Genomic DNA, 57,671 nt, shown 5'->3' with positions numbered 1-57,671 from the left:
CACGCGGCGGGGGCTGCGGGCATCCCGGTGACGATCGCCGTCGGCGCCGGCGACCCTGTCGACGCGGCGAGCATGCTGGCCGTGATGACCCTTGGCGTCGAGTACGGGACGGAGGTGACGTTGCGGGCCGAAGGCGACGGCGCCGATCGCCTTCTCGACGGTTTGGTCGACCTGCTCGCCTCCGACCTCGACGCCGCCTGATGGCCGAATCCGAGCAGACCATCCAGGGGCTCGGTGTCAGCCCGGGTGTGGTGTGCGCGCCGTGGCTGAGCTTCGGTGCCCCGATCGAGACCTCCGCCGACGATCCGGTGGGTGCCTCCGTCGCCACCGAAATCGACCGGGTGCGTACGGCTCTGGACACTGTGGCCGCCGATCTCGAGACACGCGCCGGCGCGGTGACCGGTGTCGCCGCCGAGATTCTGGTGACCTCGGCGGCGATGGCCCGCGATCCGGGCATCGTCGCGGCGACCGAGGCGAACCTCGTCGCGGGCCTGCCGGCCGCGCACGCGGTGCGGATGGCCTTCGAGGGTTACTGCGACAAGCTCACCGCGCTCGGCGGATACCTGGCCGAGCGCGCCACCGATCTGCGCGATATCGGCAACCGGACGGTGGCGGCCCTGCTCGGCGTCTCCCCTCCGGGTATCCCAGCTCCGGGCTACCCGTTCGTACTGGTCGCGCGCGATCTGGCGCCCGCGGACACCGCGCTGCTCGGCGACAGCGATGTCATCGGTCTGCTGACCGCCGAGGGCGGGCCGACCAGCCATACCGCGATTCTGGCGAAATCACTCGGGCTGCCCGCCGTAGTCAACTGCTCGCGCATCGACCGGTTGGTCGAAGGGACGCCGGTGCTGATCGACGGCACGTCCGGTGCGGTCGTCATCGACCCCAGCCCGCAGAGACAGCGGGCCGCCGCCGAAACCGCCGCCGCGGCATCGGCGCGCATCGCGGCGACCTCGGGGCCGGGACGGACCTGCGACGGTACGCCGATCAAGCTGATGGTCAATATCGGCACCCTCGACGATGCCGAGCGCGCGAGTGCCGCGGATGCCGAGGGCGTCGGACTGTTCCGCACCGAATTCCTGTACCTGGGACGAGAAGACGCGCCGGCCTTCGACGAGCAGGTCGCCGCCTACACCAAGGTCCTGCGCCGCTTCGCGGGCCGCCCGGTCGTGGCGCGGACACTGGACGCCGGATCCGATAAACCCCTGGCCTTCCTCGACCTCGGTGCCGAAGCCAACCCGGCTCTCGGCGTGCGCGGCCTGCGCGTCGGCACCGTCTACCCGCAGACCCTCGACATCCAGCTGGCGGCGCTGGCTCGTGCGGCCGCCGACACCGGAGCCGACCTGTCGGTGATGGCGCCGATGGTCGCCACCGCAGAGGAGGCCGAGGGTTTCGCCGCGACGGCACGCGCCCAGGGCCTGTCGCGGGTGGGTGCCATGATCGAAATTCCGTCTGCGGCGCTGCGAGCCGCTGATCTGCTCGCCCACCTGGACTTCGTCAGCATCGGCACCAACGACCTCAGCCAGTACACCTGCGCGGCCGACCGGATGGCCGGCGGTTTGGCCCCTCTGCTCGACCCGTGGCAGCCAGCGCTACTCGACCTGATCGCCATGGTCGGGGCTGCCGGCGCCGCAGCCGGGAAACCGGTCGGCGTTTGTGGAGAGGCCGCGGCCGACCCAGCGCTGGCGCCGGTGCTCGTCGGCCTTGGCGTGACCAGCTTGTCGATGTCGGTGCCCGCTCTCGCGAGAGTGCGTGCGACTCTGGTGGATACCGAGATCGAGCAGTGCCGCGCCGCGGCCGATGCGGCACGTGCGACGCGCTCACCGCAGGCCGCGCGTGAAGCCGCCGCCGCGATCATCGAGTCGGCATGAGCGCTCCCGACAGCACAGGGGCGGGGGCCACCGCGATGCTTGGTGTCCGCTCTGCTGGGTCTGGAGCTCGACTCCGAGCTGGTGCTGGCGCCGGCGTTCGAGTTGGAGCTGGAGTCGGAGCCGGAGCCGGAGCCGGAGGTGGCGTCGTAGCTGGGACTGGAGCTCGAGTTGGAGCTGGGGCTGGAGCCGGAGCGGGGGCCGTCGCTGGAGCCCGCGGGCCAGGCGAGTGCTGCTTCCGCAGAGTCGGCGATGGAAGGCGTTGGCATGGATAGCGCGCCGATTCTGTTGCGGGGGAGCGTTGTCGGTGCATCCGATGCCGTGGGCAGTGCTGTCCGCCGCGACATCATCGACGGCGTGGTCGTACTCGACGGCGAGCGCATCGCCTGGGTCGGCCCGGCCGCGCATTACCGAGGCACCGAGCCGGTACCGCCGCCGAGTGACTCGATCGTGCTGCCCGGCCTGATCGACCTACATTGCCACGGCGGCGCGGGCGCCGGGTTCCCCGATTCCGATACCGCCGGGTCCAGGCACGCGGCGGCGCATCATCGCGCGCACGGCACCACCGGCCTGCTCGGCAGCCTGGTATCGGCCCCGCCCGCCGATCTGCTGCGTCAGGCGGCCGTGTTGGCCGATCTGGTCGAGCAGGGTGAGCTGCTCGGCATCCACCTGGAGGGTCCGTTCTTGAGCCGGGCACGCTGCGGCGCACAGAATCCCGCCGCGATCATCGGCGGCGACCCGGAGCTGTTCGGGCGGATATGCCTGGCCGCGCGCGGCACCGTCCGCTCGATGACACTGGCACCGGAAACGGCGAACTTCACCGACCTGCTTGCCGCGATGCGCGCGCACGGCGTGCTGCCCAGCCTCGGCCACACCGCCGCCGACGCGGCGACCACCTCCGCCCGTATCGCCGAGGCCACCGGCGCGCCGCTGACCGCGACACATCTGTTCAACGGCATGCCGCCGCTGCATCATCGGGCGCCCGGCCCGGTCGCGGCCTGCCTGGCCGCCGCCGGTCGCGGCGAACTGGTCGTCGAATTGATCGCCGACGGTGTGCATCTCGCGCCCGACACCGTCGCCATGGTCTTCGACACCGTCGGACCCGAACGCATCGCGCTGGTCAGCGATGCGATGGCCGCGGCGGGAATGAGCGACGGCGACTACCGGCTCGGCCCAATGGATGTTCGGGTGAATGGGGGAGTGGCGCGGCTGGTGACAGCCGACGGATCCGCCGGTTCCATCGCAGGAGGCACCGCCCGCCTGCTCGACGTGCTGCGCCACACAGTCGTCGATGCCGGTGTGTCGCTGTCCGACGCCGTAGCCGCCGCTACCAGTACTCCGGCCACGGTGCTCGGGCTCGAAGCCGAGCGCGGCACGCTCGCGCCCGGCTACCGCGCCGATGTCGTCGTCACCGATCCCACCCTGCGGGTGCGCCGCGTGATCGCCGGTGGTGTACCCGTCGAGACGGAAGGAACCGCATGGAAATCGTGATCCGGTCCAGCGAGCAGGATGTCGCGCACACCGTCGCCGATATCGTCGAGGGTTATGTGCGTCGCGGCCCAGCGACACTCGGCCTTGCCACCGGATCATCGCCGCTCGGCAGCTATCAGGAGCTGACCAGACGCCACCGCGAGCAGGGCCTGGACTTCGCCGACTGCCGGGCGTTCCTGCTCGACGAATACGTAGGGTTGCCGAAAAGTCATCCGCAGTCCTATTTCTCGGTGATCCGGTCCGAATTCGCCGACCATGTGAACCTCGATCCCGCGCGGGTATTCAGCCCGGACGGCGAGGCGGCCGATATCGCGGCCGAAGCCCAACGCTACGACTCCGCGATCGCCGCCGCCGGTGGCGTCGATGTGCAGTTGCTCGGTATCGGCACCGACGGGCACATCGGATTCAACGAACCCGGTTCCGCGCTCACCTCGCGCACTCGGGTCAAAACACTGACCGAGCAGACCCGCACCGACAACGCGCGCTTCTTCGACGGCCCCGATTCGGTCCCGCACCATGTGCTGACCCAGGGCCTCGGCACCATCGGCGAGGCGCGTCATCTGGTGATGATCGCCTTCGGGGCCGGTAAGGCCGACGCCATCGCGGCCGCGGTCGAAGGTCCGCTGGCCGCCTTCTGCCCGGCCTCGATCATGCAGCTGCACCGCCACGTCACCGTTGTCATCGATGAGGCCGCGGCGAGCGAACTGCGGCTGGCCGACTATTACCGGTACGCACTCGAACACAAACCGAGGTGGCAGACCTTCTGACCGGGCGATAACGACCCGGAAGTGGCGCGGGCGGCGCCGGCGCGGCACACTCGACGCCGTGAAACGCATGTCATTCGCGGAGATCGGCCGCGAGCGAGGTGGTCGGCGGTGAATGCGCTCGCGCGCGGCGAGAACCGCCCGGCGCCCGCGGATCGGATGACGGTGACGGTGACCTGTTCGACGCCGGTGGACGTCTCGGCGCTGCTGCTGGGCACCGACGGCCGGGTCCGCGCCGACGGGGACTTCGTGTTCTTCAACCAGCCTGTGGGTCCCGGCGTCGTCTACCGGCACGGCCGCGGTGCGGGCGACATGGTCGATGTGCAGACCAGCGCCCTGCCCGCCGATGTCGACCGCGTCGTCGTCACCGCGAGTCTCGACGGCTCCGGGCCCGCCACCTTCACCGCCGCCGGTTCACTGGTCGCGAGCATCGCCTCCGATGCGGGCGCCTTGACTTTCCCGGTGACCGGATTGAGTACCGAGTCGGCGGTGGTGTGTGTGGAGATCTACCGCCGCGGCGGTGGCTGGAAGGTCCGTGCGGTCGGTCAGGGCTACGACAACGGCTTGGCGGGCATCGCGACCGCGTTCGGCGTGAACGTCGACGACGAACCCGAGCCCGCACCACAGGCCCCGGCCGCGTCATCGCGCAACGATCCGACCATCGTCGCGCCCTCGCGCACCGACCCCACCGTGGTCGCCCAACCGGCGGCGAGCGGATATCCACCTCCTGGGTCGGCTGCCGGTCAGCAGTACCCGCCGGCCGGTCAGTACCCGCCGGCGCCGGGCTACCCGCCTGCGGGGCACCCGAGCGGACAGGCGCCGCCCGAGCAACACCACCCTTCAGCGCAGTCGTACCCGCCCGCGCAGCCATACCCGCCGGCCCAGCCGTATCCGCCACCGCCCGCGTATCCCGGGCAGTCGCAGCCCTATCCGCCGCCCGCGGCTCCCGCACCGCACCACCAGCCCGGTCCCGCCCAGTCGGCGCCTTCCACGTTCTCATCCCAGCAAGGAGCGCTGCCGATGCACAGCGATCTGTTCGATCCGCGCCACGCCGAGGTTTCCGGAGTCGGTATCCAGAAACAGGGCGGCAAGATGATCAAGGTCGCCGTCAACGGCGAGGTCATGGCGCGGGCCGGGTCGATGGTGGCCTATCAGGGTGATCTGCAGTTCCAGGCGCTGGGCTCCGGCGGTATCGGTCGCGCCATCCAGCAGCGGCTCACCGGCGAGGGCGTGCCACTGATGAAGGTGACCGGGCGTGGCGATCTGTTCCTGGCCAACAGCGCCGCCGATGTGCACACCATCGACCTCGACGGCTCCGACGGCCTCACCATCAACGGCGCCAACGTGCTGGCCTTCGATTCGACGCTGACCTACAACATCGGCCGGGTGCAGGGCGCCGCGGGTATGGCGAGCAATGCGGGCCTGTTCAACTGCGTGTTCACCGGCCGGGGCCGAATCGCCATTACCAGTCACGGCGCACCCGTGGTGCTCAATGTCGACCAGCCCACCTACGCGGACCCGCAGGCAGCGGTCGCGTGGTCATCGAGCCTGCAGACCGGGATCAAACGCAACGATTCGTTCGGTCTCGGCAGGCTGATGGGCCGCAGCACCGGCGAAGGCGTCACCCTCGCCTTCTCCGGCCGCGGGTTCGTCATCGTGCAGCCGTCGGAGCTGCCGCCGGGCGGGCTGCTCGGTGGCACCGGCGGCGGGCAGGAAGCCGGCCAGAGCGGCGGCATGCTCGGCGGGCTGTTCGGGTAGCAGGCGCCGCGAATTCATGACCTCCGAGGTCATCGCCTGACCGCACCGCCGCGATTAGCGTCGACACCGACAGCGGAGTCGACGATCGGAGCGATCATGAGCAAGGGCGGCAACGAGTTCGCGGTGACCGAGGGCGTGCTGCGCCACGGCATGCCCTATATGGCTTTCGGGACCGGGCGGCCACTGGTGCTGCTGCGCTGGTTCACCCCGGACCATGCCAATCCGGTCGGATGGATGCGCAGGTCGGAGTTGAAGCGGCTCGCGGGCTTGGCACGGCGATTCCGGGTGTACTCGGTGGGCCGGGCCCCGGGGACGGCGGCAGGCGCAACCATGGCCGATCTGGCCACCGAGCACGCCGAGGCGTTGCAGGCGGAATTCGGTGAGCCGGTCGACGTCCTCGGCATCTCGTCCGGCGGTTCGATCGCCTTGCAGCTGGCCGCCGACCATCCGGCGGTGGTGCGACGGCTGGTCGTGGTGGCTTCGGCCGCGCGATTGGATCCGGCTGCTCGGGTCGGTCAGCGACGCTACGCCGAGGCGGTGCTGGCGGGCCGGCGGGCCCTGCACCACATGGCGCCCGCTACCGTCGTCAACCCGGTAGGGGCCCGGATGCTCGGTGCGGCGATGTGGCTGTTCGATCCGCTGGCCCGGCCGAAGGTACCGGTCGACACCTACAATTTCCTGCTCGCCGAGGACGGCTTCGACGTCACCGAACGCCTGGGTGAGATCACCGTCCCCACCCTGGTGGTCGCTGGGGAGCGCGATGCGTTCTACAGCACCGCATCCTTTCGCCGCACTGCCGACGGCATACCGGACGCGCAGCTGATCCTGTATCCGCGGACCGGTCATATGGGCGTGGGCTCGAATCCGAAGTTCGTCGGCGACATCGTCCGATTCCTGCAGACCTGACCACCGTTCGGGTCCGCGATACCGTACGCCTGTCGACGGTGTCCCGCGCGGATCCGACCACACACGCCGACACGGTGCTGTCGGCGCGGTGTGGGCGTTCATCGGCCGAGCGTGCCGCCGGAGGGCTGGGGTGTGATGGGAGACTCACCGCGTGTGGCCGGGGCTGATGCGAACCTGAGAGAACTCATAGCTTCGCCACAGGCTATGACCAGGCACGACCGTCATCCTGAGATGAGCGAACACTCTCGGTGATAGTGAGGTGCAGGATGGTCGAGCTCGAGGTCACGGGTACAACGGTGACGGTTCATGTGCTCGGAGCGCACCGCCTGCTGGCCCTGCGCGACGAGGTCAGCTTCGATCTGTCCGCCGTCACCGGTGTCGCCGCCGCCGAAATCGACCGCCGCCCGCCCTGGGTGCGCGCGCCCGGCACGTTCTTTCCCGGCGTGATCGCTGCAGGCACCTTCCGCGGCAAGGGTCGCAAGGAGTTCTGGGATACCGGCTTCGACGGTCGGGGGGTCCGCATCGAGCTCGCCGGAACCGATTTCACCCGGCTGGTCGTCGATGTCGAGGACCCGAACGATGTGCTGCGGATGCTGCGGACCGCCGCTGCCGCCTGAGGTCCGGCGCGGGCGATGTGACCTATGTCGCCGTCCGCGGCTCTGGCGCCGTCTGTCGTCGCGGGCTTAGCCTGGCACCCCGCGCGTATGCGTAATCAGCAGTGCCAAAAGGATATTCGGTGCGAACCGGACATTTGGGCTCACTTGGCGACCCGTCGGTTCGGCTGTGCGCGCACAGTGATCGCGCTGCCGTCCCGGGACGCGTCGACCGTCGCCGCCCTCGGCGGTGCCGGGCCGGTGGCTGAGTTGTGGCAAGGAGCTGCACCGGTGCCGGTCGCGGTCGCCGAGGCCGACCACTACCGCGCACTGTTCCCGCACAGCAATCGACCCACCCAACCTCGCTACGGCCGCCCAGTCATCCTCGCCGGACCACGCTGATCGGTCGGTGGATTTCCGTACGATGGGGTGATGACCGAGCGCAAGCCGCCCGATCTCACCTTCGAATCGTGGGTCGACAAACAGGTCCGCGAAGCCACCGAGCGCGGCGAATTCGAGAAACTGCCGGGCACGGGTAAACCGATTCCTGGTGCGGGCACCGGTGTGGAAGAGAACTGGTGGCTGCGCGACTATCTGCGCCGCGAGGGCGTGCGCGCGGACGGGATGCTGCCCGAGTCGCTGGTGCTGCGCCGCGATATCGAGGAGATTCGGGAGACGGTGCGGGAGCTGGATTCCGAGCGTGCGGTCCGCGCCGCGGTATCCGAACTCGACCAGCGGATCGTGCGGTGGGTGCGTACTCAGACACCGCCGATTGTGCCGATCGCACCGGTCGACGCCGACGAGGTGGTCGCCCAGTGGCGCGCCGACCGTGCACCTACCCGCCCGAAGCAGCCCTCGCGCGACGCCGAGCCGACGGCGTCCGCACCGATTAAGCGCCGGTGGTGGCAGCGGGGCGGTTGAGCGAGGCGCTCAATCGGTTTCGCGCAGCACCGTATCCAGAACCCGGGCGATACCGTCTGGATCGATGGCGGCGTCGGGGGCGTCGAGATACTGATGCAGCGCCTGCTGTACCGCGGTGAGCGACGGGTCCCGATCGAGTGCCCATCGCGCGGCCGCGGCCTTGCCGATATGGCGGCCGGTCTCGGCGAAATACCAGCTTCGGCAGGCGGTGAGCACCATGAGCGCGGCGCTCTCGGTGTCATCGGTGAGCGTGCGCCAGGTGTGCAGCCAGTACCTGCCACGGTCGCGGATCCACTCCGGTGGCACGTGGCCGATCACCTCTATCGGTGACTGCCCGATGAGCGCCTGTCCATCCTGGCGGGCCATCGACAGCTCGGCAGGAAGATCTGGGTCGGCGGCAACCGGCGGCTGCACCTCAACACCCAGCGACGACCCGTCGTAGCGGCCGACATGGAACTCCGCAGGCGGCGTCGGGGTTGGTGTGCGGGCGACATCGGCGAGGACGACATGGAGGTCGACTCCGCTCGCGGCGGCTATCTCGGCCTGCCGCACCGTCGTCTCCAGCGCGGCGCACTGCTCGCCGGTGAGCTCGGTGTCGCTGATCAGCAGCAGATCGATATCGCTGCGTTGCGGGCGGAAATCACCGGTCGCCAGCGAACCGTGCAGAATCACCGCCCGGGTCGCCGGCCCGAGGATCTGTGCGCACAAACGCGCGAGTTCTTCGGCGGCCGAGCGGGCTGAAGCGATATCGGGAAGCGTCACCGGACCACACCTACCAGAGCTGATGCAGGTCGCCCAACGGGTTTTCGACACGGCGTGAAGGGCACGGCGCTCTTCTGATCGCGTGCGCGTGGCCGTCGAATGCGGTGCTGTTCCACGGAGTCGAGGATCGTCTGCCGAGTTCAGTCGGCGATCCTGGCTTCGCCGCCGCGCTGCCATCCGCGTTCGAACATCCGCATCAGCGGCGGATAGACCAGCAGGTAGCGGAACGGCAGGATCGCGGCCATATAGGCGCGGCCGAATACGCCGTTGGGCTTGACCATGACCGCCATCTGGCCGCGGTAACCGCCACTGCCATCGGCCACCCAGCCGATATGCATGAGGGCATGCACCGTGCGATTGGCCATCTCGGCGACCCATTCGTCGTCGGTGAGGAATACCGGCTGGAAGGGCACGGAATCGAATTCGGGCCCGCGCGGTCCGTCACGCAGATCATCGGGCAAGCGATCGCGCAGGCTGGGGACACGGGCGCCGACACCCGCGTCGTCGCGGTCCCAGCCGAGCAGAGCGCCGAGTTTCCAGCGGATCGCGAACAGTGCCCGGTAGACCAGCGAGGGCGGCGCGCCGTTCTCACGATCCGGTGCGGTGAGCATCGCGAGCAGCCGGGGGAACTCGTCGGGCCCGCCCGGAGTGGGTAACGCCCAGACATCTTCGACCGTGTAGTCCGGTGCCAGGTCGTGGATCCGCCAGGGGTGGGAGGTATGGGCGCTCATCGGGAGTCGCATCGTCGAGTCTCCATCTGTGTGCCGACACCGGCCGCTACGCGGCCGGGTGGGCGCAATTCGCTGATATTGCGGAACTTCTCAAATATACGGCGCCGTATACGATGATCATAACGCTCGTGCCGGCGCTGTCAACGGCGTCGGCGATACTGAAGGCATGGTCGCCGTCACCCGAACTCCGAAGGCCAGCTGGATCGAGCAGGGCCTGCGCGCGCTCGCCTCGGGCGGGCCGGACGCGGTCCGCGTCGAAGCGCTCGCCCAATCCCTCGGTGTCACCAAAGGCGGGTTCTACGGGCATTTCGCCGACCGCAACGCTCTGCTGCGGGAGATGCTCGACACCTGGGAGCACGAGTGCACCTTCGATGTCCGTGAGCGGGTCGAACGCGAGGGCGGCGACGCCCGTGCCAAGGCCCGGCGGGCCGGGGTGCTCACCTTCTCCGACGACCGGCTGCGGCCCATCGATCTCGCTGTACGCGATTGGGCCCGCCGCGATGACGAGGTGGCCGAACGGCTGCGGCGGGTGGACAACTATCGCATCGGCTACCTGCGTGAGCTGCTCGGCACCTTCTGCACCGACCCCGACGAGATCGAGGCTCGCAGCCTGATGGCGTTCTGCCTGGCGGTCGGCAAATACGTCATCGCCGCCGAACACGAGGGCCGCACCCGCGACGAGGTCGTGGCCAGGGCCTCCGCCATCCTGCTGCAACAGCCGCCCGGCGACACCGGCGCGACCGCGACCGGTTAGCCCGATCCGCTCGCTACGCTCGACGAGTATGAGGCTCAGCGAGATCGCGGCCGAACTGTACGGGCTCGATCCCGGCGAGTTCGTCGCGGCACGCAAGGACCGGGCGGCGCAGGCCAAAGAAGCAGGCGAGCGTGAACTGGCGGCCGCGGTGGCCGAGCTGCGCAAACCCACCGTTGCCGCGTGGACGGTGAATCTGCTGGCCCGCGGCGCCCCTGATGAGGTGAACGCGCTGCTGCAACTCGGCGGGGCACTGCGCGACGCCCAACGCGAACTATCCGGTGACGACCTGCGCCGACTGACCCTGCAACGGCAGCAAGTGGTCAGCGCCGTGGCCAAGCGGGCGGGCGAGCTGGCCGCCGAGCATGATCGGCCCGTCGGCGAACCGGTGCTGCGCGAGGTGGCCGCCACCCTGACGGCCGCGCTGGCCGACCCCGAGGTAGCCGAGCAGGTCCGGGACGGCACACTGGCCAAAGCCGCCAGCTACGAAGGATTCGGCGACGCGGGCCCGGCCCTCACCGCAGTGCCCGACACCGAGAGCGACGAAGAGCGCAAGGCGCGCAAACGTGGAGCCGGGGACGGTCGCCGGGCCGAGGCCGCCGGAAGACGCCGCAAAGACCTCGAGGCCGAACGCAGGCAAGCCGCCGAAAACGAACTCGACGAGGCCCGCCGGAACGCGGAAACCGCCCGCGCCGACCTCGACTCGGCCGAAAGCGACGCCACCGACGCCGAGCACCGCCTGCGCGAGGCCGACGAGCGGCTCAACCGCCTACGCGAGGAGCTCACCGCTGCTGAACAACAGCACCGCTTCGCCCGCACAGCCGACCGCGGTGCCCGCGAGGCAGCGCGTTCGGCGGCGACCGAACTCGAACGGGCGCAGCGGCGGGTCCAACGTGCCGAGCGCGCGGTCGCGACCAGTGACGATGCGGAGCTCAGCTGACCGTCAGTCCGCCTGCGGGCGGTGATCGGTCGGCGGCAGATAGCCGCGCGCACCCACCCACTCGAGCGCCACCGCGGTGAAAGCCTCGGAGGCGGCGCTGCGGTGGGCGGCCGTGCGGCGCAGGATCGCCACCGTCCGCGCGGGCAGCGGCGGATGGATCGGGATGCGGGTGAGTTCGGGGTGGTCGTCGGTGACCGCATCGGGCAGCACCGTCACCAGGCCGGTGTGCCGCACCACTTCGATGACGGCCTGGATCGAGTTGGCCTGCACGACGATCCGCGGTTCGACACCATGTCCGCGCAGATAGCTGTCGATATGCCTGCGGGTGAGGAATCCGCCGCTGAGCAGGGCGAGATCCAGCCCGCCCAGCTCGTCGACCCACAGCGGCGGCCGTGGCGTATCCGACGGCGCGGCGACGAGGCCGAGCGTTTCCGCATAGATCGCTGTCGCCTCGACGCCGGGTAGATGTTGCTGCGCGAAGGCGATACCGAGGTCGAATTCATCGGCGAGCAACCCGGTTTCGACCTTGTCCTGCGTGGTCTCGGTCAGCTCGACAGTGATGCCGGGGTGGCGGGCGTTCAATTCCGCCACCAATGGGCCGATCAGATAGGCGGTGAACGTCGGGGTCACGGCCAGGCGCAAATAACCGCGGGTGAGGTCGGCTACATCGTGGACGGCCTGCTCCGCGGCGGCCACCTCGCGCAGTGCGCGCCGCGCGTGGCGGACGTAGGCGGCACCGGCGTCGGTGAGCCGGACGGTCCGCCCGCCACGGTCGAGTAACGGCCTGCCGACCATGCGTTCGAGCTGCTTGATCTGTTGCGACAGCGTGGGCTGCGACAGGTGCAGATCCTCCGCGGCCCGACTGAAGTTGCCGTGTTCGGCGACCGAGATCAGGTAGCGCAGATGCCGAAGTTCCGGAGTCATCCAGTAACTATAGGTGTGGACAATGCGCTGGAGGGCACTTCGGCAACTGGCGCTATAGCCTGTGGTCGACGCTTCCGCCGATCACGCCTCGTCGGCACGCGCGGCATGCGTGGGTAGCCTGCGGACCCCCGCCGACACCTCTTGCACCAGCCCGGTATAGCTCTCCACCAGTTGCCCGAGCCGATGTTCGGCATCGGTCACGCCGGCACGGTGTAGCGAACCGGTCGCCTTGAGATGCTGCACGCGCATATACGCGGCAACGATCCGGTCGACCACGGTGCCGAGCGTTTCGGTGTGCAGCACCGTACCCCGGCGATGTTGCGGCACATGGTTTTCGGTCCACACGTCGATCGCGTGGATCAGCGAATCGCGCTGTGGCCCGGACTCGGTGCTGTCATCGGATGCGGTGTAGGGGTGCAGCGTCGCCAGGTACCGCGCACAGCGGGTGACCGGATGACGATCGGTCGGCGTGCCGCCGCCGGTATCACCGTGGTGCAGGGCATCGATGAGATCTTGCGCGGTCGGTAGCCGCGCGGGATCGAAGGCCGCTGCCCAGGTGGTGTCGTTGTCGGTCGCTCCGGAGATCGCGTGGTGACGTTCCATCGCTCGCCCGCCTCTGCCTAGCGTCCTCCCGCGCTCGGGCCTGTTCGGCCGCGGGGACTGCCTGCCGATGCGCAGGGGCGTGGTGCCGACCATGAAGTCACGGTGGATGCCTTTCGCTCGCGGTGGCCGTCGGCGGCGCCGGTCGCCTCAGCGGGCGTGCGCCGGGCCGTTCGGCCGATCAATGTCGGGTGATCTCGGGGGAGTGGGACCTCGGCCCGCCACGAGATGCCGCCGCGCGGTCGGCTGGGGGCCGGGTGGAGCGGCTCTCCGAGTGGAACGGTCCCGGCGCGCGACGAGGAGGACGGCGGCCGGAACGTGGTCGGCTACCGCGCGTCACCGTGGACGTTGGGTGTGGATCGAAATCTCGGAGAGTCTGTCCCACAATCGGATTATCGCCGCAGGGGCGCGGCCCCGCTGGGCAATCGGTGAATTGCGATCGCACTATTGCGTATCGAGCGCGATCATCGCCGCCGTTGCCTGCTCAGGGAATTCGGCGCCGCGGCACCGGCGGATCGTTCGTCCCGCGTGTATTGGAGCGAGCGACGCTACCCTGGGGTGCCATGGATACCGCCCCGGCCGCCCTACTGGAGCCCGCCGAGCGGGTGGAGTCGGCACGGGCGAACGGTCCGACCTGGGTGTTCCCGGCAATTCGATGGCCCGGTGTCCTGATCGTGGCCGCGCTGCTGATCGTAGGGCAGCTCATGCTGCGCGGATGGGTCGCCGGGTCAGGGTATTTCTATTGGGACGACCTGATCCTGATCGGGCGCGCGGGAAGCGAACCGCTGTGGTCGCCGGAGCTGTTGCTGTACGACCATGACGGCCATTTCATGCCTGCGGCGTTCGCCACCGCCTGGTTGGTCACGGCGATCGCACCGCTGACATGGGCCGGTCCGGTGGTCACGATGGTGGTGTGGCAAGCAGCGGCTTCGGTGGCTGTGCTGCGCATGCTGGTGGTGTTGCTCGGACCGCGCCGGATGTTGCTGGTGCCCTTGATCTTCTATCTGTTCTGCCCGTTGACGTTGCCCGCGTTCTCCTGGTGGTCGGCCGCCCTCAACGCGCTTCCGCTGCAGTTCGCCCTTGCCTGGGTGATCGCTGAGGCGGTGCTGCTCGTGCGCACGGGGCGGCGCCGGTATGCGGTGAGCGGTGTAGCTGTGCTGGTGGTGGGGCTGTTGTTCTTCGAGAAGTCCGTGGTCGTACCGTTCGTCGCGTTCGCCGTCGCGGTGCTGGCGCGATATGTGGTGGGGGAGCGGGGCGCGGTACGGAAGGTGGCGCGGCGCGGTGCCCCGCTGTGGATCGGGTCGGCGCTGGTCCTGGGCTGCTGGCTGGTTGCCTACCTGGCAGTCGTCGACATCGCCACCGCGCGCAGTGAGCCAGGTGATCTGCCGGGACTGGTGTACAGCGCGACCTCGCTCGGGGTGGTGCCCACCCTGCTCGGTGGTCCCTGGGGCTGGGAGCGGTGGTTACCCGCGGCGCCATGGGCGATACCGCCGTCCGCCGCCGTCGCCCTGTCGTGGATCGTGCTGGCGGCGATCGTGGTGTGGTCGATCCGGACGCGACCGCGAGCGGCAGCGGTGTGGCTGACCGTGGCGATGTATCTCACCGTCGCCCTGGTGCCGGTGGCGCTCGCGCGTGGCGGTCCGAACACTGTCGACGAGCTCATGCAATCGCTGCGCTACCTGGCCGATATGGCCGTCGTGCTCACTGCCGCATTCGCGCTGATGCTGTGTGCGCGACCGAAGGTGCCGGAGCAGATGTCCCGCCCTCGGGTGGCTGTGGTGGTCGCGGCGGTGGTGGCCTTCACTGTCAGCAGTTCGTGGTCCACACTCACCTATGTGCGTTCCTGGTCCGCGGGTGGGACCGAGACCTATCTCACCACCGTCGCCGCGGAACTCGGCACACTCGACGCCCCATTGCTCGAGCAGGAGGTGCCGTGGACGGTGCTGAACCCCACCGCGTATCCGCAGAACCTGGCGAGCAGGGTGCTGTCCCCGATTGCCCCCTCGGGAGCCTTCGCGGATTCGACACCGCGGCTGCGGATGATCACCGATACCGGCGATATCGTGGACGCGCAGGTCTGGTGGAATCGCAGTATCCGCCCCGGTCCGCACCCCGGGTGCGGCTATCGAGTGCACGGCGACGAGCCGGGGCGGCTGCTGCTCGACGGCCCGATGCTCGCGCATAAATGGACGGTGCAGCTGAATTATCTGGCCGGGCGTGACGGTCTGGTCACCCTCGCCTTCGAACACGGCGACAAGGTCAGGGTTCCAGTGCAGAAGGGCTTGCACACCGTATTCGTACGCGTGATCGGTAGCGGGTCCTTCCTCCGGATCGCCACGGAGACACCGGGTCTCGACGTGTGCGTTGCGTCGGGTCCGGTCGGTGTCGCGTCGTACGACAACTGATCCTGCATCGCCGGCTCTCGGACCTCGTGGTGGCGCGGCAATGGGCTCTATCGGCTGCACGGCGCAAGGTAGTCGAAGCGGTAGATATGTGTCGGTACGTTGATATGCGCATTGAACTATGTATCACCAAAGTACTGCAACCTGCCACTGCACGTCGGTTGCCAGGATGGGAGAGCTGTCTCCAGGGTTGGGAACTGTAACCGTGGGTATCACGAAAACGGTTCGTGCTGCGAAAGTTTCGGCACCTTAGGCTATGCGATCTACCGAATCAACTCCCTGCGGGGCTGTTCTATGCCACAGCGTCCCGAGGGTTAGTGTGCGCTCGAATCGGGTAACGTACTGACGAGTAACGTCCGTCAGTGTGGTCGGGCCCAGTGCGAATAATTAAGGGACAGTGTTGGATCAGTCCGCCGGGATCGTTCTTCGCCCGGCGACCGTGGGTGATATCGATGAGATCACGCGCGTCGTCGCCGAGGCATTCGAACACGACGATCCGATCGAGGAGTTCGTCTTCCCCTCGGAAGCGGTGCGACGCCGTAATGCGCCGCGCATGCTCAGGGTGATGTTGAAATACCGCTTCATACCGGCAGGCGGGGCGGAAATCGCGGTGCGTGACGGCGCCATCGTCGGCGCCATTCTCTGGTATCCGGCCGGGTATCGAAAGAGCCTGTGGCGTGAAGCGGTATCGGGCCCGCAATTCCTGTGGGCCATGGGATCGGCCACCCCGCGCGGCATTGCCGTGGATGACGCGCTCGAACGTGTTGCGCCGGTCCGACCACACAATTTCGTGGTCTACCTGGGGTGTGAACCGGCCGCACAGCGTATGGGTGTCGGCAAAGCGCTGATGGTTTCGCTGCGGGACCGATCCGACCGGGAAGGTGTTCCGCTGTACGGGATCTGTAAGGACGACAATGTCGGTTTCTACGAGGCGCTCGGTGGTCACCGAGTCGGTGAGACCACGATCGGCCGTGGCGGCCCGGAAATGAAAGTCATGATGCGAGAGGCTGTCGGCGCGAACGTCTGACCAATGCACGTGCGCGGCTGAACAGCACGGCGGGGCGAAGGGCTTTGCCGATCGTATGGGGGTTTCTCAGGGGTCTATTTCGATGTGGGTGAGGAGTCTTCATGTCTGATATCGCAATTGTCGGAATCGGTTGCCGTTATGCGGGTGGCATCGATTCCCCGGAATCCTTCTGGGAATTCATCGTCGACAAACGCGACGGCGTGGTCGACATTCCGGCGCAACGTTGGGATTACCGCCGCTACTACGACCCCGATCGCCGCACCCCGGGCCGCATGTACACCAAGCGCGCGGCCTTCATGACCGGAGATCCCTGGCAGTTCGATCCGGACTTCTTCGGCATTTCGCCGCGTGAGGCCGCCGCGATGGACCCTCAGCAGCGGCTCATCCTGGAAATCGCCTGGGAGGCCCTGGACGATGCGGGTATCGCGGGCAAGATCGCCGGCGAGTCGATCGGCGTCTACATCGGCGCCTTCACCATGGACCAGCTCGCGGTGTCGATGGCGGGCGAGGCACTGCCGTTCGTCGATATGCATACCGCGGTCGGCGCGTCTTACACGATGCTGTCCAACCGTATCGCCTACGCCCTCAATATGGTCGGCCCGGCCGTCACGGTCGACACCGCATGCTCCTCGTCGCTGATCGCCCTGCACCTGGCCTGCCAGGCCCTCGACACCGGGGACTGCGAGGTCGCGATGGCCGGCGGCGTCACCATGCTGTTGCAGCCGGAACCGTTCGTCTCGATGTGCAAGGGCGGCTTCCTCGCCGCCGATGGCCGCAGCAAACCGTTCGACGCTTCCGCCGACGGCTACGGCCGCGGTGAGGGCTCGGGCATGGTCGTGCTGAAGAAGCTGGACGCCGCCGAACGCGACGGCGACCGCATCTACGCCGTCATCAAGGCCACCGGCGCCAACCAGGACGGTCGCACCACCGCCATCACGGTGCCGAATGCCGATCTACAGGAAGAGCTGGCCAAGAAGGTCACTCGCCGTGCCGGACTGGCACCGCACGAGATCACCTATGTGGAGGCGCACGGTACCGGCACACCGGTCGGCGATCCGCTGGAGTTGCAGGCCATCGGCCGGGCCTACGGCAAGGTCGAGGGCCGTACCGAGCCGCTGGGTATCGGCTCGGTGAAAGCGCAGCTCGGGCATACCGAAGCCGCATCGGGTGTCGCCAGCATCATCAAGTCGGCGCTGGCCATCGCGCATCGCACCATCGCACCGCAGGGCTGGCTGGACCAGCCCAACCCGGAGATCCCGTTCGATGATCTGGGTATCAAGATCCAGCTCGAAGCGGAGCCGGTCGGACCAGAAGTCGAGCGAATGACGGTGGCGGTCAACGGCTTCGGCTACGGCGGCACGAATGCTCACGTGATCCTCCAGGAGTACCGCCCGGCCGAGGCCGCGGCGCAGACGAATCCGAAGCACTTCGGTGTCCTGCCGGTCTCGGCGCGTAGTGAGCAGGCCGCCCGCGATCTGGCCAAGGGCTTCGCCGAACGCATCGCCGACGGCGCGGAGCCTGGCCACCTCGCCGAGGCGGCGTGGACGCGTCGTCAGCATCATGCCTTCCGCGCCGCGTTGACCTTCGGTGACGACACCGAACTGGTGCGCGCGCTGGTCGATTTCGCCGGTGGTGAGGGCCGTGGCGCGACGAAGGTGATCCCGCGCAAGGTCGACGAGCCGGTCTTCGTATTCACGGGTATGGGTCCGCAGTGGTGGGCCATGGGCCGCGAATTGCTGCAGTCCGAGGGCGTCTTCGCCGACGAGGCGGCGCGCATCGACGCGGTGTTCCAGGAGATCTCGGGCTGGTCCATCATCGAGGAACTGCTGCGCCCGGAGGAGGAATCGAAGGTCACCACCACCGCGGTCGCGCAGCCTGCCAATTTCCTGGTGCAGGTCTCGCTGTTCGCACTGCTGGCCGAACTCGGCGTGCGCCCTGCCGCGGTGGTCGGGCACAGCGTCGGCGAAGTATCGGCGGCCTACGTGACCGGGATGCTGTCGTTGCGGGATGCGCTGCTGGTCAGCTACCACCGGGCGCGGCTACAGGCCACCACCGCGGGCACCGGGGGGATGCTGGCGGTCGGGCTGGCGCCCGCGGCGGCGCGCGAGCTGATCGACGGTGACGACCGAGTCGACGTAGCCGCCATCAACAGCCCGAACGCGGTCACCCTCGCCGGTGACGTGGCGCGGCTCGACGACATCGCCGAACAGCTCACCGCCCAGGGCACCTTCGCCAAGCGACTACACGTCGAGGTGCCCTACCACAGCTATCTGATGGAGCCGATCCTCGACGAGCTGCGCACGGTGCTCGCGGACCTGCGGCTGTCGGATCCGGTGCTTCCGCTGTTCTCGACGGTGACCGGTGAACTGGTCACCAGCGGGGACTGGAACGCCGAATACTGGTGCGCCAATGTCCGTCAGCCGGTGCGATTCGCGGACGCGATCACCGCGCTGGTCGGCGCGGGCAGCCGCGTATTCCTCGAGGTCGGCCCGCATCCGGTGCTCGGCGCCAATATCCGCGAGATCCTGATCGGGGCGGCCGAGGCCGGCACCAGCATCGCGACGCTGAACCGCAAGCAGCCGGACTCCGAGAGCATCCGGCAGACCATCGGCGGTCTCTACACCGCGGGCGTGCTCGATATCGACGCCCTGTTCGCGGGTCATTCGGTGACCCCGCACATCGACCTGCCCCGCTACCCCTGGCAGCGGACGCTGCTGCACAACGAGCTACCGGGGCTGACGCAGGCCAAGTACGGCACGCCGGGCGGCTATCCGATGCTCGGTGACCCGGATCTGATGGACCCGGCCTCGTGGACGGTGCGGCTGAGCCTGGCGGCGCTGCCGTGGCTCGACGACCACGTCGTTGGTGGTGCCCGGATCCTTCCCGGCGCGGCGTATCTCGATGCCGCGCTCAGTGCGGCTGCGTTGCGGACCGAAGCGGCGAACGTCGCGGTCGAAGACGTGCGCTTCGTGGCGCCACTGATCATCGCCGACGGCGCGGCGCCCGTGGTGGAGTTCGCCGTGGAGGAGTCGACGCAGCGGTTCACCATCCGTTCGCGCGGCGCCGCCGAGGCGTCCTGGACCGTCCATGCGCTCGGCAGGCTGGTCACCGGCACGTTCGAACCGTCGAAGGTAGAACTGCCCGACGCGGCCGCCATGCTCGATATCGATCCGGCCGCCTTCTACGCCGGGCTCGCCGAACGTGGTCTGGCGTACGGGCCTGCCTTCCAGCGCGCTACCTCGGTGCGGATCGCCGACTCCACTGTGCTCGCCACCCTCGACGGCAGTATCGCCCGCGATTCCGGCCATCTGGCACACCCGTGTGTGGTCGATGCGGCGCTACAGAGCGTCGCGGCCCTGCTGGCGGGCACCGCGAACTCGCAGGACGGGGCGATGGTTCCGGTCGGTGTCGACGGGGTACGGGCCTTCGCGAAGATTCCGGACGAGGTCATCGTGATCGCCCGGCTCGACACCGACGGTGAGCCGACCGCCGATATCGATCTGCTCGATGCCGAACACAATCTGGTGGTGCGGATCGCGGGGATGCATTTCGGCTCCATCGCGCCGGGACGCAGTGCGGTGCAACGGATGACGGACTTCTTCTACGAAGACCGCTGGGAGATGCGCGATCCGGTCGACCGCAGCGGACTGCCCGCCCCTGAGACCGCGTTCACTCTCGTCATCGACCTCGGTTCGCAGGTCAGCAGCCGGGCGAAGCAGGTCGCGGGCACCGCGCACCGGTCCGAGATCGTCACCGTCGGTGATCCGGCGCGCGGGGATCTGGAGACCACGATGCTGGAGCGGGTGCGCGCTGCCGCGGCGGTCGACGGTGTCGAGCGCGTGCACGTGGTGGTCGTGGCGGGTTCGGAATACCCGGATATGGACAACCTCTGGACGCTACGCAGGCTCGCGGTGATGCTCGAAGGGTTCCTCGAGGTCTGGCTGGAGGAGCGCGCGGTCGATGTGTCCATCATCGGCGACGGGTCGATCCACGCCACCCTGATCACCGAGCACGCGTTCGCGCATCCGCAGGACGAGGTCGCGCCGAACCCGAGCCACGCGGCGCTGGCGGGCGCCCGCCGGGTGCTGTTGAACGAGCAGCCGCGGCTGCGGTGGCGGTTGGTCGACGTCGACGCCGAGACCAGCGAAGCGGATCTTGCCGCCGAGTTGGCCATCGGTGGCGCCTTCACCTACGACCACTCCGATGAGGTGTTCCTGCGCAACGGCCTGCGCTGGGTGACAGTGGTGGATGCCTCGCTGCCGGGCAGGCTCGAAGCGCTCGACGATGCGGTGCCGCTGGAGGATCCGGAGGCCAACTTCACCTTGGAGCTGCCGAAATCGCGGGTGCTGTCGCGGTTGGGCTGGCGGCGCTGCGATCGCCGCGAACCCGGGCCGACCGAGGTCGAGATCCGGATCCGGGCGGTCGGGCTCAACTACAAGGACCCGCTGAAGGTGATCGGTGTGCTCACCGAACGAGAGCTCGCCGGCACCTTCTTCGGCACCACGCCGGGCATGGAGGGCATCGGCACGGTCGTGCGGGCAGGCTCGCAGGTCGAGCATGTGACCGTCGGTGATCAGGTCAGCCTCGGCTCCAAGGGCATGATCAGCCGCTTCCACACCACCGACGCCGATCTGGTGCGCAAGTTGGCCCCGGACGTGGATCCGGCGCACTGCACCAACGCGACCGCGTTCGCCACGGCCGAGCATTCGTTGCTGGAATTGGCGCGGGTGCAGCCGGGGGAGACGGTGCTGGTGCACGGTGCGGCCGGCGGTGTCGGTGCGGCGACCGTGCAGATCGCGAAAGCCCATGGCGCGCAGGTGATCGGCACGGCGAGCACCGATGAGCGGCGGGCGTACGTGCTGGCGCAGGGCGCCGACCACGTGCTGAACTCGCGGTCGCTGAACTTCGTCGACGACGTGCTCGGCCTGACCGACGGCCGCGGCGCCGACGTGGTGATCAGCTCCGCACCGGGGGAGATCCTGCGTCAGAACTTCAAGGCCATCGCGGAATTCGGCCGGATCGTGGAGGTGGGTAAGGCCGACATCTACACCGGCGGCATGCTCGACCTGCGTCATTTCGACAAGAACGTCTCCTACCACTCCATGGATCTGGACCGAATGCTGGCGTTGCGCAGGCACGCCACCGTCGAGCTCGTGCAGCGCAGCTACACCACCATCGCCGCGGGCACCTACCGGCCGCTGCCGTACGAGTCCTACGGGACCGCGGAGGTGGCCAAGGCGTTCGAGGAGGTCGCGCGGTCGAGCAAGATCGGCCGGGTGGCGCTGAACCTGGAAGACGAAGCGCCACTGGTCCGCCCGCAGATCCCCGAGGTCACCATCGACCCCGACGGGCAGTACCTGATCACCGGTGGTTTCGGTGCGTTCGGGCTGGCCATGGGCCGGTGGCTGGTCGGCAAGGGCGCGACGCGGCTGACGCTGCTCGGCCGTAGCGGCGCCACCAGCGACGCGGCCAAACAGCAGCTGGCGGTCTGGCAGGACAAGGGCATCGAGATCACCATCGAACGGGCCGATGTCACCGACCCGGAGGCCATCGCGGCGGTGGTGGCGCGGGCGCACAGCGCGGCGCATCCGCTGCGGGGTGTGCTGCACACCGCGGGAGTGGTGGACGACAAGCGCATCTCGGTGATGGATCGCGACAGCCTGGCCTCGGTGTTCCGCCCGAAGGTCGACGGTGTGCGGGCCCTGTTGCACGGGCTCACCACCGCGGGCACCGAACTCGACCTGTTCGTGCTGTTCTCCTCCGGCAGTGCGATCTTCGGCGGCGTCGGCCAGTACGCCTACACCGCCGCGAACCTCACTTTGCAGGCGGTGGCCGATGAGGTGGTGCGCAAGGGTGGCAAGGCGCTGGCGGTCGGCTGGGGTCACATGTCCGGTGGCGGTATGGCCGCCGCCGACGAGAATCTGGCACGCTACCTGCGCAACACCGGCTTCGACTCCATCGACATGGACGAGAGCACCGAGTACCTCGAGGAAGCACTGAAGTTGGGCCTGCACCACTACGGTGCGATCTTCCCGATCGACTGGGGCAAGGTCGACGCGACCGCGCCGTTCTTCGGGATGACCGGCCGGGTGCAGGCCCAGATCGCGGCAGCGGCCAAGGACGATTCGGCCGCCGCGCAACTCGCGGCCGCCCTGCGTGACCTCGACGAGAGCAAACGCAATGACGTGGTCGCGCATATGCTCGCCGAGCAACTAGCCTCGGTGATGGGTGTCTCCGCGGAGTCGATCGACCTGACCGTCCCGGTGCCGGAACTGGGCCTCGACTCGCTGATGGCGGTCGAGTTCGGCGCGCTGATCACCAAGTCGCTCGGTGTGGATATGGCCTCGCTTCAGATGGGACGCACCTTCACCCTCGAACAGGCGGGCGCCAAGGTCGCCGCATTCCTGGTCGAGGGGAGCAGCTCGCGGGCGGCCGCGCTGGCAGCACCCGTTCCGGCGGCGGCAACGGAAGCGGTGTCCGCATGACCGAGTCGGCACGCGATCTGGCCCGGAAGCTGTTGTCCAGCACAGCAACCGGTACCGCAACTGGTACCGCGAGGCCAACGACCCCTGCGGCACCGGTGCGGCCCGCCGCGGCGTCCGCGCCACGCAAACGCCGAGGGCCCGGACGCCACTTCGCCGACCATCCCGAGGTGGCGGCCATGGTGGCACGTAAGGCGGCGATCGCAGGTCTGTACGAGCAGACCGGCATGCCCAATCCGCTGTTCCTGCCGCGTACCAGCGCAAACGACGCCACCATGCGGGTGGGCGAGCAGGAACTGCTGAACTTCAGCGCCTACAACTACCTGGGGCTGGCCAACCACCCCCGGGTGGTGGCAGGCGCCAAGGCGGCCCTGGACCGCTACGGCGCCTCGGCGTCGGCCAGCCGCATCCTGGCCGGCGAGATCGCCCTCTACGGCGAACTCGAACAGCGGCTGGCGGACTGGTACGGCGTCGGTGACGCCATGATCACCACCAGCGGCTATCTCACCAATGCCGGTGTGCTCGGGTTCCTGATGGGTGACGGTGACGTCGCCGTCTGCGATGCGTTGATCCACGGCAGCGTCGTCTCGGGCACCCAGTGGGCAGGCTGTCGGCGAATCACCTTCCGGCACAACGATCCCGAGGTCTTGCGTTCGGTATTGCGGATGTCGCGCGCCGGTTTCGATCGGGCGCTGGTCGTGGTCGAAGGCCACTACAGCATGGACGGCACCGTCGGCCGGGTGGACGAACTGGCCGCCATCGCCCGCGAGTACGACTGCGCGGTGATGGTCGACGAGGCGCATTCGCTCGGTGTGTTCGGTGCGCGTGGGCGCGGCATCCGCGAGCATTACGCGATGGCGGGTGAAGACGTCGACATCTGGATGGGAACCCTGTCCAAAGCCCTCGGCAGTGTCGGTGGTTTCATCGCAGGCGACGCCGATCTGATCGGCGCGATGAAGGCCGCCGCGCCCGGTGTCGCGATGCTCACCGGCGGTCCCGCACCGTCGGCGGTCGGCGCCGCGCTCGCCGCCCTCGACGTGCTCGACGACGAACCGGAACGCTTGACCCGGCTGTGGTCGAACGCGAAGCTGTTCACCGCGAGGCTGTCCGAACGCGGGGTGAATCTCGGAGATTCCCAGGGGACTCCGATCATTCCGGTGATCGTGCCCGGTGAGATCCGCTCCGGGTTCGTCGCGTCCTCGCTGCTGCAACAGGGTGTGTACGCGGGCAATATCTCCGCACCGGCGGTCCCGGCAGGGCAGGAGCGGTTGCGGTTCTTCGTCACCTCCGAGCACACCGAAGATCAACTCACCGCGACGGCGAATCTGCTGGCCGAGGCGATCTCCGCGGCCGAGCATGTACCCGATCCCACGGCACCGAACTGAGCACAGTGGCAGCGATATTCGATGATGAAGGGCCTAAGGTGATCCGCCGATGAGTGAGCAGGTCGAATTGGGATGGTCGCGGCCGGGCAGCCCCCGACTGCGCAATCCGTTGCCGTGGCGGTTCGCCCCGCCCAACTCCGAGATCGTGGTGCCGGTACTGCACCACTTCACCATCATGGGCACCTGGACCATGCTGGTGAACAACATCCATCTGCTGGCCATCGCGCACCCCATCCTGCCGATCGCGGACTGGGAATTGATCGCGTTGCGCGGCAGCTGGAACTGCGGTGGCCGGTTCGAATGGGAGAACCACGTGCTCACCGCCAAGGTGCTGCGCAAAGACGCCGAGTATCTGGTCGCGATCAAGGAAGGCCCGTCGGCGGCGCTGTGGAACGATCGCCAGGCCGCGATCCTCACCGCCGTCGACGAACTGCACGAGGATCAGCTCGTCTCCGAGGCGACCAAGCAGCGGCTGCTCGGCTACCTGTCGCCGCGCCAGTACCGGGAGCTGTACTCGGTCGGCGCGATGTACGAGGTGCTGGCCATGGTGAACAATTTCTGCCCGCCGGGGGAGCTGTTCGACTTCGAACCTCGCGCCTCGCGGCAATCGCCCGCCCGTCCGCGCCGCCCACGCAAGGATCGGCCGCTGGCGCCGCAACCCGCCGAGATCGCCACGGCGACACCGCCGTCCGGCCCGCACATCTGGGTGCCGCACGATCCGGAGATCACCGCGGAGTTCGCGCTCAACCACCCGTGGACGGCGTGGATCGTGCGCCGCATCGACGGTGTGGCCGCGCGGCGGATGAAGCTCGGGCCCGATGAACGCGAGCTCGCCATCCTGCGGATGCTGTGGCGGGTCGGCCCGGTCGGCGAATGGTCCATGCGCTCGGCCGCGCATCCGGAGACAGCCGCTATCGTCTCCGCAGGGCCCGACGGGCCGGAGGCGACCCCGGCACAAGCCGCGCTCATGCGCGCTGTCGACGAGCTGGATACCGAGTACTTCATCAGTGACGGCACCTGGACCGAACTGCGCCGCCACTTCTCGGTGAAACAGTTGCTCGAGGTCGTGCCGCTGGTCGGCAACTACCGGGTCTACGCCGCGATCATGAACAATCGCGGCTGATCGCGAACCGGGTCACGAATACCGCTCAGGTGGCGCCGAGCGGTATAAATGCTGCATGGGAGAGCTGATCACCGACACCGACGGCGCGGACGCGCCGTCGATGGCGCGCACCTCCCTGTTGCGTGAGCTGCCCTCGACCCAACGTGGTTTGCGTACGCGAGCCGCGCTGGTCGCCGCCGCGCGGGAAGTCTTCGAAAGCAACGGTTATCTCGAGACCCGGCTGATCGACATCACCCAGGCGGCCAAGTGCTCCTCGGGCACCTTCTACACCTATTTCGCGAGCAAAGAGGAAATCTTCGCCGCGGTGCTCGAGGTGGCGCAGGAAGACATGATGCACCCCGGCATGCCGCATATGCCGGAAGACGACGACCCGGCGGGCATTGTCGAGGCCAGCAATCGCGCCTATTTCGAGGCATATAAACGCAATGCCAAGCTGATGGCCTTACTGGAACAAGTCGCCAATATCGACCCCGAATTCGCCGAGCTACGCCGGCGCCGCGCGGACGCGTTCATCCAGCGCAATGCCCGCAGCATCGCCGATCTGCAGCGCCGCGGCCTCGCCGACCCGGACCTGGACCCCCTGCTCGCCTCCCGCGCGTTGTCGAGCATGGTCAGCAGGCTCGCGTTCACCCATTTCGTCACCGCGCCCGACAGCCCGCCGGTGACGATGGACGAGCTGACGTTCACCGCGACGCGGCTGTGGGTGAACGCGCTGCGCATGCCGGCCAAGTCGTAGCGCCCCGGCTCGTACGCGCGATCCCGAGTCGCCGACATCAGGACGTTGTCGCCGTGAGCTAGCCCAGCTGGTCGCGGCGCCGGGTCAGGTAGGCGGTCTCCGCGGTATTGCCCGCCAGCTCGATGGCACTGTCGTAGGCCGCGCGCGCGTCTCGACTGCGACCCAGCCGGCGCAGCAGATCGGCGCGAGCCGCGTGGAATGCGTGATAGCCGGCGAGTGTGTCCTCCAGTCGGTCGACGGCCGCCAGCGCCACCTCCGGGCCGTCGAGTTCAGCGACTGCGATGGCGCGGTTGAGAACAACGATCGGGGACGAATCGAGGCGGACGAGCTGGTCGTAGAGGGCGACGACCTGCGACCAGTCGGTATCTCGGACGTCGCGGGCCCAGGTGTGCACGGCGCTGATCGCTGCCAGGATCTGGTAGCGACCCGGAGCCACCCCGGAGGCCAGGCGTTCGCGCACCAGTCGATGGCCCTCGGCGATCAACGCGGCGTCCCAGGCGCCACGGTCTTGCTGGTCGAGGGGGATCAGTTCGCCACTCGGCGACACCCTGGTGGTGCGGCGGGCCTCGGTGAGCAACATCAGCGCCAACAGCCCGCCCACCTCACCGTCCTCGGGCAGCAGGTCACGGATGAGGCGAGTGAGCCGGATCGCCTCGGCAGTCAGGTCGTGACGGACGGGATCGGTGTCGGGGCCGGTCGCCAAATAGCCCTCGTTGAAGACGAGAAACAGCACCGCGAGCACGCCGGAGACCCGGGCGGGTAGATCCTCCGGGGACGGCACCCGATACGGGATGTGAGCCGCCTTGATCTTGGCCTTCGCGCGGGTGATCCGCTGCCCCGTTGTGGCCTCCTGTACCAGGAAGGCGCGGGCGATCTCGGGCACGGTCAGGCCGCCGACCATGCGCAGCGTCAGCGCCACGCGGGACGGCATGGCGAGTGCCGGGTGACAGCAGGCGAAGATCAGCCGCAGCCGCTCGTCGTCGATGGCGCCGAGAGGCTCGGGCGGGTCGTCGTCGGATAACAGCAGAGCCTCCTCGTGTTTGCCGCCGCGTTTGTTCTCCCGCCGGATCCGGTCTATGGCCTTGCGGTTGGCGGTGGTCGTCAGCCAGGCGCCGGGGTTCGGAGGTATGCCGTCAGCAGGCCAGCGCTCGACGGCGATCGCGAAGGCCTCGGCCGCAGACTCCTCGGCGATATCGAGGTCACCGAAACGCCTGGTGAGAGCGGCGACCACCCGCGCCCATTCCTCGTGGTGGGCCTGGGCGATCGCCTTCCGGACGTCGGTCCCGCTCACTCGGCGAGGAACGGCCGGACCTCGACTTTGCGCCGGCAGTGCTTCGATCCTTCAGCGGCGAGCTGGAGCGCTGCGTCGAGGTCGGGCGCCTCGATGATCCAGAAGCCGGCGAGGTGCTCCTTGGACTCGACGAAGGGTCCGTCGGTGAACATCGCCTCGTCGCCCCGGTTGTCGATGACGGTGGCCGTGCCGGGCGAATCGAGACCGCCGGCGAACACCCAGTGCCCCTCGGCCACAAGCCGTTCGTTGAACGCGCGGATGGCAGTCATCTCGTCCGGGGTGGCGGAGCCGGTCTTGTCGTCGATCACGGAAACCAGGAATTGCATCTCGGATCATCTCCTGTGGTTCGGGGACAATTATGGCGCGGTGGGGTCCTGGGTCGCGTACTGCGGGCGGCCGTCGGGTCGGTAGACCTGGATCGTCACGCCGTTCGAGGTGACTTGCGAGTCGATCAGGTGCAGCGCCGTGTCAGGACCGGTGGCGGGAAACAGCCGCGTGCCCTGGCCGAGGATCACCGGATAGGTGAGCAGGGTGATCTCGTCGACGAGCTGGTTGTCGAGCAGCCAGCGGATCAGGGTGCCGCCGCCGTGCACCTGCAGCTCACCGCCTGGCTTGGCCTTCAGCTCGCGAACGGCGGCCGCGAGATCACCGGACAGGACAGTGGTTTGCGCCCAGCCCGGGTCGGTGAGCGTGGCCGAGGCGACGTACTTGGGGCGTGAGTTCAAGGCACGCCCGATCGGACTGTTCGCCATCTCCGTGATCGCACCCCAGGAGTGGGCGAAGACCTCGAAGGTCCAGCGTCCGAACAGGAAAGCGTCGGCGCGCTGGTATATCCGGCCGAGGAACGTCTCGAGCTCGTCGTCGAACAGCGGAAGAGCCCATCCGCCGCGCTCGAATCCGCCCCTGCGGTCCTCCTCCGACGAACCGAGTCCCTGCATCACGCCGTCGACGGAGACGTTGGTGACAGTCGTCAGTTTCATGATCTCTCCTGCGGTCCCGGACGCTCCCGGTGAGCGCCTCCCACCTCTTCCACGAACGCCGTCGCCCCGATCCGACACCGCCTCGCAGATTTCTTCGGAGAACTTTCGCGCACATATTTGAAGTTGACGCCGGTTTCAACTACGGTCGGTGTCACCCGTCGACAGGAGGTCAGATGTCGCTGTTCGAGATCTCGGATCGTGCCGAAAAATACCGGCAGGACCTGCTCGAGTTCATGGATTCGCACGTATACCCGGCCGAGGCCGTCTACGAGGAGCAGATGCGCGCCTCCGGCGATCCGCATTTCCAGCCGCCGATCCTCGAGGAACTCAAGGCCGAAGCTCGCGCGCGCGGCCTGTGGAATCTGTTCCACCCGCATCCCGACTGGGGGCCGGGGCTGACCAATCTCGAATACTCGCCGCTGGCCGAGATCATGGGCCGCAGCCCACTCGCTTCGGAAGCGTGTAACTGCAATGCGCCCGACACCGGCAATATCGAGGTCTTCACTTTGTTCGGCAGTGACGAGCACAAGGAGAAGTACCTGAAGCCGCTGCTGGACGGGACCATGGCCTCGGCTTTCGCGATGACCGAGCCCGCCGTGGCCAGCTCCGATGCGACCAACGTCGAGCTGTCGATGGTGCGCGACGGCGACGAGTACATCCTCAATGGCCGGAAGTGGTTCGCCTCCAACGCCTTGCACCAGAACTGCAAGGTGATGATCGTGATGGGTAAAACCGATCCGTCGGCGGCACCGCACCGTCAGCAGTCGATGATGGTGGTGCCGATCGATGCGCCCGGCGTCACGGTCATGCGCGGTTTGCCGGTGTTCGGCTATCAGGACCGCGAGGGCCATGCCGAGATCGACTTCGACAATGTGCGGGTGCCCGTCAAGGACGTGCTGAAAGGGGAGGGGGAGGGCTTCGCCATCAGTCAGGCCCGGCTCGGACCCGGCCGCATCCACCACTGCATGCGAGCCATCGGCATGGCCGAGCGTGCGCTGGAACTGCTGTGCAAACGCGCGCGGTCGCGAGTGACCTTCGGCAAGCCGATCAGCGACAACGCCAATATCCAGGATTGGATCGCCGAAGCGCGCATCGAGATCGAGATGATCCGGCTGCTCACGCTGAAGGCGGCCTACCTGATGGACACCGTCGGCAACAAGGAGGCGCGCACCGAGATCGCGGCGATCAAGGTGGCCGCACCGCAGATCGCGTTGACGATCGTCGACCGGGCCATCCAGGTGCACGGCGCGGCGGGCGTCACCGACGACTTCCCGCTGGCCATGGCATGGGCGCATCTGCGCACACTACGCCTGGCCGATGGGCCGGACGAGGTGCACAAGCGGGCAATCGCCAAACAAGAACTGCGCAAATACCGCGACGCGGCGGGGGGAGCTGAATGACCGGCGCTGACCTGACCGGGCGCACCGCCATCGTCACCGGAGCATCGCGCGGCATCGGGCTCGCCGTCGCCCAGGCGCTTGCCGCGGCGGGCGCGAATATCGTAGTGACATCACGCTCCACCGAATCCGCGGAGGCCGCGGCGGCCGAGATCGGCCCGAAGGCGCTCGGTATCGGAGCGCACGCCGTCGACGAAGAGGCGGCCCGCGCGTGCATCGACACCACGCTCGAACGTTTCGGCAGCATCGACATCCTGGTCAACAATGCGGGTACCAACCCGGCCTTCGGGCCGGTGATCGACCAGGATCACGCACGGTTCGCCAAAACTTTCGATGTGAATCTCTGGGCCCCGATCCTGTGGACCGGGTTGGCTACCCGCGCCTGGATGGGTGAGCACGGCGGCGCCGTGGTGAACACCGCCTCCATCGGCGGCTTCGGCTTCGAGGCGAACATCGGCCTGTACAACGCGTCCAAGGCGGCGCTGATCCACCTCACCCGGCAGATGGCACTTGAACTGTCGCCGAAGGTGCGGGTCAATGCGGTGGCGCCCGGCGTGGTGCGGACGAAACTGGCCGAGGCGTTGTGGAAAGAGCATGAGCCGCTGGTCGCGGCGGCAACCCCGCTCGACCGGATCGGTGAACCCGACGATATCGCCGGCGCGGTCGCGTTCCTGGTATCCGATGCGGCGCGCTGGATCACCGGCGAGGTGATGGTGATCGACGGCGGGCAACGGCTGGGCGATCCCACGCTGTTCCGCGGCGGGGTGCCCGGTATGTGATACGCGGCAGCTGCGGTGCCCAGGTCGCTCGGCAGGTCGTCTCGGTGACCTGGCGGCGCTGACACCTCAGGGAGAGGGCATCGCATGGCCGGGGCGCACATGGTGTGCCCCGGCTCTGTCGTCAGTTCGCTGTCGGCGCGACGATATGGGCGAGCTTGTCCGACAAGCGTTCCAGGTAGGCGACGACCTCGGGCTCCGGCTTGTCCGGCAGCCCGTACAGCACATCGGTCACACCGCATTCGGCCCATTCGGCGAGTCGCTCGGCATTCGGTTTGATGTCGAGGGCGACCACCCGCGGATGGCCGGGACGGCCGGAGTCGGTCCAGATCTTGCGCAGCAACGCCAGCCGGTCGGAGATATCGGTTTCGCCCGGTGTGGTGATCCAGCCGTCGGCCGAGGTGGCGATCCACCGGAAGGTTCGCTCGGTACCCGCCGCGCCGATCAGCACCGGCACCGAGCCGCGCACCGGCTTCGGCCACGCCCAGCTCGCCCCGAAATCCACGTAGTCCCCGTGGTATTCGGCCTCTTCCTGCGACCACAACGCGGCCATGGACTCCAGATACTCCCGGAGCACGGTGCGCCGCTTGTTCGCGGGAACCCCGTGGTCGCTGAGTTCATCGGTGTTCCAACCGAATCCGGCACCCAGCACCACCCGTCCGCCCGACAGATGGTCCAGCGAGGCGATGGTTTTGGCCAGGGTGATCGGATCGTGCTCGACCGGCAAGGCCACCGCGGTCGACAATTCGATCCGCTCGGTGACCGCCGCCGCCGTCGCCAACGCCACCCAGGGGTCGAGGGTGCGCATGTAGCGGTCATCGGGCAGGGACTCGTCACCGGTCTGCGGATGTGCGGCCTCGCGCTTGACCGGGATATGGGTGTGTTCGGGCACATAGAACGAGTGGAACCCCATGTCCTCGGCCGCTCGCGCCGCGGCGGCGGGCGTGATTCCGCGATCGCTGGTGAACAACACGATGCCGAAACGCAAGGCGTCGCTGAGGGAACCAGAGCCGGTCATGTGTGCACTCCTTCGCGTCCGCCGAGGTGAAGCTGCCTCGGCGTAGGGCACCGCTACCCCAGTGAACGGGGATGCGGTGCCGAAGCGTCCAGATCTTCGGAAGTGTCTGGACAGGTGTTCGGAATATTATCCAACGGGAGTGACTCCAGCAAGAACGTGTTTCAGTTTAGCAATCGCCGGTGGCTCGAGGCGGGTGCGATCAGTCGCCGGGCGGGTGTGGTCGCCTGCACCTCGAAGCTCCTGGCGCGCCATGGCTACTCGCCAGGTTTCGGACGTGGCGGCGTCGCACGGGTCGCGCTATAGTCGAATTCGACTAGACGAACTCGACTAGGAGACCCGATGCCTCGAGAACTGCGGGCGCTGCGTACACCGCTGACGCTGGCGGTGCTCACCCTGCTGGCGGAGCGGCCGCGGCATCCCTACGAGATGAAGGTCGCCATCCGTGAGCGGCACGTCGACGATGTGGTGAAGATGCGCGGCGGCTCGCTCTATGACGCGATCGGTCGCCTCGAACGCGCCGGGTTGGTGCGTCAGCTCGGCACTGCGCGCGCGGGTTCCCGGCCGGAACGCACCGTCTACGAGATCACCGAATCCGGCCGCACGATGCTGCACGAGTTGCTGGAAGAGATGCTCACCGAACCGGTGAACGAGTATCCGCGGTTTGTCGCCGCACTGGCGCATCTGCCCGCACTCGGACCCGGGGCGGCTGCACGGCTATTGCGGCTGCGCGCCCAGCGCTTGCGTGAGGATCACGCCGATACCGCGCGGATGGTCGCCGAGCATTCGTCCGGAGTGCCGAGGGCGGTGCTCCTGGAAGCCGAGTTCCTCCAGCATCAGCGGGCCGCCGAAATCGACTGGCTCGACGGCGTCGCGGGCGATATCGACCACGGCATGTCGTGGCCGGATGTCGAGCTGAGTTCCGACAGTGACAAGGAGTAGACCATGACCGATGACAAGGATCGGATGCGGCGGCGGCTGAAGCCGTTCAACCGAGTGGTGATCGCGCTGCAAGGAGTCGGCCTCGCCGTCGGCACCATGCGGGTGCTGTCGGTGCCCGGCCGCAAGACCGGAACGCTACGCACCACGCCGGTGTCCCCGTTGACCGTCGATGGCATCACCTATGTGGTCGGCGGGTTCGAGGACGCGGACTGGGTGCGCAACGCCCGCGCGGCGGGTTGGGGCGTGCTCGCGAAAGGCCGTCGCAAACAACGTGTTTCGTTGATCGAACTGCCGGTGGCCGAACGTGAGCCGATCCTGCGCGCGTTCCCTGTGAAGGTGCCGCACGGGGTGCGGTTCATGCTGAACTCCGGCGCCGTCGAATCCGCCGACCCCGAGGCGTTCGCCGCTGCGGCGCCCCGATGCCCGGTCTTTCGGATCGAGCCCTCGCGCACCGTGGCCGACCCTCTGCCATCGGCCGGGCAGTAGTCCGCCTGGTCGGTGACCTACGTCGTCCGACGGCCTGCCGCCCGGCTCGGCCCGGGGACAGCTTCGATGCCTGCGGGTGCGGTGGAGGTGGCGCTATATAGTCCGTCGTCGGGCCGGTCACGGAGATTCGCTCAGCGAGGGACACATTCGATCGCGAGATGACCGAGTCGTGTCGGATGGACCCCCGCCACCGTAAGGCCCGCGTCGGCCGCGAGTGCGGTGTAGGCGTCGATGCTGCGTTCGCGGCCGCCGGACAGCACGAGCATGCGCAGGTTCATCTCCGCGAACGCCGCCGGATCAGCCGTGGAGTCATAGCCCTCGATCAGCACCACACGGCCGCTACCCCCGGCGGCTTCGGCGCAGCGGCGCAGGATCGTGACCGCCTGCTCGTCGTCCCAGTCGTGGATCACCCGGCACAGCACGTAGACGTCGCCGCCGGTGGGCAACGGATCGAAGAAGCTCTGCCCGGCGAACGCACACCGGTCTGCCAGCCCACGCGCGGCCAAGTTCTGTCGTCCACGCTCGACGGTCTCCGGCAGGTCGACCAGGGTGCCGCGTGCCCCGGGGTTGGCCTCGAGCACCGCGGCGAGCAACGTCGCGGTCCCGCCACCGACATCGACGACGTGTCGCGCGCCGGACCAGTCGTAGCCGTCGGCGGCTTGCTCCATGCCGATCGCCATCGCCGCGTCGAACGAGGCGCTCATTGCCGGATCTCGGTCCAGGTACTGCCAGAACGGTGCGCCGAACACGCTCTCCCAGGCCGGTTGTCCGGTGCGGACGGTGTGCAGCAGCCCGGTGAACGCGATATCCATCTGCCCGAAGAATCCGTCGAGGTCGAGGTAGGCGCCCATCGTGGATGGGTGATCGGTGCGCAACAGGGCCGCGATGTCGTTGTTCCCGAACGTTGCTGGGCTCGGTTCGGTGAATACGCCGTGGCAGACCAGATGCCGGATCAGGCGGCCGAGAGCATCGGCATCTGCTCCCGACAGGCGGGCCAGTTCCTCGACGGGCAGGGGTCCCTCTCGCAGGTGATCGGCCAGACGCAACGTTGCGGCGACCCGGACCGCCATCGGTGTCACCAGATCCATCAGCGGGCCGAGCACTTGCCATCCGGACGGCTCGTGGCCGTCCGGTTCTGCGTTCTCGCTGGTCGTTGCCAATGAGCACTCCCGCGGTCGCTGTCGATGCCTGAGCATCGCTGCCTGTGCTGTGTCCGGCACACGCAAGTGTGCCAACGGGTTCTGGACGAAGCAACCGTCCAGCGGCCCGGATAACCGCAGGGCGCTATGTCGGCCGGATAACCCGGGGTGCCTATGCCGCCCCGTTCATCGGAGCCGTTCGACGGCGACTGCGGTATACGGCGTGGTCGGCTCCGGTGGCGTGGTGAATCGGGCATTCGGCAGATACAGGCGCCCACCGAAGGCTGCGACGGTCGTGGGTACGTCGAAGCGAGCGTCGGTGGCGCGCCGCTCCACCGTGCCTGTCGTCCCCGCGTCGTCGAGGGTGACGACAGCGATCGTGTTCAGTCGATTCTGTACTACGAACAGGGTGTTGCCCTGCCGGAGCAGCCCGTCACCGCTCGGCAGCGTCTCGGCGCCCAGGTCGATCCGCCGCGTCGCACCCGAGGCCGGGTCGACGCGGAACAGTTGGCCCGTCGACGATTGCACGATGATCAGCCCGGTGCCGTCGGGGGTGCGCACGATCCCGTTGGCATTGATCGCATCGACCACGTAACCGATGTCGCCGGTCAGCGGCCGTCGCACTACCGCATCCGGGGCCGGCAGCGCACCGTCGCGGCCGATCGGCAGGTGATAGAGCACCGGCGTGCGCGAATCGGTGAACCATGCGCCGGACGGCGTGAGCACCACATCGTTGACGAAAGTGTCCGGCGGCGTGCCGAGGCGATAGCTCGCCAGTACCGCGCCGGTGGCAACATCCACCACCCGGGCATCGCCTCCGGTGCCTCCGGCGACGAACAGCCGGCCCCGAGGGTCGACCGCGAGGCCGAGCGAGGGGGTGCCCGAGCCGGGACTGAAGACCGAACCGCGTCCGGTCACCAGGTCGGCCCGGTACAAAGAACCGTCCGCCCGCGAACCGAAGTAGGCGATCGGGAACGCGCCGATCGCGATGCCTTCGGGTTGGAACCCGGCGGGAAGCTCGATCGTGGTGGGGAACAGCTGCGGATGCGCGTCTGCCTCGGCGGGTGCGAGCACCGTCGAAGCGAGACAGGCGAACACGACCGCCGTGCCGAGGACTCGGTTCATCACGCTCTCCGTCCCTGTCGGGTCATGACGTGCATGTCCCCACCTAGTATCCGACGGTGAAATGAATGTCCTCACGTGGATTTTCGAGTTCGTCGACCACGGCAACCGCCAGATCCTCGGCCGAGATCCGGGACGCGCCGCCGGAGTCGGTGAGCAGCGTGGTGGTGCCGCGCCGGTACCGCCCGGTGCGCGGACCGGGTTCGAGGATCGCAGGTGGACTGAGGTAGACCCAGTTCGCGGGATGGGGTCGGCAGGCCTCCAGTTGCGCGACGCTCGCCGCGGCGATCGAGCGAATATGCGTGGGCACGTAGTCAGGGCTGTCGAGAACAAGCAGGTCTGGTGTGCCGGGAACCCGCAAAGGGGCGGCGCCGCCTACGACGAGGATGCGCGATCGGGTCTTGGCAGCCGCGTCGAGCAGGGCAGTGGTCGTCGCAGTGACGGCGTGTTCGTGCCCGGGAGCGGGTCGAGTCGCTGCCACGATCGCGTCCGCGCCTTCGAAGAATCCGCTCATCTGGCCGGAGTCGTCGGCATTACCGGCGACGGCGACCACGCCCGGCGGCAGATCGGCCTGCCTCGGTGTCCGGAACACCGCGACGAGCTCATGGCCTCGACGCGCGGCTTCGGTGATGACGCGCGAGCCGGCCATTCCGGCGGCTCCGACGACGGCGATCTTCATCGTGTGGTTCCTTTCGATGTCAGCGGTGAAACAGCAGGTGCGGGCAGCTGGCCCGCGACGATCGCGGCGAGGGCGAGCGCGAACCCGGTGAGTTGGATCGGCCCGAGAGTCTGGCCGAGCAGAACGGCGCCCAAGATCGCCGCTACCAGCGGCGACAGCAGTACCAGCACCGCGACCGAGGCGACAGGGAGCACGCCGATACCGCGGAACCACACGACGTAGGCGAACAACCCGCCCACCAGGCCCATCCAGAGGTAGCCGAGGGCCGCATTCGCATCGATCGCAGGCGGCGCGCCCTCGACCAGGAAGGTGATGGGCAGCAGGAACAAGCCACCGGCGGTGAGCTGCCAGCCTGCGAAGGCGGTCGGCCCGATCTCGGGCGGACGCCCCCAGCGTTTGGTGAGTGTCAGACCCAACGCCATCGAAGCCGCGCTCGCGACACCCGCCACGACGCCGACAGTATCGAGGGCTGCGCTCGGCCCGATCACCACAAGGCCGACGCCGACGACGCCGATCAGCCCCCAGCCCAGCCGCCACGCCGACAGACTTTCGCGCAGCACCGGCACGGCCAGCAGTGCGACGGCCAGCGGCTGCGCGGCCGCCAGGGTCGCGGCGACGCCGCCGGGCAGGTGCTCGGCCGCGAGGAACAGCAGCGGGAACGGCAGCCCGATGTAGAGCACACCGAGCGTGGCGGCCTTCCACCACCAGGACCCCTGCGGCAGCATCCGGGTGAACGCCAGCGCGATCAGCCCTGCAGGCAGCGCGCGCAGCAGACCCGCGAACACCGGATGTCCCGGCGGGAGGAGTTCGGTGGTGACGACATAGGTCGTGCCCCAGGTGATCGGGGTAAGCGCTGTCAGTGCGGTGAGAGGCAGGTTTCCGTAGCCGGGGCCCGCGGCCGGTCCGGCGGAAACCAGCTCCGCTGCTGAACTTTTCATACTCACCATCTCACCCTCATTCGATCAATGAATCCAACACATGTTTGTCACTACAACGATCGTGATTCACGATTGATGGATGGAGCTTCAACAGATGCGCTACGTCCTCGCCGTCGCCGAGACGAACAGCTTCACCCGCGCCGCCGAACGATGCCATGTCGTGCAGTCGGCCCTCAGCCATCAGATCGCGCGCCTGGAAAGGGAACTCGGCGCGCGGCTGTTCGAACGCACCAGCCGCCGGGTCCGGCTGACCCCTGCGGGCGAAGCGTTCCTCCCGGCCGCCCGGCAATGCCTGGACGCCGCCGACCGCGCGGCCGCCGAAGTCGCGGCCGCCGTCGGCGAGATCCGTGGACGCCTCGCCGTCGGCCTGATCCCGTCGGTCGCCGCGGTCGACGTGCCCGCCGCATTGCGCGAGTTCCGGCTGCGGTACCCGCACGTGCGCATCAACCTGCGAGTGGGTGCGAGCGAAGGGCTGGCCGAGCACGTCGAACAGGGAGCCCTCGACGTCGCGTTCCTCGGACTGCCGCCCACCGCGCAACCCCACGGGGTCGCCGCCCATGAACTCGCCCGCGATCGGCTCGTCGCCGTCGTCGCACCGGGTCATCGGCTCGCGGACGCACGGGCGGTGGACCTGCGCACCCTGTCGTCGGAGGTCTTCGTGGACCTTCCGCCCGGGACAGCCGGACGCGCACAATCCGACCAGGCCTTCGCGACGGCCGGGCTGGACCGTGACGTCGCCTTCGAAGTCACCTCCGCCGACTACATCGCCCGCCTCGTCGGCCAGGATCTCTGTATCGCCATGCTCCCCTCGCTGTGGGTGCCCCACTTGAGCGGCGTGGTGACCATCGAGGTGACAGATGGGCCCACACGCGTCGAGTACGTCGTCTGGGGCCGAACCACTCGGACCCCGGCGGCGACCGCGTTTCTCGACATCCTCGGCATATCGACCACCCCGCCACTCGCACACAAGACCTAGAGACCCGGGCAAGGCCGCTGTCGTGGTGTCCGCGCGCTCATCCTCCACGGGTGAAGCCCCGCGGCTCGCCGCGCCGCATGCTGTCGTTGGAGGTCGCGGGCGTGTCAGAGTGAACCCGACACGTCGACGGCCATACACGGTGACAATCGGCAGGATCGGTCATGGCGGATGCGGATACCGGCAGCGGCTCGCCCGATAGCAGTGCAGACTCGCCCGATAGCAGTGCAGAGAAGGTGCCCGACGTCGGCGCCGCACGTGAGGACTCGCGCGCGGGCTCCGGCGAGCCACGCCCGGCCGCTGCCACTCGACCCAGACATCGACTGCGCTGGACCGCGGTGATCGCGCTGCTTGTCGTGACCGGCGTTCTTGCGATGGCCTCAGTGCTGGCTCGCGTCGCACACAGCGCGGTCCTCGACACCGACGGCTACGTCGACACTGTCGCGCCACTGGCCACGGATCCGGCGGTCAAAGCCGCACTCGCCGATCGGATCACCGAGGAGATCGTCACCAGGATCGATATCGAGGCGGCCGTATCGCAAGCGTTGGCGGATGTGGCAGGCGACGGTGAACGGCGCGATCGCGTCATCGCGAGCCTGGCCCCGGTCATCGCCGACCAAGCGGAGGATTTCGTCCATGAAACGGTGTCCTCGCTGATCGATTCCGACGAGTTCGCCGACCTCTGGGCCCGCGCGAACCGTGCCGCGCACCGCACCGTCGTCGCCGTGCTGACCGGGGAAACACGCACGGAGGCAGTCGATATCGACGACAGCGGGACCATCAGCATCTCGCTCGCCGCGATCATCGACAAGGCGAAAGCGCGGCTACTGGAGCGCGGATTCGTCTTCGCTGAGCGGATTCCGCCGGTCGAGGCGCAGTTCGTGCTGGTGCAATCCCCGGAGCTGGCCAAGGCGCAACGCGTCGTCGACGCCCTCGACCATGCCTCCGGCGTCCTTCCGTGGGTGACTCTGCTCGCCGCGGCGGTGGCAATCGCCGTCGCGCCCACAGGCTCTCGCCTTCGCGCGACGGCAGCGCTGGGGGTGGCGTTCGCCGTCGCAATGGCGGTGCTCGCTCTCGCGATCCAGTTCGTGCGGTCGTACTACCTAGATAACCGGGGGTCCGCCGTCCGCTCGGCGGACGCGGCCGCCGCGGTATTCGACACCGTGACTCAACCCTTGTGGAACACGCTGCGCGTCGTCCTTGCCATCGGCGTGATCGTCGCGGTGGTGGCTTATCTCGTCGGTGGCTCGGCTTCGGCGCGCGCGATCCGTCGCGGTGCGGCTCGGCTACCGGGAGTGTCGAAACCCGAGACAGAGGCGCGGCCATGACAGCTGAATCGACCGAGACCAGCCGCTCCGGTGCTGATCGGATCCTCGGGCTTGCGCGCCGTGGCGCCGCCGGAGCCCGGCGATTCCCACTGACCCTGCTCGTCTGCGTCGTCCTCGTCGCCACCGGCCTGGTCTCTCGAGGATTCTGGCGGGCGGTCTCGGAGACAGGTTGGTACGACTCGGTCGCCTACGGTGTCCCCGCCCTCCGGGACGGCCGCTGGTTCACCTTCTTGCTCGGCCCGTGGTTCGGGTCCACCCCCGGCCAGTTTGTGTCGATGGTCTTGCTGGTGGCGTCCGCCTTCGGCATCGGCGAGTGGCGGCTCGGGACGCGCCGCACCCTCGCCGTCGCGGTCTCGGGCCAGCTGATCGGTGTGCTCGGCGCATGCGGGCTCATCGTCGCGGCCGAAGCGACGAACTGGCCGTGGGCGGTCGAGCTGGCTGCGGTGCGCGATGTCGGATGCACGACGGCGGTGATCGCGGTCCTCGCGGCCGCGACCGCGACGGTGCCCTCGCCGTGGCGGCTGCGAGGACGCGCGGTGCTGTACGGGTATGTCATCGTGTCGTTCCTGTTCCTCGGCCGGTTCGCCGACGTCGCGCACCTGATCGCGTTCGTCGTCTTCGTCTTCGCCGGAGAGAAGTGGTTCGCGCGTCGTGAGCGTGGGATACGCCCACGAACGAACCGCGAGGCACGGTTGGTTGCCTCCGTCGGTCTGTGGCTCATCGCTGTCGTCCATGTGACGGTGTACCTGGTCCCGGGCGACGGGCCGTTCGGTCCCACCTCCGCCTCCGACGAGGCCTGGTGGTCGGCGGTACTGACCGTCGTCGTGGCGGGCCTGCTGGCCGAACAGTTGCGCCGCGGCAGACGGTGGGCCTGGTGGGTGACGCTGGCGTACGCGCTGTTCGCCGTCGCCGCGACGATCCTGGTGGTGGTCCTGGTCGTCACCACGGACTTCGAGAGCCTCGGCGCCGTGACCGCGGGCACCGGCCTGCTGTGGGCGGGCGAGGCGGTACTGCTGATCGCCGGTCGCAGCGCGTTCACGGTGCCTCGGCGCCGGACGGTAGCCGGTGGCGGCGAGTCGACCGACGATCCGGCCGGCCACGCACGATCGCTGATTCGCCGCCACGGCGGCAGCACCATGTCGTGGATGATCACCTGGGACGGTATCGACTACTTCTTCCCACAGGGGCGCGACGCCGTCATCGGGTTCCGGCGCCACGCCGGTGTGGTGATCGCATTGGCCGACCCGGTGTGCGAACCCGCGCAATCGGCCGCCGTCATCGACGATTTCCGGGCTTTCGCCGAATCGCAGGCGCGGATCCCGTGCCTGTTCTCCGTCTCCGAGCACACCGCGACGGTGGCTCGTCAGTTCGGCTGGCGGGCGCTGCAGATCGCCGAAGACACCCTCATCGACCTGCCGGAACTGCAACTGACCGGAAAGAAATGGCAGAAGATCCGATCGGCGATGAACAAGGCCGACAAGGCCGGCACCACCTTCGTGCTCGGGCGCCTGGCCGAGCAGCCGGTCGGGGTGCTCACCCAGGTCCGTGAGATCTCCGAACAGTGGGTCGGTGAGAAGGACCTGCCGGAAATGGGATTCACCCTCGGCACCGTCGAGGAAGCGCTCGACGACGAGGTCCGGGTAGCGCTCGCGGTGGGCGCCGACGGTACGGTGCGGGCCGTGCTGTCCTGGCTGCCGGTGTACGGCGCGGGAGAGCGGATCCTCGGATGGACCCTCGACGTCATGCGCAAACTCACGACCCCCGAGGCGAACAACACCATCGAGTTCCTCATCGCGCGTTCGGCGCTGGCGTTCGAAGAGGAAGGGGCAGAGTTCGTTTCGCTCTCCGGTGCGCCCCTGGCCCGCGCTGAAGACAGCGGCGATATCCGCGGGATCGACAAGGGACTCGACCTCATCGGCGCCGCACTCGAACCGTTCTACGGATTCCGTTCACTGCACCACTTCAAAACCAAGTTCAACCCGCGCTACGAAGGCGTCTACCTGTGCTTCCGCGATGAAGCCGACCTCCCGCGCATCGCAGTGGCGATCTCGCGCGCATACTTGCCCACCGCCACCCCGCGCCAGCTGGCGGCCATGGTGCGGGAGCAGCGGGGCTGACCCCGCGAAAAATCGAGTGACTTGACCTCAATGGTGGTTTAGCTTGTTTGCTTGTCTGTGAGTCCGAGAAGGCTCGGCGAGGCCGACAGCGAGTAATCGCAGACGGCACTGCCGGAGTTGATCGGGCCGCGACCGATGAATAGATCGGACGGTCCCCGTCTGATCTGGTGTGGCGCCGCGCAAGGTCGACGATGACCTGCCATCAGGCCACATCACTGTGCTCACGATTACCGGAGGTACCCCGATGCCCCTCGCACTATCCGACCGCCGGAAGGAAGGGCAGCGGACACCGATGGTCATCCGGCTGCTGGTGCTTGCGACCTTCGTGGTGATTCTGAACGAAACCATCATGATCAACGCGATCCCGCGGCTGATGACCGATCTCCACATCACCGAACGCTCGGCGCAGTGGGTGTCCACCGTGTTCATGCTCACCATGGCAGCGGTCATCCCCGTCACCGGGTGGTTCCTGCAGCGGGTCACCACCCGGCGGGCCTATGCGATCGCGATGGGCGTGTTCCTCGCGGGCACGGCACTGTCGGCGGTCGCCCCGACGTTCGCTGTCCTGCTGATCGGGCGCGTCATCCAAGCCGGCGGTACCGCGGTGATGATGCCGCTGCTGATGACCACGTTGATGACGGTGGTGCCCGAGCGCGACCGTGGCCGCGTCATGGGCAATGTCACCCTGGCCATCTCCGTCGCGCCCGCCATGGGCCCGGTCCTGTCCGGCTTGGTGTTGCAGGTCGGATCGTGGCGCTGGCTTTTCGTGGTGGTGCTGCCGATCGCCGGGCTGGTCACCTGGCTTGGCCTGCGGCGGCTGGAGAATGTGGGCGAGCCGGAGGCAGGCGCGATCGACTGGTCCAGTGTCGCGTTCGCCGCCCTCGGATTCGGCAGCCTGGTCTACGGCCTGAGCCGGTTCGAAACCGGTAGCGTCACGACCCCGGCACTGATCGTCGCGGCCGGTGTCGTGCTGATCGGTGTGTTCGCGTGGCGTCAGCTGCGGCTACAACGCACCGGCACCCCGCTGCTGGATCTGCGCATTCTGCTGTCCGGTACCTACACCAAATCGCTGATCTTCATGTCCATCGCATTCCTGGCCATGCTCGGATCTATGATCCTGCTGCCGCTGTACCTGCAGAACCTGCGCGAGCTCAGCCCCCTGAGCACCGGCCTGCTGGTCATGCCGGGTGGTATGGCGATGGGCTTGCTCGGCCCGACGATCGGTCGCCTGTTCGACCGGTTCGGTGGACGGATGCTGGTGATTCCGGCGTCGATCGGCATCACGGTCTCGCTGGCCGGGTTCACTCAGATCTCGATGAGCACCCCGTACTGGCAGCTGCTCGTCCTGCACATCCTGCTCATGGTGTCGCTGGCCGCGGCGTTCACCCCGGTGTTCACCCTCGGCCTCGGTGCCCTCCCGCAGCATCTGTACTCGCACGGCAGTTCCATGCTCGGCACGCTGCAACAGGTGGCGGCGGCGCTCGGCACCGCGCTCGTGGTGACCGTGATGTCCACGCGCAGCACCTCGTTGATCGACGACGGCGTCGATGCGACGACAGCTCACCTCGACGGTATGCGGCTGGCCTTCGGTGTCTCGGCGGCACTGGCGGTGATCATCATCGTGGCGGCGCTGTTGCTGCCGAACCGGTCCAGCGCCACCGAGGAACCGCAGGGGTCGGATGAGCCCGAGGAACCGGAGCTGGAGCTGGTCAAGAACTGACCGGTCATCCTCGATCGCAAGCCCTCTCGCGCTGAAACTCCCAGCGTGAGAGGGCTTGCCGAGTATTTGGGGCGGTCCACCTCCGCGTCTCGTGAAGGCCGACGGTCGCGCGTTTTTCGGATATGCGAACGGGTGCCAGGGTGCCCGCTAAAGTAGAACACGTTCTTATTCTGGGAGACAGAACGGATCGTGTGATGGGATTTCTTCGTCCCAACCTGCCGGTGGTCGACTACGCCGAATGGAGCAGGGGCACGAGGTCGGAGAAGATCCGGCCGATGGCCAGGCACTGGGCGGAGGTGGGTTTCGGTACGCCCGCCGCGCTGCACCTGTTCTATGTCGTCAAGATCGTGCTCTACATTCTCGCGGCATGGCTGATCGCGGTGAGCACCCCCGGCATCGACGGTGTCGCGGACGTGGGTTCGTGGTGGACCGAACCCATCGTGTTCCAGAAGGTGGTGCTGTTCACCCTGTTGTTCGAGGTGCTCGGGCTCGGCTGCGGCTTCGGGCCGCTGAACAACCGGTTCTTCCCGCCCATGGGCTCGATCCTGTACTGGTTGCGGCCCGGCACCATCCGGCTGCCGCCGTGGCCCGGCCGGGTGCCGCTCACCGCGGGCACGGCCCGTACGCCCTTCGATGCCCTGCTGTACGGCGTGCTGCTGGTCCTGCTCGTGGTGGCCTTGTTCTCCGGCGGCAGCGGCCCGATCCCGGAACTCGACACCACCGTGGGTGTGCTGCCGACCTGGAAGATCGCGGCGGTCCTGGTCGTCCTCGCCGTGCTCGGATTGCGGGACAAGGTCATCTTTCTGGCAGCCCGCGGTGAGGTGTACGCGACGCTTGCGGTGACCTTCCTGTTCACCGGTGTCGACATGATCGTCGCCGCGAAGATCGTGTTCCTCGTCATCTGGATGGGCGCGGCGATCTCCAAGCTGAACAAGCACTTTCCGTTCGTGGTCTCGACCATGATGTCCAACAATCCGGTGCTGCGGCCCAAGGTCGTCAAGCGGATGTTCTTCGAGCGCTTTCCCGACGACCTGCGGCCCGGCCGTCCCTCGCGCGTGCTGGCACACGGCGGCACGGTCGTGGAGATGTGTGTGCCGCTGGTGCTGTTCTTCAGCCACGGCGGCTGGCCGACGGCCATTGCCGCGACCGTGATGATCTGCTTCCACCTGACGATCCTGGTGGCGATCCCGATGGGCGTGCCGCTGGAATGGAACGTCTTCATGATCTTCGGCGTGCTGACGCTGTTCGTCGGTCATGCCGATCTGGGCTTGGCCGATGCGAACAACCCGGTGGCGCTCGGACTGTTGTTCGCCGTGCTCGCGGGCGTGGTGATCCTCGGCAACCTCTTCCCGCGCAAGGTCTCGTTCCTGCCGGGCATGCGGTACTACGCCGGGAACTGGGACACCACGCTGTGGTGCATCACGCCGTCGGCCGAGGCGAAGATCCGGGCGGGCATCATTACCGTCGCAGCCATGCCCGCCGCCCAGCTCGAGCGGTACTACGGCAGTAAAGAGGCTGCGCAGATCCCGCTCTACCTCGGTTACGCGTTCCGCGCCTTCAATACCCACGGCCGCGCACTGTTCACCTTGGCTCACCGTGCCATGGCAGGCCGGGACGAGTCCGACTACACCATCACCGACGGCGAACGCATCTGTTCCACCGCGCTCGGCTGGAACTTCGGTGACGGTCACATGCACAACGAGCAGTTGATCGCCGCGCTGCAGCAGCGGTGCGAATTCGAGCCGGGAGAGGTGCGGGTGGTGCTGCTCGACGCCCAGCCCATTCACACCCAGATTCAGCGCTACCGGCTAGTCGATGCCGCGACCGGCGAATTCGAAAGCGGCACGGTGCGGGTCGCCGACATGGTCTCGAGGCAGCCATGGGACGACGACCTGCCGGTCTATCCGGCGCAGTGACGACGCGAGTCGCTGACGTCGAACACCGCCGAGGGGCGCCGGCACCTCATGCCCGAACGGGCCGGTAGCCGGAAGACATGGATCCGGGCACGGCTGCCTCGACCACGTCGACCGCGTGCCTGCGGTTTCCGCTCGCGCGCAAGAATGCGGCGACGACCACGGCCGCGAGCGCCGCCGTGCCGCCCAGGCCGAAACCGAGCCGGAACGACATTTCAGCGGGGGCGGCTGCGCCGGCGGTCTGCATGGTGATGGTGGTCAGCAGCATCGCCAGCACCGCACTGGCGCTCGAGGAACCGATCATCCGCATCAAGGTGTTCAATCCTGTGGCAGCCGCGGTCTCCGATTCCGGGACCGCGCTGATGACCAAGGCGGGCATCGTGCCGTAGGCCAAGCCGACCCCGGCGCCATTGATCGCGGAGACGAGGGCCAGCTGCCACACCCCGAAGGTCACCACGGTGGCGAAGGCGTACCCGAGGCAGGTGATCAACAGACCGGCGATGAGCGTGGTCTTGGCGCTGAAACGTTGCGACAGCCGACCGGCGATGGGGGAGACGAGCATCATCACGAAACCTGACGGCGCGAGTGCAAGGGCCGCGACGACGATCGAATGCCCGGGGCCGTATCCGGTGCTCGGGTCGGCTTGGAGCAATTGCGGCGTGAGCACCTGCTGGGTGAACATGGCGAAACCGGCCAGGACGGCGGCGATATTGGTCAGCAGCACCGGACGCGACATCGAGATCGCGATATCGACAACGGGATTGGTGACGCGATTTTCGTACCACACCCACCAGGCCACCAGCACCGGGCACAGCGTCAGTGGAATGATCACCGCGGCACTCGACCACCCCCACGCCGCGCCCTTGGTGATCGGCACCAGCAGACACAGCAACGTGGCGGCCAGACCGAGCGCGCCGACGTAGTCGAATCGCCCGGGTGTGCGCACCGGGGACTCCGGGACGAAGATCCGCACCACGACCATCGCGATGATGCCGATGGCCGCCGCGGACCAGAACATCAGGTGCCAGTCGAAGTGCTGAGCGACGAACGCCGAGACCGGAAGCCCGACCGAGGCGCCCGCGCCGAGCGTGGCGCTGATCAGGGCGATCGCGGTCGGCACCCGGACCGGGCGCAGCTCGTCGCGCAGGATGCTCATGCCCAAGGGAATTGCGCTGAGCGCGGTGCCCTGGAGTACCCGGCCGAGCAGCACCACCCACAGCGTGCTCGACAGCGCGCAGATCGCGCAGCCGAGGGTGAGGATGCCTAGGCAAGCGAGCATCACCCGGCGTTTGCCGTACATGTCCCCGAGCCGCCCACTGATCGGTGTCACCACAGCGGCGGTCAGCAGGGTCGCGGTGATCACCCACGACGCGCTGTCGGCGCCGACGCCGAGCATGCCGGGCAGTTGTGCCGCGAGGGGGATCACGATGGTCTGCATCAGGGCGGCGAGGATCCCGGCGAAGGCGAGCACCGTGACCAGCACGCGCCCTCGGTAGGCGCCCGCGAGTCGCGGATTCCACCACGTCATTCGACCGGTCCGTACGCCCGTCGCAGCCACACCTCTCCCTTCGTTTTATATATAAAGCACCAATAATTTAGCGGTGCTAATCAAGTGTGGTGTGACGAGTCCCAGAATTGGGCGTCCCGTCCCGCTGCCTGGGATGCTCGTGCGGGGCGGCAAAGGCCGCAGGCCCCAGGCGGCGGCGCGCGGCGGAGTCTCACCTCGGAACCGGAAGACCATGCCTGACTGTCAGCAGTTCGGCGGACTCGACCTCGTTCGGTCGGTCAGTTTTCGGGCAGGCCGAGTGTCGAATCGAGCAGGAATTGGGACAGGCCCGCCTCGACGCAGCGGGCCGCGGCGGGCTCGCTGACCCGTCCGGCCTCCTCCGCCTCGCCCGCTGCGCGCAGTGCGGCACCGAGCAGCAGTGTTGCCGCCAGCGCGGCCATCGGACGGCGGGTCGGGTCGATCGCGGCCGCGAGCACCCGTGCGCGGTCGAGGGCTTCGTCGGGCCGGTGTCGAATCAGCAGCAGGCGGATGGCGGAGTCTTCGTCGAGTTCGGCGGTGGCGATAGCGATGCCGTCGGCGCCCTGGAGTGGTCGTGGGCGCAGCAGCTGCCGCACAGTCGTCTCCGAGACGCCGTGTCCCAGCCGGATCCGCTCGTTGCGCAGCCGGGCGGTCAGGCGGGCGAGCCCGTGCTGGTCGGCGAGGTCCATGCCCTCCGCCAGCCGCTTCGCCGCCGCGTCGGTGTCGCCGTTCACCGCTTCGATGCGTGCCGCGGTGGCATAGGTCGCGATCATGAAATCGACCAGGCCCCCGCCCTCGGCGGCCAACTCGCGGCTGTCGGGCAGTAGTTCCGCGGCGCCGGTGAGATCGCCGGTCAGATAACGGAGTTCGCTGAGCAGGGCCCCGGCCAACCGCGCCGCATGATCACGCGGGCCCATGGTCTCGGCGGCCAGTTCGTATGCCGACTCGAACGACGCATACGCGGCGGGTATGTCCAACTGTTCGCGGGCCGCGATGCCGGCGAAACAGCGCCCGTACACGCGGACGAATGGACCCGTCGCTTCGTGATAGGGCGTGGTCCACCGCTGCCTGCGCCGTGCCGCGTCGAATTCGAAACGGTGGATCGCGGCGAAGGAGTCGATATTGCCGGCCACCCCGGTGACCCGAGGCGGAAAATCGTCGGGCCGCGACAGGACATCCTCGACCAGCTGGTCGACCTTGTCGATCCGGTCGTTGAAAACCTCTGCGACGCTATCGATGACATCGGCCTCGGCACGCAGATCGGCGAAATCGGTATCGGTCAGTGCCGCATTGTCGAGGGCGGCGGTAAAGCGCGACAGCGCGACCCTTGCCGGAGTGCTAGGGCGGCGCAGCACCAGGTTCACCCACGCCACCCAGAGCTGAATTCGCGGCCTCGACTGGATCGACAGTGCGGGCAGCTTGGCCAAGATGCCGAGCAGCATGCTCATCCTGGCGTGCTCGAGCAGGTATGCGGCGCCCTGCTCGACGAGGTCGATCGCATGATCGGGGTCTCCGGCGGCGAGCGCGTGATCGACGGCCTCATTGAGCAGGTCGTGGCGCGCGAACCATGCCGCAGCGCGAAGGTGCAGCGCGTCGATCTCCTGCGGTGGCCGATCCCGTTCGAGGCGGCGGCGCAGATACCCGGCGAAGAGCTGGTGATAGCGGAACCACTGGCGGTCCGGGCCCATCCGTTCCAGGAAGAGTCCGCGATGCTCGATATCGTCGAGAGTCGCCGCCGCATGTTCGGACCCGGTGAGCGCCGTGGCCAAGCCGCCGCAGAGCCTGTCGCAGATCGAGGTCGTGGTCAGGAAGTCCAAGGTGCCCTGATCGAGTGTGTCGAGGACGTTTTCGGCGAGATAGTCGCCGATATCGCCACGTTCGGACAGGTCGGCGACCAGCTGCGCCGGGTCTTCGCCGGCGCGCAAGGACAGGACCGCCAACTGCAAGGCGACCGCCCAGCCGTCGGTGGTGTGGGTCAGGCCGTCGATATCGACCACAGGCCGCAGGCAGCCCGCTTCGGCCAGGAACGACCGGACCTCGTCGGCGTCGAAACGCAATGCGTCGGCGTCGATGTCGACGAGTTCACCGTTGATGCGCAATCGGCTCAGCGGCAGGTCGGCGGTGGATGTGCTGGTGACGATGAGTGGCAGATGGTGGCAGCCGTGGTCGAGCAGGAAGCGGACCGCCGCCACCGAATCGGATCCGGTCACCTGCTGCCAGTCGTCGAGCACGACGGTCAGCTGGTCGTCGGCGCTGTGGAGTTCGTTGACGAGGGTGGTGAGGACGTAGCGGGTCGGCTCCTCTGGATGTGCGTCCAGCGTCTGCTCGAGTTCGGCGGCCAGCGCGGGCCGCGGCACGCGGACGGCCTCGACGAGATGTTCGAGGAACCACACCACATTGTCGTCGTCGCCGTCGACGGTCAGCCAGGCGACCGCGCCGCCGGCCTCGCAGATTTCGTCGCGCCACCGCGCTGCCAGGGTGGTTTTGCCGAATCCGCTGGGCGCGTGGATGAGCGTCATGCGTTTTCCCGCGCCCGAACGGAGCTGATCCAGTAGCCGTTTCCGTGTGATGGGGGTGCGGGCCGAGGTCGGTGGTCGATATTTCGTCCCTGGTGTCGGGGGAGCGGTGCTGCGTCCGCGTGGCCGGGTCGATCGCGAGGTGGTGGAGATCCGTGGCGTCGAATCGGCGGGCAGCAGTAGCTCATCGACCGGTAGATCATGGTGGCGTTGGGCAGAGCGGAGTTGCTCACCCAGCGCGGCGGCGGATTCGAAACGCTCGGCCGGAACCCGGGCCATCGCCTGCTCGATCGCGGCGGACACGTCATCGGGGAGGCCCTCGCGCCGCAGATCGGGGACCGGCTGCGCGGCCACCCGCAGGAAATGCGCCAGCACCTGCTCGCCCGCGCGACGCTCATAGGCCACATGCCCGGTCAGTGCGCAGAACAGGGTCGCGCCGAGGCCATAGACATCGGAGGCGACGGTGGGGGCTTCACCCTCCAAGATCTCCGGTGCGGTGAACGCGGGTGAGCCGGTGATGATGCCTGCTGCGGTCTGGAAATCGCCGAGGGTGCGTGCGATCCCGAAATCCGACAGCTGTGGTTCGCCGTAGTCGGTGAGCAGAATATTGCCGGGTTTCACGTCGCGATGCAGAGTGCCCGCGCGGTGGGCCGCCTCGAGCGCACCGGCAATCTTCACCCCGAGGGCAAGGGTTTCGGCCCAATCGAGCGGACCCGAATCACGGATACGCTGCTCGAGGGACCCGTGAACGTGGTACGGCATCACCAGATAGGGATGACCACCGCGAGTCGTACCGACCTGGAAGACGTCGACGATATGCGGATGTCCCGACAACTGGCCCATGGCGCGTTGTTCGCGCAGGAACCGTTGCAGGCTCTCCGGATCCAGATCCGAGGTCAGTACCTTCACCGCGACGATGCGGTTGAGGTCGGGTTGGGCGCACCGATACACCACACCGAAGCCACCCCGCCCGATTTCTTCGGCCTGCTCGAAGCCCTCGGCATTCAGTTCCGCGATGATTCCTGCGGACGGGCTTCGCTGCGTCGGTTGTATATCGGCCATTTTCGGCCTCGATTCTGCGCGAATCAGGTGCGCACCCGCTCGGTGGTGCAATTTCGACAATAGCCCGCTGAACGGTCATCGGTGCGGACCGTCCAGCCGTCGCGGGTGTCTGGCCCGGAAGGAGCTGAGTGGCGATCAGGCCACGATGAGGGCCAGCGTCTCCGCCACACAGGCGGGCTTGCTCGCGCCGCCGTCGATCACATACTTTGTCGTCACCATGGCGCCCGTGGGGGACTCGTCGACGTTGATGATGATTACCGTCGCCCGCAGTTCGGTCCCTACCCGGACCGGAGCGGGAAAGCGAACCTTGTTCACGCCATAGTTGATTCGCGCGGAACCGAACTCGAACGACAACAGCGACCGGCTGAAGTGCGGAAGCAGAGACAGCGTGAGATAGCCGTGGGCGATGGTGGCGCCGTAGGGCCCGTTGGCTGCGCGCTCCGGATCCACATGGATCCACTGGAGGTCGTCGGTTGCCTGAGCGAACGCGGTGATTCGCGCCTGATCCACCATCAGGGGGTCGCTGGGCCCGATCGGCTCGCTCAGCGCAGCACGGATATCGTCGAGGGAGGTGAACACCCTGGCCACGGTCGTCTCCTGTCTTTCGGGTAATGAGGTCGACGGTAGCTTTCGGGAGACGGGGCGGTCCATATTCCGTGGTTGGAGAAGGTCGGACGCATCGCCACGGCCTGCCGGGTCCGGCGCCATCCGAGTGAACTGCACTCGCGAGCGGTGGAAGGCCGAACCGCATCATGTCGGGGGCTGATGCGTTCATCGCGATGCTGGAGGAGAAGGGCATGTGGGCGGCTGAACAGAAGGCCGGCACATAGCCGCGCATGGGTGAATTGGGCGTGTCGATCGACGTGGCCCGGCCGGATGGCACGTTTTCGCCGGTCGAGTGGGCCATCCGTGCTTGACTTCAGGACGACCCGGACGGCGCCCAGATATTGGACAGCAGCCGGTGGCTCGGGGTGTCCGCAAGTGATTGTGACGATTCGTAGATGCGGGAGTACCCGGTGGCGGTGATCCGCCACGCACCGTCGGGGTCGCGGCGGTAGCGGTCGGAGTAGTAGCCGGAGCCGCGGATGAGCACGCCGTAATCGGTAGCGATGACAGTGTCTTCGAACAACCAGCTGCCGGTGGCCTCGTCGCCGGCGACGGTGATTTCGGGGTGGTTGGCCACGTGGGTGGTGACGATCCCTGCGCCCATGTTGTCGCGCAGGAACCCGACTACGGCTTCGCGGCCGTTCAGCGCCAGCGGCTCGCCGAGCGCGTGAGTGCCGTATCGGCCCTCGACGTCATGGGCGAGGGTGTCGGCGAACTCGTCCCACAGTTTCAGATCGAGCGTGCGGAAGTACCGGTATTTGAGTGCGCGAATGGCTTCGAGTGCGACCAGGTCCATCGGCCAAGCCTGGCACGACCTACCTGGGATGACAAGAACGAATTCTAGTTTTGTTGACTCGTCGGCAGGCCGCCGCGGCCGGCCGGAGGTCAGGTGAAGGCCTGCTCCAGCCGGTCGAACCACGCGGAATCCTCGACCAGCCGGGTGCTGCGCCAGCCATCGCCGGTGCGGACCAGCTCGTGGTTGTACCAGCCGCCACAGAAGAACTGTTTGCCCGTGGAGACGATCATCGGGTTGAAGAACATCGCCCGCACCGTGGCGCTGTCGCCGCGAAGCGTCACGTCGATATTCGAGACGAAATGCTGAGTGCGGGAGAACAATTCGAGCGCGACCGACAGTTGTGTCACCACCGTGTCCAGGTCGCCGACCGGCCCGCCCGCCGTCGTGTAATCGATATGGGCGTCCGGGGTGAACACGGTGCGGTACAGCTGCCAGTCCTTGGTATCGACGGCGTGGGCGTAGCGGGTCAGCAGATCGCCGATGGCGATCCGGTCCGCGATGGTCTGTAGATCCATCCCTCGATATAAGCGCACCCGACCACCCCGGCGGGGCCGAATCCGGCAGCTGCTCGCCGGACTATGCCGCGCAGAACTCGTTCCCCTCCGGGTCCAACATCACCCACCAGTGCCCGGCGGGACCGCGGTCGAACTCACGCACGCGGGTCGCGCCGAGCCCTTCGAGCCGGGCAACCAGCGCGTCGAGGCCGTCGGGCTCGCTGTGCACGTCGATGTGCAGCCGGTTCTTGACGGTTTTGTCCTCGGGTACGTCTTGGAAGAGCACGCGCCGCCCGCGGCCGACACCGCTGAGTTCGTCGAACGGATCGTCGGGGTGCCGGATCCCGGCGTAGCCGCGGAAGGTCTTGCGTCCACCATGTTCGAGCACCGCGTCCGCGCCGATCTGACCGGCGGCCAGCAGGTGGTCGATGAGCGTACTGGGATCTTCGACCTCGTACTCCAGGGCCGCCGCCCAGAAATCGGCAAGTGTTGCCGCATTGCGACTGTCGATGACGAGTTTCCAGTTCAAAGCCATATCCGGTTTCTACCACCCGTCACCGACAGTCGCCGCGCGCCTGATCTGCTCTTACACGTCGATAACCTGTGTGCCGGCCATCCGGTCGTGCCAGCCCTGCTTCGTGGGGCTCGAACTGATCGTGGTGGCGATCGCGATCGCCGCGATGAACCACAGCACCGGCCCGATACAGGGAATCAGGTTGAGCAACATGTAGGCATTGCGAATCGCCGAATCTTTGAGGCTCGGCTTCGGTGCGCCCCGGGAACCGTTGACGTGCAGCCCGAGCAGCTTCTTACCAGGGGTGGATCCGGTAGCCACCTCGAAGCCGAGGAAGTACAGGAAGCCGAATCCGGCGCCGGGCAGAATGGAAACCCAGTCGGGGGTGTTCCAGGCCTTGTTCAGTAGCCAGAAGAAGATCGCGCCGATGATCGCCGCGAGAATCCAGTCGACGAACCGGGCTGCGGCACGTTTGCCGAGTCCGCCGGGCCGCACCCCGGCGGCCGATTCGAAGCGAGGGTCGTATCCACCTGCGCTCACCATGCTCGCTCCTCCTGATAAGTGGTTCCACGTGTCCGGAGTGTCGCACCGCCCGTCGGGTGGTCGACCCAACGATCTCACAGTCGGGCGAGATCGTGGACGTCATTGGCCCGACATGTCGGTAGTGTTGGCATTACGGCGAAAGTGCCTGGCCGACTTCTGGACACCCCCGACCGAGATACCTCGTCGCAAGGGCGTGATGCCGGAGCAGTGGCTCACGGTCTGGATTGCTGAATGGTCGCCAGCATGTCTTCTTCGCGTGCGGTCGAGCTTCGGGACGCCGGCAGCTCTGGTCGATGCGACCGTCCAGTCCCGCTGTGGTGCGCCGATTCGGCGGTTGCTCCGCTCGGGTCGATCCGACACTCGCTCACCGGCACGGCGAATTTGCTGACATGTGGCTAGAGTGGAGTTCGCCGCCATGCGGCATTCGGGGCGGGAGATCTGATCGCCCTATACGGGATCGATGTGTCATCGGCAGGCGATCGTGAGAACCATTGTCCTGCTCGCGTATTCGTGTGTTGCCTCGTTCCGACGATGTGACGAGGCCGGTGTGTGGTGGAGTCGAATGGAGGGTTAGCGATGCAAATGATGCGCTCACGGTCGGCAGTACTGGATTTCGTCGACGATGTGACGGTTCGATACGGCTCACTGGAGGCGTTCTTCACCCAGTTGCGTGCCGATCTCGACGACGAACCGACAGTGGTGCTGCCCGTCCTCATCGATATCCCCACCGAGCCCATGGGGTGGTCGGCGGTGAAACGGCCGGCGGCGCCGAGCGAAGACGAGGCCCTGGAACCTGAGGACGTCATCCCGGTACCGCCCGCGGGAGAGAACTCGGTTGGCAAGGGCCGCAAGGGTGCTGCCGCGCTATGGGGACGTCTGTTGGGAAGAAAATAGGCGCACAGACCGATCCGTCGAGGTACCGGCGACGAATGTCGTAGCAGGTTCGTGCCGTCGAGGTGCGGACGACATCGTTGGTACTCGTGGAGGGCATCACATGTTTGGCTCGCGCGGCGTCGCTTGGACCGCTGCCATGATCGCGATATTGTCCGGCGTCGTCGCGCAGGCCGGGTCGAGCCCGGCCGCCGCCGATTACGGCGGGCTACTAGCCATCGACGAAGTCACCTTCGTGCATGCTCCCGACGGTGCGGACGACAGCGCCGGGACCCTCGCGGTAACCGTGACCTACAGCTGTGCCGACGATGAAGCCGACACCCTGCACGTCTACGCCTACGAAGGCGCACAGTCGCCGAGCGAACGCCCCAGCGGCCCGCCGCACGGCCCCGGCTACGCCTACGACATCATCTGCGATACGGTATCTCGCCGCAAAACCGTCATGATCGACCCGATGAGACATGAATCCGACAGCGGCGATGGGCATTTCACCAATGGCGCACAGGGGCGAGTCACTGCCGAACTGCGGCGGGGCACCACGACGACCAGGCATGCCACCGGCTGCTTCGAATGGCGCGATGCGACGGCGAGCTATTGAGCCCGGCGGGCAGGGGTCGCTAGGCTGATGGGCGCACAGCGGGCAGGTTCGGAAGTACCGGACCACACCTTTCGGCGATACCAGGAAGCCACCGTCAGCCGCCTGAAGGGAGAACTGGCGATGCCGAGCACCCAACCGCATGTTCAGATCCGGCGGATCTACGAGGACCCCGCTCCCGACGACGGCACCCGCGTCCTTGTCGACCGGCTGTGGCCGCGAGGCATGAGCAAGGAACGCGCCCGCCTCGACGAATGGTGCAAACAGATCGCCCCCTCGACCGAACTGCGGAAATGGTACGACCACGACCCCGCACGGTTCGAGGAGTTCAGCCGCCGCTACCGGGCCGAACTGGCCGACTCCGAGCGTGCGGCGGAACTCGACCATCTCCGAGACCTCGCTGGTCACCAGATGCTCACCCTGCTCACCGCAACCAAGGACGTCGAGATCAGCGAAGCCGCCGTGCTCGCCGACCTCGTCGGAGACGGCAAGCGAACATGAGCGAACGGCCGTCCCCGGGGCCCACTCCCCGGGGACGGCCGTTCGTGACTCCGTATCCGCTCAAACGACGAGCGGTGGCAACGACCCGAACCGCTAACGAGCCGCTGCGACGAGTTCGGCGCAGCGCTCCCCGACGAGCATGACGGTGATATTCGGGTTCACCGTCGTGTGCTCGGGGAACACCGAGGCGTCGGCGACCCGCAGACCCTCCACGCCTTTCACACGCAATTGCGGGTCCAGCGGGCTCATCGTGTCGTCGGCCGCGCCCATCCGCACCGTCCCGGCCGGGTGATAGACGGTGTTGTGCGTGCGCCGGATGTAGTCGGCCAGCTCGGCATCGGATTCGGCGCCAGGGCCCGGGTACAGCTCGCGCGCCACCCACTCCGCCAGCGGAGCGGCCGCAGCGATCTCGCGTGCCTTGCGCAGGCCCGCGATCATCACGCGCAGGTCGTGACCCTCGGGATCGGTGAAATAGCGGGGGTCGACGCGCGGTTTGTCGCGGAAATCGCGTGAGCGCAGTCGCACAGTGCCGCGCGAGCGGGCGTGGGTGACATTCGGCGTGAGGCAGAAGGTGTTCTCGGCGGTCGGATATCCCTGGCGCAGCGTATGCATATCGAACGGCACGCTGCCGTAATGCATCATCAGATCCGGCCGGTCGAGCCCATCGACGGTCGGGGTGAAGATGCCGGCCTCCCACCATTGGGTCGAGCTGCGCACCATCGGCCGCGTCGTTTCGAAACCGATCACGCCCTCGGGATGGTCCTGTAGATGCGCGCCGACACCGGGGGAGTCGGCCAGCACCTCGATACCGTTCTCGCGCAAGTGATCCGCGGGCCCGATTCCGGAGAGCATCAGCAGTTTCGGTGAGTCGATGGCACCGGCGGAGACGATCACCTCGCGGCGTGCCGAGATCCGGGTGGTGCGGCCGAAAGCGTTGTCGGTGATGTCGACACCGGTCGCCCGCCCGCCCTCGATGACGATCTTCTTCGCCCACGAACCCGTGAGAACGGTGAGATTCGGGCGGTCCAGGTTCGGGTGCAGATAGCTGACCGACGACGACGCACGGGTCCCGTCGGACTGGCAATTGATCTGAAAGAAGTTGGCGCCGTTGACCACGGTCTTCCCCGAGTTGAACTCGGCGCGCGGAATACCGACGGCCTCGCACGCATCGAGCACCGCGACCCCGCACGGATCATTCGGCGGCACCGTCATGATGTGCACCGGGCCGCTGCGTCCGTGATGGTCGCCCGGCGCGTCGTTGGTCTCGATCTGCGGGTAGAGCCGATACACCGAGTCCGAACCCCACCCGGTGCAACCGTGGTCGCGCTCCCACGAGTCCAGATCTTCGCGCGGCGCCCAGAAGGCGATACAGCTGTTGTGCGAGGAACAGCCGCCGAGAACCTTCGCGCGAGCATGCCGCATGAACGAATTGCCGTTCTCCTGCGGCTCGATGGGATAGTCCCAGTCATAGCCCGATTCGAGCAGCTCCATCCAGCGGTCCAGCCGCAGGATCGCCTCGTCGCCGACATCGCTCGGCCCGGCTTCGAGCAGGCAGACCGTCACCGACGAATCCTCGGAGAGCCTGGCCGCGACCGCCGCCCCCGCGGACCCACCACCGACGATCACGTAATCGTATTCGCTCACTACTGCTCCTTCCGGTCGGCGAACCAGCCGGTGACGCCCGGCCGGAGGTTCTCGTAGACATGCTTGGCCTCGCGGTACTCGTGCAGACCCGACGGCCCGAGCTCCCGTCCGATCCCCGAATGGCCGAACCCGCCCCATTCGGCCTGCGGCAGATACGGGCCGAAGTCGTTGACCCATACGGTGCCGTGCCGCAGCCGGGCGGCGACGCGGCGTGCGCGTGCGGCGTCCGAGGACCACACCGCGCCGGCCAGGCCGTAGTCGGTGTCGTTGCCGATCGCGACAGCCTCTTCCTCGGTGCTGAACGTCTCGACGGTGACGGTCGGCCCGAAGGCCTCATCGTGCACACACCCCATCTCACGGGTGGCGCGATCGATGACGGTGGGCAGGTAGAAGTAGCCGTCGTCGAGGTTGCCCGAACCCTGGTCACCGGTGGCGAATGCGCCGCCCGTGCGGATGACGGCACCCTCGGCGCGGGCCTGCTCGACGTAGGCGTGCACCTTGTCGCGATGGGCGGCGGAGATGAGCGGCCCGGTCTCGGTCCCCGGATCGAAGGGCAGCCCGAGCCGGATCTGCTCGGCACGCCGCACCAACTCGTCGACGAAACGGTCGTGCGCACGCTCCTCGACGACCAGCCGCGCACCCGCCGAACACACTTGGCCGGAATGCAGGAATGCCGCGTTGAGCGCATTGTCGACGGCGGCGGCCAGCCGCTCGTCGGTGTCGCAGGCGTCGGCGAACACGACATTCGGGTTCTTGCCGCCGAGTTCGAGCGCTACCTTCTTGACCGTCGTCGCCGCCTCGCGGGCGATGACCCTGCCGGTGATCAGGCCGCCGGTGAAGGAAACAAGATCCACATCCGGGTGTGCGGACAGTGGCGCACCGGCGGTAGCGCCCGCGCCGAGTACGAGATTGGCCACGCCCGGCGGCACATCGAGTTCGTGCAGCACCGACATCAGCAGGATGCAGGTGTGTGGCGTCAGTTCCGCCGGTTTGAGAACGAAAGT

At 67.7% G+C, this 57,671-nt stretch carries 49 protein-coding genes (2 of these 49 cut by a window edge); 28 read left to right on the top strand and 21 right to left on the bottom strand.

The features are described from left to right. The 8 genes from ACFXNW_RS07370 to ACFXNW_RS07335 all read left to right on the top strand — a co-directional run. Positions 1-201, top strand: partial view of an HPr family phosphocarrier protein gene (locus ACFXNW_RS07370; RefSeq protein WP_379416710.1) — the 3' portion only. 69 nt of this gene lie to the left of the window's left edge; 201 of the gene's 270 nt are visible here — the last part of the coding sequence; the start codon falls outside the window, past its left edge; its stop codon occupies positions 199-201. After that, a complete protein-coding gene (gene ptsP / locus ACFXNW_RS07365; RefSeq protein WP_379416709.1) occupies positions 201-1,871 on the top strand; it encodes a phosphoenolpyruvate--protein phosphotransferase in 1,671 nt (556 codons plus the stop codon). The genes ACFXNW_RS07370 and ptsP overlap by 1 nt, the downstream gene beginning before the upstream one ends. 279 nt (positions 1,872-2,150) lie before the next feature. Continuing rightward, entirely contained in the window at positions 2,151-3,359 is a 1,209-nt protein-coding gene (locus ACFXNW_RS07360; RefSeq protein WP_379417339.1) for an N-acetylglucosamine-6-phosphate deacetylase, read from the top strand. After that, on the top strand, positions 3,347-4,126 hold the full coding sequence (gene nagB / locus ACFXNW_RS07355) for a glucosamine-6-phosphate deaminase (protein WP_379416708.1): 780 nt from the start codon (positions 3,347-3,349) through the stop codon (positions 4,124-4,126). The genes ACFXNW_RS07360 and nagB overlap by 13 nt, the downstream gene beginning before the upstream one ends. 108 nt (positions 4,127-4,234) lie before the next feature. Continuing rightward, the gene (locus tag ACFXNW_RS07350; protein WP_379416706.1) at positions 4,235-5,881 is read left to right on the top strand and encodes an AIM24 family protein; all 1,647 of its coding nucleotides are present in this window, start codon (positions 4,235-4,237) and stop codon (positions 5,879-5,881) included. 96 nt (positions 5,882-5,977) lie between these two features. Further along, complete coding sequence (locus tag ACFXNW_RS07345) at positions 5,978-6,787, top strand: alpha/beta fold hydrolase (RefSeq protein WP_379416705.1); 810 nt, start codon at positions 5,978-5,980, stop codon at positions 6,785-6,787. Positions 6,788-7,053: 266 nt separating this feature from the next. Beyond that, positions 7,054-7,404, top strand: a complete 351-nt coding sequence (locus ACFXNW_RS07340; RefSeq protein WP_379416703.1) for a hypothetical protein — start codon at positions 7,054-7,056, stop codon at positions 7,402-7,404. 408 nt (positions 7,405-7,812) lie between these two features. Further along, complete coding sequence (locus ACFXNW_RS07335; RefSeq protein WP_379416701.1) at positions 7,813-8,301, top strand: DnaJ family domain-containing protein; 489 nt, start codon at positions 7,813-7,815, stop codon at positions 8,299-8,301. Positions 8,302-8,310: 9 nt separating this feature from the next. Here the strand turns inward: ACFXNW_RS07335 and ACFXNW_RS07330 are convergent, their stop codons facing one another. Together ACFXNW_RS07330 and ACFXNW_RS07325 are read right to left on the bottom strand one after the other, a co-directional pair. After that, positions 8,311-9,063 (bottom strand): aminoglycoside adenylyltransferase domain-containing protein, encoded by a 753-nt coding sequence (locus ACFXNW_RS07330; RefSeq protein ID WP_379416699.1) that lies wholly within the window; start codon positions 9,061-9,063, stop codon positions 8,311-8,313. A gap of 140 nt (positions 9,064-9,203) precedes the next feature. Next, positions 9,204-9,806, bottom strand: coding sequence for a DUF2867 domain-containing protein (locus ACFXNW_RS07325; protein ID WP_379416697.1), 603 nt, complete (start codon positions 9,804-9,806; stop codon positions 9,204-9,206). Positions 9,807-9,960: 154 nt separating this feature from the next. Between ACFXNW_RS07325 and ACFXNW_RS07320 the strand changes: the two genes are divergently transcribed. Continuing rightward, positions 9,961-10,548, top strand: a complete 588-nt coding sequence (locus ACFXNW_RS07320) for a TetR/AcrR family transcriptional regulator (RefSeq protein ID WP_379416695.1) — start codon at positions 9,961-9,963, stop codon at positions 10,546-10,548. Positions 10,549-10,576: 28 nt separating this feature from the next. Continuing rightward, entirely contained in the window at positions 10,577-11,485 is a 909-nt protein-coding gene (locus ACFXNW_RS07315; RefSeq protein WP_379416694.1) for a hypothetical protein, read from the top strand. 3 nt (positions 11,486-11,488) lie between these two features. Here the strand turns inward: ACFXNW_RS07315 and cynR are convergent, their stop codons facing one another. Further along, positions 11,489-12,409: a transcriptional regulator CynR gene (gene cynR, locus ACFXNW_RS07310; protein WP_379416693.1), complete on the bottom strand. Its 921-nt coding sequence runs from the start codon at positions 12,407-12,409 to the stop codon at positions 11,489-11,491. Between the two features lie 81 nt (positions 12,410-12,490). Further along, positions 12,491-13,012, bottom strand: a complete 522-nt coding sequence (locus ACFXNW_RS07305) for a DUF4254 domain-containing protein (protein WP_379416691.1) — start codon at positions 13,010-13,012, stop codon at positions 12,491-12,493. A 701-nt stretch (positions 13,013-13,713) separates the two neighbouring features. Here ACFXNW_RS07305 and ACFXNW_RS07300 point away from each other — a divergent pair. The 6 genes from ACFXNW_RS07300 (at position 13,714) to ACFXNW_RS07275 (ending at position 26,164) form a co-directional block, all read left to right on the top strand. After that, on the top strand, positions 13,714-15,414 hold the full coding sequence (locus tag ACFXNW_RS07300; RefSeq protein WP_379417338.1) for a hypothetical protein: 1,701 nt from the start codon (positions 13,714-13,716) through the stop codon (positions 15,412-15,414). Between the two features lie 394 nt (positions 15,415-15,808). Next, a complete protein-coding gene (locus ACFXNW_RS07295; protein WP_379416689.1) occupies positions 15,809-16,438 on the top strand; it encodes a GNAT family N-acetyltransferase in 630 nt (209 codons plus the stop codon). Positions 16,439-16,539: 101 nt separating this feature from the next. After that, positions 16,540-22,923 carry an SDR family NAD(P)-dependent oxidoreductase gene (locus ACFXNW_RS07290; RefSeq protein ID WP_379416687.1) on the top strand — a complete coding sequence of 2,128 codons (6,384 nt, stop codon included), beginning with the start codon at positions 16,540-16,542 and terminating at the stop codon, positions 22,921-22,923. After that, positions 22,920-24,305, top strand: coding sequence for an aminotransferase class I/II-fold pyridoxal phosphate-dependent enzyme (locus ACFXNW_RS07285; RefSeq protein ID WP_379416686.1), 1,386 nt, complete (start codon positions 22,920-22,922; stop codon positions 24,303-24,305). The genes ACFXNW_RS07290 and ACFXNW_RS07285 overlap by 4 nt, the downstream gene beginning before the upstream one ends. A 49-nt stretch (positions 24,306-24,354) precedes the next feature. Beyond that, the gene (locus ACFXNW_RS07280; protein WP_379416684.1) at positions 24,355-25,428 is read left to right on the top strand and encodes a hypothetical protein; all 1,074 of its coding nucleotides are present in this window, start codon (positions 24,355-24,357) and stop codon (positions 25,426-25,428) included. A gap of 55 nt (positions 25,429-25,483) precedes the next feature. Next, positions 25,484-26,164 (top strand): TetR/AcrR family transcriptional regulator, encoded by a 681-nt coding sequence (locus ACFXNW_RS07275; protein ID WP_379416682.1) that lies wholly within the window; start codon positions 25,484-25,486, stop codon positions 26,162-26,164. Positions 26,165-26,222: 58 nt separating this feature from the next. On the opposite strand, the gene ACFXNW_RS07270 is transcribed toward ACFXNW_RS07275, so the two are convergent. The 3 genes from ACFXNW_RS07270 to ACFXNW_RS07260 are packed head-to-tail and all read right to left on the bottom strand — an operon-like array spanning position 26,223 to position 28,435. Next, positions 26,223-27,455, bottom strand: coding sequence for an RNA polymerase sigma factor (locus ACFXNW_RS07270; RefSeq protein ID WP_379416681.1), 1,233 nt, complete (start codon positions 27,453-27,455; stop codon positions 26,223-26,225). After that, positions 27,452-27,781, bottom strand: a complete 330-nt coding sequence (locus tag ACFXNW_RS07265; RefSeq protein WP_379416679.1) for a YciI family protein — start codon at positions 27,779-27,781, stop codon at positions 27,452-27,454. The genes ACFXNW_RS07270 and ACFXNW_RS07265 overlap by 4 nt, the downstream gene beginning before the upstream one ends. 30 nt (positions 27,782-27,811) lie before the next feature. After that, a complete protein-coding gene (locus ACFXNW_RS07260) occupies positions 27,812-28,435 on the bottom strand; it encodes a dihydrofolate reductase family protein (protein WP_379416677.1) in 624 nt (207 codons plus the stop codon). A 173-nt stretch (positions 28,436-28,608) separates the two neighbouring features. Here ACFXNW_RS07260 and ACFXNW_RS07255 point away from each other — a divergent pair, with 173 nt between their 5' ends. Then, positions 28,609-29,835 (top strand): acyl-CoA dehydrogenase family protein, encoded by a 1,227-nt coding sequence (locus tag ACFXNW_RS07255; RefSeq protein WP_379416676.1) that lies wholly within the window; start codon positions 28,609-28,611, stop codon positions 29,833-29,835. Continuing rightward, a complete protein-coding gene (locus tag ACFXNW_RS07250; RefSeq protein ID WP_379416674.1) occupies positions 29,832-30,611 on the top strand; it encodes an SDR family oxidoreductase in 780 nt (259 codons plus the stop codon). Before ACFXNW_RS07255 ends, ACFXNW_RS07250 begins: the two co-directional genes overlap by 4 nt. Positions 30,612-30,732: 121 nt before the next feature. Here ACFXNW_RS07250 and ACFXNW_RS07245 read toward each other — a convergent pair whose 3' ends face one another. Beyond that, positions 30,733-31,596, bottom strand: a complete 864-nt coding sequence (locus ACFXNW_RS07245) for an LLM class F420-dependent oxidoreductase (protein WP_379417337.1) — start codon at positions 31,594-31,596, stop codon at positions 30,733-30,735. A gap of 369 nt (positions 31,597-31,965) precedes the next feature. Between ACFXNW_RS07245 and ACFXNW_RS07240 the strand changes: the two genes are divergently transcribed. Continuing rightward, the gene (locus ACFXNW_RS07240; protein ID WP_379416673.1) at positions 31,966-32,565 is read left to right on the top strand and encodes a PadR family transcriptional regulator; all 600 of its coding nucleotides are present in this window, start codon (positions 31,966-31,968) and stop codon (positions 32,563-32,565) included. Between the two features lie 3 nt (positions 32,566-32,568). Further along, on the top strand, positions 32,569-33,051 hold the full coding sequence (locus ACFXNW_RS07235) for a nitroreductase/quinone reductase family protein (protein ID WP_379416671.1): 483 nt from the start codon (positions 32,569-32,571) through the stop codon (positions 33,049-33,051). Between the two features lie 131 nt (positions 33,052-33,182). Here the strand turns inward: ACFXNW_RS07235 and ACFXNW_RS07230 are convergent, their stop codons facing one another. From ACFXNW_RS07230 to ACFXNW_RS07215, 4 genes are all read right to left on the bottom strand, one after another. Further along, entirely contained in the window at positions 33,183-34,211 is a 1,029-nt protein-coding gene (locus ACFXNW_RS07230) for a methyltransferase (protein WP_379416669.1), read from the bottom strand. Between the two features lie 165 nt (positions 34,212-34,376). Continuing rightward, positions 34,377-35,315 carry an SMP-30/gluconolactonase/LRE family protein gene (locus ACFXNW_RS07225; protein WP_379416667.1) on the bottom strand — a complete coding sequence of 313 codons (939 nt, stop codon included), beginning with the start codon at positions 35,313-35,315 and terminating at the stop codon, positions 34,377-34,379. A gap of 43 nt (positions 35,316-35,358) precedes the next feature. Next, positions 35,359-35,991: an NAD(P)-dependent oxidoreductase gene (locus tag ACFXNW_RS07220; protein ID WP_379416665.1), complete on the bottom strand. Its 633-nt coding sequence runs from the start codon at positions 35,989-35,991 to the stop codon at positions 35,359-35,361. Next, positions 35,988-36,929, bottom strand: a complete 942-nt coding sequence (locus tag ACFXNW_RS07215) for an EamA family transporter (RefSeq protein ID WP_379417336.1) — start codon at positions 36,927-36,929, stop codon at positions 35,988-35,990. The genes ACFXNW_RS07220 and ACFXNW_RS07215 overlap by 4 nt, the downstream gene beginning before the upstream one ends. A gap of 79 nt (positions 36,930-37,008) precedes the next feature. Here ACFXNW_RS07215 and ACFXNW_RS07210 point away from each other — a divergent pair, with 79 nt between their 5' ends. From ACFXNW_RS07210 to ACFXNW_RS07190, 5 genes are all read left to right on the top strand, one after another. Continuing rightward, positions 37,009-37,905 carry a LysR family transcriptional regulator gene (locus tag ACFXNW_RS07210; protein WP_379416664.1) on the top strand — a complete coding sequence of 299 codons (897 nt, stop codon included), beginning with the start codon at positions 37,009-37,011 and terminating at the stop codon, positions 37,903-37,905. Positions 37,906-38,066: 161 nt separating this feature from the next. Continuing rightward, on the top strand, positions 38,067-39,230 hold the full coding sequence (locus tag ACFXNW_RS07205; protein WP_379416662.1) for a hypothetical protein: 1,164 nt from the start codon (positions 38,067-38,069) through the stop codon (positions 39,228-39,230). Further along, positions 39,227-41,347: a bifunctional lysylphosphatidylglycerol flippase/synthetase MprF gene (locus ACFXNW_RS07200; RefSeq protein ID WP_379416661.1), complete on the top strand. Its 2,121-nt coding sequence runs from the start codon at positions 39,227-39,229 to the stop codon at positions 41,345-41,347. Before ACFXNW_RS07205 ends, ACFXNW_RS07200 begins: the two co-directional genes overlap by 4 nt. Positions 41,348-41,591: 244 nt before the next feature. Beyond that, positions 41,592-43,067 (top strand): DHA2 family efflux MFS transporter permease subunit, encoded by a 1,476-nt coding sequence (locus ACFXNW_RS07195; protein ID WP_379416659.1) that lies wholly within the window; start codon positions 41,592-41,594, stop codon positions 43,065-43,067. Positions 43,068-43,261: 194 nt separating this feature from the next. Then, the gene (locus ACFXNW_RS07190) at positions 43,262-44,983 is read left to right on the top strand and encodes a DUF3556 domain-containing protein (RefSeq protein ID WP_379416657.1); all 1,722 of its coding nucleotides are present in this window, start codon (positions 43,262-43,264) and stop codon (positions 44,981-44,983) included. A 46-nt stretch (positions 44,984-45,029) separates the two neighbouring features. Here ACFXNW_RS07190 and ACFXNW_RS07185 read toward each other — a convergent pair whose 3' ends face one another. The 7 genes from ACFXNW_RS07185 to ACFXNW_RS07155 all read right to left on the bottom strand — a co-directional run bounded on the left by ACFXNW_RS07185 (position 45,030) and on the right by ACFXNW_RS07155 (position 53,036). Beyond that, positions 45,030-46,508, bottom strand: coding sequence for an MFS transporter (locus tag ACFXNW_RS07185; protein ID WP_379416655.1), 1,479 nt, complete (start codon positions 46,506-46,508; stop codon positions 45,030-45,032). Positions 46,509-46,765: 257 nt separating this feature from the next. Next, entirely contained in the window at positions 46,766-50,083 is a 3,318-nt protein-coding gene (locus ACFXNW_RS07180) for a protein kinase (protein ID WP_379416654.1), read from the bottom strand. 135 nt (positions 50,084-50,218) lie between these two features. After that, the gene (locus ACFXNW_RS07175) at positions 50,219-50,671 is read right to left on the bottom strand and encodes a MaoC family dehydratase (RefSeq protein WP_379416652.1); all 453 of its coding nucleotides are present in this window, start codon (positions 50,669-50,671) and stop codon (positions 50,219-50,221) included. A 331-nt stretch (positions 50,672-51,002) separates the two neighbouring features. Next, the gene (locus ACFXNW_RS07170; protein ID WP_379416650.1) at positions 51,003-51,485 is read right to left on the bottom strand and encodes a nuclear transport factor 2 family protein; all 483 of its coding nucleotides are present in this window, start codon (positions 51,483-51,485) and stop codon (positions 51,003-51,005) included. An 89-nt stretch (positions 51,486-51,574) separates the two neighbouring features. Then, entirely contained in the window at positions 51,575-52,000 is a 426-nt protein-coding gene (locus ACFXNW_RS07165) for a nuclear transport factor 2 family protein (protein ID WP_379416648.1), read from the bottom strand. A 61-nt stretch (positions 52,001-52,061) separates the two neighbouring features. Then, positions 52,062-52,514, bottom strand: coding sequence for a VOC family protein (locus ACFXNW_RS07160; RefSeq protein ID WP_379416646.1), 453 nt, complete (start codon positions 52,512-52,514; stop codon positions 52,062-52,064). Between the two features lie 51 nt (positions 52,515-52,565). Next, positions 52,566-53,036 (bottom strand): RDD family protein, encoded by a 471-nt coding sequence (locus ACFXNW_RS07155; protein ID WP_379416644.1) that lies wholly within the window; start codon positions 53,034-53,036, stop codon positions 52,566-52,568. 576 nt (positions 53,037-53,612) lie between these two features. Between ACFXNW_RS07155 and ACFXNW_RS07150 the strand changes: the two genes are divergently transcribed. From ACFXNW_RS07150 to ACFXNW_RS07140, 3 genes are all read left to right on the top strand, one after another. Continuing rightward, entirely contained in the window at positions 53,613-53,930 is a 318-nt protein-coding gene (locus ACFXNW_RS07150; RefSeq protein WP_379416643.1) for a hypothetical protein, read from the top strand. Positions 53,931-54,066: 136 nt separating this feature from the next. Continuing rightward, complete coding sequence (locus tag ACFXNW_RS07145) at positions 54,067-54,525, top strand: hypothetical protein (RefSeq protein WP_379416641.1); 459 nt, start codon at positions 54,067-54,069, stop codon at positions 54,523-54,525. Between the two features lie 120 nt (positions 54,526-54,645). Then, positions 54,646-55,023 carry a DUF488 domain-containing protein gene (locus tag ACFXNW_RS07140; protein ID WP_379416639.1) on the top strand — a complete coding sequence of 126 codons (378 nt, stop codon included), beginning with the start codon at positions 54,646-54,648 and terminating at the stop codon, positions 55,021-55,023. Between the two features lie 93 nt (positions 55,024-55,116). Here ACFXNW_RS07140 and ACFXNW_RS07135 read toward each other — a convergent pair whose 3' ends face one another. Next, entirely contained in the window at positions 55,117-56,667 is a 1,551-nt protein-coding gene (locus ACFXNW_RS07135; RefSeq protein ID WP_379416637.1) for a GMC family oxidoreductase, read from the bottom strand. Beyond that, positions 56,667-57,671: the 3' portion of an aldehyde dehydrogenase family protein gene (locus tag ACFXNW_RS07130; protein ID WP_379416635.1), read on the bottom strand. 507 nt of this gene lie beyond the right edge of the window; 1,005 of the gene's 1,512 nt are visible here — the last part of the coding sequence; its start codon lies off the right edge, out of view; the stop codon is at positions 56,667-56,669. Before ACFXNW_RS07130 ends, ACFXNW_RS07135 begins: the two co-directional genes overlap by 1 nt.

This window comes from Nocardia sp. NPDC059180 (genome assembly GCF_042754945.1).
Lineage (GTDB): Bacteria > Actinomycetota > Actinomycetes > Mycobacteriales > Mycobacteriaceae > Nocardia.
Note: the sequence above shows the minus strand (reverse complement) of the source record. Positions and strands in the feature narration are given on the sequence as shown.

What these genes read in the sequence shown, in the direction of transcription:
- ptsP (WP_379416709.1), top strand. Translation starts at nt 201, where the DNA reads ATGGCCGAATCCGAGCAGACCATCCAGGGGCTCGGTGTCAGCCCGGGT.
- nagB (WP_379416708.1), top strand. Translation starts at nt 3,347, where the DNA reads ATGGAAATCGTGATCCGGTCCAGCGAGCAGGATGTCGCGCACACCGTC.
- ACFXNW_RS07345 (WP_379416705.1), top strand. Translation starts at nt 5,978, where the DNA reads ATGAGCAAGGGCGGCAACGAGTTCGCGGTGACCGAGGGCGTGCTGCGC.
- ACFXNW_RS07340 (WP_379416703.1), top strand. Translation starts at nt 7,054, where the DNA reads ATGGTCGAGCTCGAGGTCACGGGTACAACGGTGACGGTTCATGTGCTC.
- ACFXNW_RS07335 (WP_379416701.1), top strand. Translation starts at nt 7,813, where the DNA reads ATGACCGAGCGCAAGCCGCCCGATCTCACCTTCGAATCGTGGGTCGAC.
- ACFXNW_RS07325 (WP_379416697.1), bottom strand. Translation starts at nt 9,806, where the DNA reads ATGCGACTCCCGATGAGCGCCCATACCTCCCACCCCTGGCGGATCCAC.
- ACFXNW_RS07320 (WP_379416695.1), top strand. Translation starts at nt 9,961, where the DNA reads ATGGTCGCCGTCACCCGAACTCCGAAGGCCAGCTGGATCGAGCAGGGC.
- ACFXNW_RS07315 (WP_379416694.1), top strand. Translation starts at nt 10,577, where the DNA reads ATGAGGCTCAGCGAGATCGCGGCCGAACTGTACGGGCTCGATCCCGGC.
- cynR (WP_379416693.1), bottom strand. Translation starts at nt 12,409, where the DNA reads ATGACTCCGGAACTTCGGCATCTGCGCTACCTGATCTCGGTCGCCGAA.
- ACFXNW_RS07305 (WP_379416691.1), bottom strand. Translation starts at nt 13,012, where the DNA reads ATGGAACGTCACCACGCGATCTCCGGAGCGACCGACAACGACACCACC.
- ACFXNW_RS07300 (WP_379417338.1), top strand. Translation starts at nt 13,714, where the DNA reads ATGCTGCGCGGATGGGTCGCCGGGTCAGGGTATTTCTATTGGGACGAC.
- ACFXNW_RS07290 (WP_379416687.1), top strand. Translation starts at nt 16,540, where the DNA reads ATGTCTGATATCGCAATTGTCGGAATCGGTTGCCGTTATGCGGGTGGC.
- ACFXNW_RS07285 (WP_379416686.1), top strand. Translation starts at nt 22,920, where the DNA reads ATGACCGAGTCGGCACGCGATCTGGCCCGGAAGCTGTTGTCCAGCACA.
- ACFXNW_RS07280 (WP_379416684.1), top strand. Translation starts at nt 24,355, where the DNA reads ATGAGTGAGCAGGTCGAATTGGGATGGTCGCGGCCGGGCAGCCCCCGA.
- ACFXNW_RS07275 (WP_379416682.1), top strand. Translation starts at nt 25,484, where the DNA reads ATGGGAGAGCTGATCACCGACACCGACGGCGCGGACGCGCCGTCGATG.
- ACFXNW_RS07265 (WP_379416679.1), bottom strand. Translation starts at nt 27,781, where the DNA reads ATGCAATTCCTGGTTTCCGTGATCGACGACAAGACCGGCTCCGCCACC.
- ACFXNW_RS07260 (WP_379416677.1), bottom strand. Translation starts at nt 28,435, where the DNA reads ATGAAACTGACGACTGTCACCAACGTCTCCGTCGACGGCGTGATGCAG.
- ACFXNW_RS07255 (WP_379416676.1), top strand. Translation starts at nt 28,609, where the DNA reads ATGTCGCTGTTCGAGATCTCGGATCGTGCCGAAAAATACCGGCAGGAC.
- ACFXNW_RS07250 (WP_379416674.1), top strand. Translation starts at nt 29,832, where the DNA reads ATGACCGGCGCTGACCTGACCGGGCGCACCGCCATCGTCACCGGAGCA.
- ACFXNW_RS07240 (WP_379416673.1), top strand. Translation starts at nt 31,966, where the DNA reads ATGCCTCGAGAACTGCGGGCGCTGCGTACACCGCTGACGCTGGCGGTG.
- ACFXNW_RS07235 (WP_379416671.1), top strand. Translation starts at nt 32,569, where the DNA reads ATGACCGATGACAAGGATCGGATGCGGCGGCGGCTGAAGCCGTTCAAC.
- ACFXNW_RS07225 (WP_379416667.1), bottom strand. Translation starts at nt 35,315, where the DNA reads ATGAACCGAGTCCTCGGCACGGCGGTCGTGTTCGCCTGTCTCGCTTCG.
- ACFXNW_RS07220 (WP_379416665.1), bottom strand. Translation starts at nt 35,991, where the DNA reads ATGAAGATCGCCGTCGTCGGAGCCGCCGGAATGGCCGGCTCGCGCGTC.
- ACFXNW_RS07215 (WP_379417336.1), bottom strand. Translation starts at nt 36,929, where the DNA reads ATGAAAAGTTCAGCAGCGGAGCTGGTTTCCGCCGGACCGGCCGCGGGC.
- ACFXNW_RS07210 (WP_379416664.1), top strand. Translation starts at nt 37,009, where the DNA reads ATGGAGCTTCAACAGATGCGCTACGTCCTCGCCGTCGCCGAGACGAAC.
- ACFXNW_RS07205 (WP_379416662.1), top strand. Translation starts at nt 38,067, where the DNA reads ATGGCGGATGCGGATACCGGCAGCGGCTCGCCCGATAGCAGTGCAGAC.
- ACFXNW_RS07200 (WP_379416661.1), top strand. Translation starts at nt 39,227, where the DNA reads ATGACAGCTGAATCGACCGAGACCAGCCGCTCCGGTGCTGATCGGATC.
- ACFXNW_RS07195 (WP_379416659.1), top strand. Translation starts at nt 41,592, where the DNA reads ATGCCCCTCGCACTATCCGACCGCCGGAAGGAAGGGCAGCGGACACCG.
- ACFXNW_RS07190 (WP_379416657.1), top strand. Translation starts at nt 43,262, where the DNA reads ATGGGATTTCTTCGTCCCAACCTGCCGGTGGTCGACTACGCCGAATGG.
- ACFXNW_RS07185 (WP_379416655.1), bottom strand. Translation starts at nt 46,508, where the DNA reads ATGACGTGGTGGAATCCGCGACTCGCGGGCGCCTACCGAGGGCGCGTG.
- ACFXNW_RS07180 (WP_379416654.1), bottom strand. Translation starts at nt 50,083, where the DNA reads ATGGCCGATATACAACCGACGCAGCGAAGCCCGTCCGCAGGAATCATC.
- ACFXNW_RS07170 (WP_379416650.1), bottom strand. Translation starts at nt 51,485, where the DNA reads ATGGACCTGGTCGCACTCGAAGCCATTCGCGCACTCAAATACCGGTAC.
- ACFXNW_RS07165 (WP_379416648.1), bottom strand. Translation starts at nt 52,000, where the DNA reads ATGGATCTACAGACCATCGCGGACCGGATCGCCATCGGCGATCTGCTG.
- ACFXNW_RS07160 (WP_379416646.1), bottom strand. Translation starts at nt 52,514, where the DNA reads ATGGCTTTGAACTGGAAACTCGTCATCGACAGTCGCAATGCGGCAACA.
- ACFXNW_RS07155 (WP_379416644.1), bottom strand. Translation starts at nt 53,036, where the DNA reads ATGGTGAGCGCAGGTGGATACGACCCTCGCTTCGAATCGGCCGCCGGG.
- ACFXNW_RS07150 (WP_379416643.1), top strand. Translation starts at nt 53,613, where the DNA reads ATGCAAATGATGCGCTCACGGTCGGCAGTACTGGATTTCGTCGACGAT.
- ACFXNW_RS07145 (WP_379416641.1), top strand. Translation starts at nt 54,067, where the DNA reads ATGATCGCGATATTGTCCGGCGTCGTCGCGCAGGCCGGGTCGAGCCCG.
- ACFXNW_RS07140 (WP_379416639.1), top strand. Translation starts at nt 54,646, where the DNA reads ATGCCGAGCACCCAACCGCATGTTCAGATCCGGCGGATCTACGAGGAC.